A 55827-nucleotide genomic window follows, 5' to 3' on the forward strand; every position below is an offset into this window, starting at 1 on the left:
GAACTCGACGCGGCGCTCGAGCTCGGCGGCGGCGTCGAACACGGGGGCGACGGACAGTGCCGCGATGATCTCGCGCTGCGTGGCGTCGACGGGGGACAGTTCGGTGCTCATGGAAAAGGTCTCCGTGGGTTCGCGGACATCAGAAGTCGACCAGGCTCAGGCCGATGCTCAACACCGTGCGCTTGCGGTTGTAGTCCACCAGCGTGTCGCCATAGCCGTGGAACAGCTGCGTGTGGAAGCGCAGGTTGCTCTTGGTCGGGTCGCCGATCGCCTTGAGCCATTCGAGCCGCACCGAGCCGCGGCCGCTGTCGCGCAGGTTGTTGCGCACCGTGATGCCCAGCGTGTTGTTGCGGTCGAGGTTCCAGCGGCCGGTGACTTCGGCGCGGCCGATGTAGTCGGCGATGTCGGGGTTGTCGTCCTTGGTCGGGTTCTCCGACATGCGCTTCCAGATCCGGCCCGTGATGCTGAAGCGGTCGTCGAGCTCGGCGCCGCCCATCAGGTAGACGCGGTTCCAGCTGCGCGACAGCGGCAGGCTCTGGCCGTTCGACTGGTGCACGATGCCCAGCCCGGTGTAGCGCCAGCGCCAGCCGCCCGGCAGCTTGAAGTCGGTCGGGTAGACATACATCAGCTCGGGCTCGTGGTCGGTGGTGCGGAAGGGCCGCGAGATCGCGCCGTTGAACAGCTGCCAGGTCGACTGCTGCGTGTAGGCGAACCACAGCGAGTCCTTCTTGATCGGGTCGTTCTGCGTCAGCAGGCCCTGCGCGAGCTTGGTGCGCACCGACAGGCCGATGCGCATCTCGTTGGCCTGGTAGGCCACCGGGTCGCCGGTGTGGTCCGGCGACGGCGAGGTCGGCGTGTCGGGCTTGTGGGTGGCGGCCGAGACCGAGACGTTGAGCGGCCGGTAGCCGCGGAAGCCGAAGGTGCCGCAGTCGGTGGCGTTCTCGAGTTCCCAGAAGCGCGACAGCGCCGAGTACTGGCGGTCGCGGCAGCCCTCGGTGGTGGCGACCGAGACCACGCGCGTGGCCGGGATCGAGCCGTCGACCGGCGGCGCGGGCTGGGTGTTGGCGAGCACCGGCGGCGCGACCGGCACCGACACCGAGGGCAGCGTCTGCTGCTGTGACCAGCGGTCGTAGCAGGCCAGCCGCGCGGCGTTGTCGGTGCCGAGCGCGGCGCAGCTCTGCCAGGTGAGCTGGTTGTCGGCCAGCGGGCTCTTGGGCTGGTCGACGGCCTGCGCCTGCGCGGCGCCGGTCAGCAGCAGCGCCGCGGTGGCCAGCACCGCGCGCAGGCGGCCTTGCATGGTGGTGTTCATTTCCCTGACCCTTCCTTCTTCGTCAGCACGAAGGGATGCGTGCTCTCATCGGTGGCATCGCGCCAGGTGCCGCGGAATTCGCGGCCGCAGCCGCCGGGCGCCATCGCGCCGACCCAGACGCCGCTGATGCTGCGGCCGTCGAGCGATTCGTCGATGGCCAGCGTGCCGTCGTCGCCGATGTCGCCCGCCAGTTGCGATACCGCGGCCGGCCGGCCGGTGGCGGCGGGGCGCGCGATGGTGCCGCGCACGCCGGCGTATTCGGGATGGCGGGCCAGCTGCACGACGGCCACGGCCGGCAGGCCGTCGAAGCGCGCCTCCCAGCGCCCGTAGAGCGCCTCGGGCGGCAGGTCCTGCACGCTGTCGGGGCAGCTGCTGCCCTGCGCGAGCGCGCCGGCCGAAGCCAGCAGGCCGAGGGTCGCGAGGGCCAGGCCTCGAGCGAAGCGCTTCATGGCGCGGCCGACGAAGCCGCCGCGGCGGCCGCGCCTTCCTGGGCCTTGCGCGCGAACTCGGCGCGCAGGGCCTTGAGCTTCTCGCGCGGGTCCTCGCGCGTGGTGCTCTTGTCGAGCGCCATCTCGGCGATGAAGCGGCTGGGCTGCGCGAGCACCATCTCGCGGCCCTTCTTGCGGCGCTTGGTCCAGCTCACCGCGAGGCTGCGCTGCGCGCGCGTGATGCCCACGTACATCAGCCGGCGCTCTTCCTGCAGCCGCTCGAGCGTGCTCTCGCTGACCTGCTGCTGGCGGCCGTCGTCGTCGTCGAGCTTGAAGGGCAGCAGGCCCTCGTTGCAGCCGATCAGCATCACGTGCGGCCACTCGAGGCCCTTGGAGGCGTGCAGCGTCGAGAGCGTGACCACGTTCTGGTCCTGCTCGCGCTCGCTGATGGTCGACAGCAGCGAGATCGTCTGCGCCACCTCGAGCAGGCTCTTGGGCTCGCTGGTGTTGTTGACGCCGGCCGCGTCGTCGAGCTCGCCGCCGCAGCGCTGCGCCATCCAGTCGCAGAACTCCATCACGTTGGTCCAGCGCGAGGCCGCGGCCTGCTCGCTGTCCTCGCCGTCGTAGATGTGCTTCTCGTACTCGATCTCCTTGAGCCAGGTGTCGAGGAAGGCCCGCGCGTTCTCGGCGCCCATGGTCTGGCGCGCGCGGTATTCGAGGTCGTTGATGTAGCGGCCGAACTCGTGCAGGCTTTCGAGCGCGCGCTTGGGCATCACGCTGGGCAGCGAGGAGGAGAACAGCGCCTCGAACAGGCTCAGCTTGTACTGGCTGCCGAAGGTGCCCAGCGCCGCCAGCGTGGTGTGGCCGATGCCGCGCTTGGGCGTGGTGATGGCGCGCAGGAACGCGGGATCGTCGTCGTTGTTGACCCACAGGCGGAACCAGCCGCAGAGGTCCTTGATCTCGGCGCGGTCGAAGAAGCTCTGGCCGCCCGAGACCTTGTAGGGCACCTGCGCGCGCCGCAGCGCCTGCTCGAACACGCGCGCCTGGTGGTTGGCGCGGTAGAGGATCGCGAAGTCGCGGAACTCCTTGTGGCTCGAGGTCTCGCGCAGGCTCACGAGGCGCGCCACGGTGCGCTCGGCCTCGTGCATCTCGCTGTCGCAGTCGACCACGCGCACCGGCTCGCCTTCGCCGAGTTCGGAGAACAGCGTCTTCGGGAACAGCTTGGGATTGGGGCCGATCACGTTGTTGGCCGCGCGCAGGATGGCGCTGGTCGAGCGGTAGTTCTGCTCGAGCTTGATGACCTTGAGCGTGGGGTAGTCGACCGGCAGCTTGCGCAGGTTGTCGAGCGTGGCGCCGCGCCAGCCGTAGATCGACTGGTCGTCGTCGCCCACCGCGGTGAAGTGGCCGCGCGTGCCCGACAGCGCCTTGAGCACCTCGTACTGGGTGGCGTTGGTGTCCTGGTATTCATCGACCAGGATGTGGCCCAGCGTGGACTGCCACTTGCTGCGCACCTCCTCGAAGTCGCGCAGCAGCTTGAGCGGCATGCCGATCAGGTCGTCGAAGTCCACGCTCTGGTAGGCGGTCAGGCGTTCCTCGTAGCGCGCCATGATGGTGGCCGTGATGCGCTCGTTGTCGTCGGCCGCGATGGCCTCGGCCTGGGCCGCGTTCAGGCCCATGTTCTTCCACTTGCTGATGGTCCACTGCCAGATGCGCGCGGTCGCCAGGTCGCTGGTGCCGCCCGCGTCCTTGAGGATCTTGGTCACGTCGTCGGCATCGAGGATGCTGAACTGCGACTTCAGGCCCAGCACCGCGCCGTCCTCGCGCATCATGCGCACGCCCAGCGCGTGGAAGGTGCAGATCACCACCTTCTTGGCATCGCGCCCGATCAGCCCCTTGGCGCGCTCGCGCATCTCGGCCGCCGCCTTGTTGGTGAAGGTGATGGCCGCGATCCGCTTGGGCTCGAGCCCGGCCTGGATCAGGCGCGCGATCTTGTGCGTGATCACCCGCGTCTTGCCCGAGCCCGCGCCCGCCAGCACGAGGCAGGGGCCGTGCATGTAGTTGACCGCTTCTTGTTGCGCGAGGTTGAGACCGTGAGACATGGAAAGGGGGAGGGGAGCCGACAGGGGCCGCAGGGCGCGGCGGGCGCGAAAGCGGGCAATGATACGGGGGCCGCAGGGGCCGCGGCGTCGGCCGATACCGCGATGTGGGAAGCGCGGTAAACGCACCGTAAAGGGGCATCGGCAGGCTGCTGCGAAGGGCCGGGGCCGGCGGCGACAATCGAGCCGTGCTGCCCGTCTTTCTCGTTACCTTTCCCTTCTTCGCGTTGATCGCCGCCGGCTACGGCGCCGCCCGTGCCCGCATCCTCCCGCTCGATGCGATCCCCGGCCTCAACACCTTCGTCCTCTACTTCGCGCTGCCCTGCATGCTGCTGCGCTTCGGCGCCGGCACGCCGATCGGGCAGCTGCTCGACGGCAGCGTCGCGCTGGTCTGGGGCCTGAGCGCACTCGCGGTGGTGGGCGGCGTGGTGGCGTTCACGCGCAATGCGCGCATCGGCTGGAACGACGCCGCCTTCGGCGCGCTGGTGGCGGCGTTCCCGAACACCGGCTTCATGGGCGTGCCGCTGCTGGTGGCCATCCTCGGGGCGCAGGCGGCCGGGCCGATGATCATCACCATCGCCTTCGACCTCGTGGTCACCTCCTCGCTGTGCATCGCGCTGTCGCGGCTCGACGGCGCCAGCGGGAGTGGGGCGCACCACGGGCCGCGGCAGGCCGCGCGCCAGGCGCTGCGCGGCATCCTGGTCAATCCGATGCCGTGGTCGATCCTGCTCGGCGTGCTGCTGTCGGCCGCGCGCTGGAAGCTGCCGGGCCCGGTGGAGCGCACCGTGGCGATGCTGGCCGACGCCGCCTCGCCGGTGGCCCTGTTCACCATCGGCGCGGTGCTCGCGCGCTCGGCGCTGGTGGCGCGCGAGCACGGCGCGAGCGCGGCCGTGGCCCAGGCCATGGGCAGCGGCGCGCGGCCCCTGCCGAAGGCGCCGCTGGCCGACGTGCTGCCGGTGGTGCTGGTGAAGCTGCTCGCGCACCCGCTGCTGGTGTGGGGGCTGGGGCTCGCGGCGATCGCGCTGGGCCTGCCGCTGTCATGGCCGGCGCTGGTGGCGATCGTGCTGGTGGCGGCGCTGCCGAGCGCGAGCAACGTGTCGATGCTGGCCGAGCGCTTCGGCGCCGACAACGGGCGCATCGCGCGCATCATCCTGTGGACGACGGTGGCGGCCTTCTTCAGCTTTCCGCTGGCGGTGGGCTTGCTGAAGTGAAGCTTGCTACGGCGTCAGCACGCCGAGCTTGAACGGATCGGCATCGGGCAGGCGCTCGCACTTCGAGAAATCGCGGCCCTGCGTGCCGTCGCAATAGAAGGCGTTGTAGATGCGGCCGAACAGCGAGGGGCTGGCGGTGAACAGCACGCCATGCTCGGGCTGCCAGTTGTCGTGCGCGCCGCGACCGTCGGCCGAGGCCTCGATCACTTTGGGCGCCGCCGCGGCGCCGGGCGTGAAGTCGGCCAGCGTCCGGTGCGCGTCGTCGCGCCAGCGCACCGCGAGCTCGGCGGCGGTGGGCCGCGCCGCCACCGGCAGCATCAGGCCGTTGACCTGGAAACCGTCGCCGAAGCGGTGCGTCTTGCCCGCCAGGAAGGCGTAGGCGCAGGCCGCCATGCACTGGCCGCGCACCTCGGTCTCGACGCCGCTCGCGCGGATCGCGTCGGCGAAGGCACCGGCGGCTTCGGCGGTGCCGCCGAAGGAATCTTCCAGCACCACGGTGCGTACCGTGCCGCTGCTGAGGTGGTCGATGAAGCTGGCGATCTCGCTGCCGTCGAGCATGCCCGAGACCAGCAGCAGCCGGCCCTGGCGCTCGATCTCGGCGGCGTGCGTGGCGACGGGTGCGAGCACCAGGAAGCAGGCCCAAGCGGAGGCCGCGAAAGACAGAATCCCACTTGCGAAATGGAGCGGTTTCACGAGCGACCTTTGCCTTCAGGAGAGCGGGCTGGAAGGGCGCGGAGGGCCCGGAGGGTCGCCCCGTTGCGGACTCCTCCACGGAGTCTTTTGCAGCGGCGCGCGCGTGGCGTCAACCCCTTTTGCAGAATTTTTCCCCTGCACCGTGCCGGCCGTAAGACATAGCTATCCGATACCACTTCGGATGAATGCTTGAGTTCACATGTCCGCTGCTAAAGTGGGCCGCAGACCGGAAGATGGCATGGGAGCTCGCACGATGATGGCAACACTGTTCCGAATTCTTTTATGGCTGGCGTGGCTCGCCGGCGCGGCCTGGCTCTGGCATGCGGGCAAGCTCGGCACCGCCTCGGCGCTGGCGCTTGGCGCGCTGAGCCTGGTGGTGTTCGCCTGGCCCGGCAGCGTCGCGCGGCGGCGCCATGCGGACCGCAAACTGCGCTACGTCGAGATGGGCAAGGAGCCGATGAGCCTGCACTGAGCGCGGGCTCGTGGCGACGAGGTTCAGATCCCCTGCGGATCGACGTCGATCAGCCAGCGGATCACGCCCTTGCCCTCGGGCGTGCGCCGCAACGCATGCAGCTGCGGCTGCCACAGCGCGAGCATGCGCTGCAGCGCGGCGCGCGAATGGCTCTCCAGCAGCATCTGCGCGCGCTCCACGTTGGCCACGCGCTGGATCGCCAGCGGCACGGCCGGATAGCGCATCACCTGCGCCGCACCTTCCAGTCCATCGGCCGCGGCGCTCGCCGCATTGAGAAAGGCCTGCGCCGCCTCCTGCGTGCGCGCATCGGCGCGCACCAGCGCCTGGTAGGCGAAGGGCGGCATCGCGGCGGCCTGCCGCTCCTCGAGCTGCTGCGCCGCGAAGGCCGGGTAGTCGTGCCGGCGCAGCGCCTGGAACAGCGGATGCTCCGCGTGGTGCGTCTGGATCCACATCTCGGCCGTGCTGCCCTGCGTGGCCAAGTAGGCGGCATCGCGGCCCGCGCGGCCGGCCGACTGCATCAGCAGGCTGAACAGCCGCTCGGGCGCGCGGAAGTCGCTCGAGAACAGCGCGCCGTCGGGGTTCACCGCGGCCACCAGCGTGATGCGGCGGAAGTCGTGGCCCTTGGCGATCATCTGCGTGCCGACCAGCACGTCGACCTCGCCCGCGTGCACGGCCGCGAGCTGCGACTCGAGCGCGCCCTGCTTCTTGGTGCTGTCGGCGTCGATGCGCGCGATGCTCACCGCGCTGCCGTCGGGCCGCTTCACCGCCGAGAACAGCTCGGCCAGGTGCTCCTCGAGCCGCTCGGTGCCGCGGCCCACGGGCGCGATGTCGAGGTTGCCGCAGACCGGGCAGGCACGCGGCACGCGTTCGGTGTGGCCGCAGTGGTGGCAGCGCAGCGTGCGGTCGATCTTGTGGAACACGCGGTAGGCGCTGCAGTGCGGGCACTCGCTCTTCCAGCCGCAGTCGCCGCAGGCCAGCACCGGCGCATAGCCGCGCCGGTTGAGGAAGATCATGCTCTGCTCGCCGCGCGCGATGCGCTGGCCGATGGCATCGAGCAGCTTGGCCGACAGCACGGTCTTCGCGGGCTGCAGCGTCATGTCGACCAGCCGCACCGTGGGCAGCTCGCCCGCGCCGATGCGCGAGGGCATGGCCAGCCGCACGTAGCGCCCGCCGGGGTCGCCGTCGGCCGGCGGGCGGCTCTGGTGCCAGCTCTCGAGCGAGGGCGTGGCCGAACCCAGGATCACCTTGGCCTTCTCGCGGTGGCCGCGCCACACGGCGAGGTCGCGCGCCGAATAGCGCGCGCCTTCCTGCTGCTTGTAGCTGGGGTCGTGCTCCTCGTCGACCACGATCAGCGCCAGGCCCGGCATCGAGGCGAACACCGCCATGCGCGTGCCCAGCACGATGCGCGCGGCGCCCGCATGCGCGGCCAGCCAGCTCGCGAGGCGCTGCGGGTTCGTCATGCCGCTGTGCAGCGACACCACCGCCTGCGCGCCGAAGCGCGCCTTGAAGCGGGCCTCGAGCTGCGGCGTGAGGTTGATCTCGGGCACCATCACCAGCGCCTGCGCCTCGGGCGAGCGCGCGAGCAGCGCGGCCACGCAGCGCAGGTAGACCTCGGTCTTGCCGCTGCCGGTGCTGCCGGCCAGCAGGAACGGGCCTTCCTCGGCCTCGATGCGCGCGAGCGCGGCGGCCTGCTCGGGGCTGGGCTCGACCGGGGAGGGCGTGCCGGTGTCGGCCGCGGCCTCGTCGTCGGCCGCCTTGCGCTTGAGCCGGCGCGCGAGTTGCACCGTGCTCAGGTCGCGCAGTTGCGGCGGCAGCGCGGCCAGCGCGATCTCGCCGATCGAGCGCTGGTAGTAGCGCCCGGCGAAGGCCACCAGGTCGCGCCAGGCCGGGCCCAGCGGCGCGAGCGCGTCGAGCGCGGCGGCCACCGGCTTGAGCGCCAGGTCGGGCGCGGCCAGCTCCTCGGCCGTCCGTGCCTCGGCATGCCAGACCACCCCGAGCACCTCGCGCCGGCCCAGCGGCACCCGCACCAGCGTGCCGGCCGGCAGCGGCGCGTCGCCGCCGTAGCTCAGCACGTCGCCCAGCGCGCTGTGCGCGGGCGTCTGCACCGCCACGTCGATGCGCCAGGGCAGGGCGGCGCCGGACGTCCCCGGACTGCCGTTCGTCGGCTCGCCGAGCAGGTCTTCGGAGGGAATGGGCCGGTTAGGGATGGTGTCCTCGTTGGCAGGGTTTGTTAAAGCAGTGTTGAGCAAAGTCACTTAAGTCATTGATTTTTCAGTGCTTTGCGGCCCGTCCAGAGTTTCTGTGGATAACTTTGTTGAAAACCGGGCTGGACTCGCCGCCAAGCCTTGAAAATCAAGGCTCTGGCTGGATTGCCCGCAAAAAGGGCAAAGTTCAAACTCCATATAAATCAACGACTTAGCTTCGCTATTGCTTTGGTAGCGGTGCCAGGACCGCCTAACGCAATCTTGCGCACTGCAACACGCGTTTTGTGCATAAGTCGGTCGCCGAAGCCCGTTTTGGGCCTTGACAAAGCCGCGGCGCCGCATTTTGGCCATCTTCTTTTCCACATCCGCCATGCCGGCGGGCGGCTGCGGCCGGCGGCCCGCGGGCCGTGTCAGGCCGGCTGCCGCAGCTGGCGCGATTGGGTGTGCACCGCCTGCACCAGCGCCGACACGTGCTCGGGCGGCGTGAACTGGCTGATGCCGTGGCCCAGGTTGAAGATGTGGGTCGGCCCGGCCGTCGCGCGGTCGCTGTGCGGCGCGCCGAAGGCCTGCAGCACCTTCGCCACCTCGGCCTCGATGCGCGCGGGCGGCGCGAACAGCACGTTGGGGTCGATGTTGCCCTGCAGCGCCTTGGCCTGGCCGTCGCTGCCCTCGGCCACGCGGCGGCGCGCGGCGCCGAGGTTCACGGTCCAGTCCACGCCCAGCACCTGGCAGTCGAGCGCGCGCATGTCTTCCAGCCAGAGCCCGCCGCCCTTGGTGAAGACGATGCGCGGCACCGGCTGGCCGTCGGGGCCGTGGCGCTTGAGGCCCGCGAGCACGCGCGCGGTGTAGGCCAGGCTGAATTCCTGGAACGCGCCGTCGGCCAGCACGCCGCCCCAGCTGTCGAACACCATCACGGCCTGCGCGCCGGCGTCGATCTGGGCATTGAGGTAGGCGGCCACGGCATCGGCATTGACCGCGAGCACGCGGTGCATCAGGTCGGGGCGGCCGTAGAGCATGCTCTTCACGAGCCGGTAGTCGCTCGAGCCCGCGCCCTCGACCATGTAGCAGGCCAGCGTCCAGGGGCTGCCCGAGAAGCCGATCAGCGGCACGCGGCCGTCGAGCGCCTTGCGGATCGAGGCCACGGCGTCGAAGACGTAGCGCAGCTTGTCCATGTCGGGCACTTCGAGCGCGGCCACCGCGGCCTCGTCGCGCAGCGGGCGCGCGAAGCGCGGGCCCTCGCCCGCCTCGAACGAGAGGCCCAGGCCCATCGCGTCGGGCACGGTGAGGATGTCGGAGAACAGGATCGCCGCGTCGAGCGGATAGCGCGCCAGCGGTTGCAGCGTGACCTCGGTCGCGTAGTCGACGTTGGTGGCCAGTCCCATGAAGCTGCCCGCCTGTGCGCGGGTGGCGACGTACTCGGGCAGGTAGCGGCCGGCCTGGCGCATCAGCCAGACGGGCGTGTGGTCGGTGGCCTGGCGCCAGCAGGCTCGCAGGAAGGTGTCGTTTTGCAGGGGGGCGAAGGGCATCGGGCGATTGTCGCAGGGCCCTTCGTACCAGGTCCGAGGCCGCCGGTTCCGCGTCAGCCGGCCTGCACGATCCCCGACACGTCGAGGAGGTACATCTGCCGCTGCGACTCGTGCACCGAGTCGATGCAGACCTGTCGCCCATCGCGGCTCCAGCGCGGATGCAGGTCGCAGCGGTTCTCCTTGCCCAGCGCGGGCGTGGCGTAGAAGCTGCCCAGCGCATGGCGCCGGCCGGTCTGCATGTCGAACAGGAACAGCACGCGCTCGTGCGTGCGCGCATCGGGGTAGGTGTCGCTCAGCAGCCAGCGCCGGTTCACGGGCGAGAAGCTCATGTGGCCGTTCTCCACCAGCACGCCTTCGCCGATGGCCTCGACCGCGCCGCCGACGCTGTCGTGGTACAGGTGGTAGCGGATCCTGCCCGCGTGCGGGCTCCAGACGACGATGTGCTCGTCGTCGCGCCACAGCGGGTGCGAGATCTGGTATTCGGACTTCTCGTAGTCGAAGGTGCCGACGGCATCGGGGTCGAAGTCCCGCGCGAGCTGCGGCAGCGGATGGTCCGAGCACTCGAGCAGGCGCAGGTCGGAGCCGTCGGGGTTCATCGTGAGCAGCCGGTGCAGGAAGCAGGTCTCGTCCTCGACGCGCTCGGTCCAGCGGTGCAGGAACAGCACGCGCGAGGACGACGGGTTGATCTCGATGTGGCTGACCCAGTGGATCGCCCGGTCCATCGAGGCGCGCGGATGGAAGCGGCGCAGGTCCTGGTAGCTCAGGACCAGCCGCGTGCCGCCCGTGGCCAGGTCGATCGCATGGATGCCGTCGCTCTCCGGCGCGAGCGGCAGCTCGAAGGGGCCGCCGGCCTCGCTGTAGCCAATGGTCCGGTGCGTGACGTACAGGCGCCGGTAGTCCACGCTCAGGGCGTAGCGGCTGTCGGGCGCGACCACGTAGACGGGCATCGGCAGCACGCGCCGGGCGCCGCTGTCGAGGTCGACGATCGTGGACCCGAAGCCCGGATAGAAGGCGCCGGCATCGTCCGTGCGGCAGTTGTAGATCAGTTGGCGGCCCGGTGCCCCGTCCAGCCATTGCAGCTGGCTGCCCATCTGCCAGTTCCAGGCCGTGGTCTCGCCGAGCACATGGAAACGGTCGCCGTCCTGCAGGTCGAAGCAGCCGATGCGGGCGCTGGAGTCCGGCCGCAATTCGGTGTCCATCCAGGGCACCTGCTGCGCCAGCAGGTAGCGCCCGCTGCGGTCCCAGGCGCTCTTGTCGTAGTAGCCGAAGAAGTGGTGCCGGCCATCGTCCGTTCCGACGCGGCGGCAAGCGGCGGGTGCGAAGCCCGTGAAAAGCGGATCGGTCATCGCGTCCTCATTCCGCGGCGATGCGGCCTTGCTGGATCACCTTGTCCCAGCGCAGCTTCTCGGCCGCGACGAAGCGGGTCGCGGCCTCGCGCGTGCTGGCCACCGGGGTCATGCCCTGCTCGGCCAGCCCCTGGGCGAACTCGCTCGACGAGACGATGCGGCGGATGTCCGCGTTGAGCCTGTCGGCGATGGCGTCCGGCAGCCTGGCGCTGGCCGCCACCGTGGTCCACGAGGTGGCCTCGAAGGCCGGGAAGCCGGCCTCGATCGCGGTCGGCACCTCGGGCAGGGCCGGCAGGCGGGTCTTGCCCGTCACGGCCAGGGCCTTGAGCTTGCCGCCGCGGATGTGGGCCAGGGTGGTCGGCGGGTTCTCGAACATCAGCTGGATCTGGCCGGCCAGCAGGTCGTTCAGCGCGGCCGAGCTGCCCTTGTAGGGCACGTGCACGATCGGCGCGTCGGCGGTGATCCGGAACAGCTCGCCGATCATGTGCACCGACGAGCCCACGCCCGCGGAGCCGAAGTTGAGGGTGTCGGGCGCCTTGCGCGCCAGCGCCACCAGCTGCTTCAGGTCGCCCGCGGGCAGGGAGGGCGTGGCCACCACCACGTGCGGCATCTCGGCCAGCACCGTGATCACCTTCAGGTCCTTCGCGGGGTCGTAGCTGAGTTTCTTGAAGACGCCATAGGTCGCGTGCAGTCCGACCGATCCGAGCAGCAGCGTGTAGCCGTCGGCCGGCGCATCGGCCACGAACTTGCCGCCGATGTGGCCGCCGGCGCCGGGTCGGTTCTCGACCACCACCGGCTGCTTGTAGAGCTTGCCCAGGCGGTCGGCGAGCATGCGGGCCTGCACGTCGGAACTGCCGCCGGCGGTGAAGGGCACCACGAGCCGGATCATCTGGTCCGGATAGGTCTTCGGCTCCGCGGCCTGCGATGCCGCCGCGGCGAGGCCGAGGGCGGCTGCGAGAAGGCCGAGGCCGACGGCCCGGCGCGGCCATTGCTGTGTCATGCGTGTTCCTTGCTGCGCGCCGCGTGGGGCGCGATGAATGGTGGGAATGGGCGCAGTCTAGGAACGCGGCATCATTCTGGAAAATTCAATCTTGTCGCCGGGCTATGCAGAAAAGATATGCCCTCGCGAACGCGCCCACGGCGCCGTCCCAGGAGTCCTTGCATGTCGCGACCATTGAACTTCCGCCAGATCGAGGCCTTCCGCGCGGTCATGCAGACCGGCACCACCACGGCGGCCGCGGCCATGCTCCACACCACGCAGCCCTCGGTGAGCCGCCTGCTCGCGCAGATCCAGAGCGCCACGCAGCTCAAGCTGTTCGACATCCACAAGGGGCGGCTGCGGCCCACGCACGAGGCGCGGCAGCTGTTCGAGACGGTGCAGCGTCATTTCCTCGGGCTCGACCGCATCGAGCAGAGCGTGGCCGTCATGCGCAAGTCGGGCGCGGGCTCGCTGCGCGTGGGCTGCACGCCGGCGCTGGGCCTGAGCGTCATGCCGCCGGTCATTCACGCCTTCTCGCGGCGCTACCCGCAGGTGCACGTGAACCTGCAGACCGTCGGCTCGCACGCGCTGCGCGAAGGGCTGCTCTACGGCCTGTACGACGTCGCGCTGACCACCTCGGGGATCAGCGACCCGCAGATCGAGGCCGTGCCGCTGCACCGCAGCGACGCGGTGTGCGTGCTGCATCCGGGCCATCCGCTCGCGAGCCGCGCCAGCCTGCACGTGCGCGACCTGAAGGACCAGGTGCTGCTCACCCTCAATGCCGACGACGAGATCCACCAGCAGTTCCTCGGCACCCTGCAACAGCACCGCGTGGAGGCGGCGGCGACGGTGGAGACGACCTACTCGGTCACGATCTGCATGATGGCCGCGCAGGGCACGGGCATCGGCATCGTCAATCCCTATGTCGCCTCGGTGTTCGCGCGCGACCTGAAGGTGCTGCCCCTGCGGCCGCGCTGCCCGGTCGAGGCCTCGATGGCCCTGTCGCCGCAGTCGGCGCCCTCGGCCATCGCCGAGGACTTCGTCGGGCTGCTGAAGGCCTACTTCCGCGATTTCGGAAAGGGCAAGGCCCTCTAGCGCGAGTGCCTCAGACCGCCGGCACGCGACGCGCGTCGGCCGGGCTCACGTTGCGGCGGTAGAGCACCAGCGTCGCCACCAGCCCGCAGACCGCGGCGGCCGTCATCCACAGGCCCGGCGCGCCCTTGTCGCCGGTCATCTCGATCAGGCCGGTGGCCACGGCCGGCGTGAAGCCGCCGAACAGCGCGGTCGCGAGGCTGTAGGCCAGCGAGAAGCCGGCGGTGCGCACGCTGACCGGCATCACCTCGGTCAGCGCCACCACCATCGCACCGTTGTAGCTCGCGTAGAGGAACGAGAGCCACAGCTCGACCTCGAGCATGCGCGCGAAGCTCGGCGCGCCGACCAGCCACTTGAGCGACGGATAGGCCGTGAGGATGGTCAGCACGGTGAACGCGATCAACAGGGGCTTGCGACCCACGCGGTCCGACAGCGCGCCCATGATCGGCAGCCAGATGAAGTTGGAGATGGCCACGCACAGCGTGACGACCAGCGCGTCGGTGGTGCTCAGGTGCAGCACGGCCTTGCCGAAGGTCGGCGTGTAGACCGTGATCAGGTAGAAGGACACGGTGGTCATCGACACCAGCATCATCCCGGCGATCACCAGGCCCCAGTTGGCGACCATCGAGCGGAAGATCTCGCGCGCGTCGGGGCGGTGCTTGCGCGCCATGAACTCCTCGGTCTCCTGCAGCGAGCGGCGGATCACGAACAGCACCGGTACGATCAGGCAGCCGACGAAGAAGGGCACGCGCCAGTAGAAGTCGCCGATCTCCTGCGCGCTGAAAGTCACGTTGAGCCAGTAGCCGAGCGCGGCCGCCACCACGATGGCGACCTGCTGGCTGGCCGACTGCCAGCTCACGTAGAAGCCCTTGCGGCCCGGCGTGGCCATCTCCGACAGGTAGACCGACACGCCGCCGAGCTCCACGCCGGCCGAGAAGCCCTGCAGCAGGCGCCCGATCAGCACCAGCAGCGGCGCCGCGAAGCCGATGGTGGCGTAGGACGGCACGCAGGCGATCAGCAGCGTGCCCAGCGCCATCAGCGCGAGCGTGACGATCAGGCCCTTGCGGCGGCCCACGCGGTCGACGTAGGCGCCGAGGAAGATCGCGCCCAGCGGCCGCATCAGGAAGCCGGCGCCGAAGGTCATGAAGGTCAGCATCAGCGAGGCGAACTCGTCGCCGGCCGGGAAGAAGGCCTTCGAGATCTGCGTGGCGTAGAAGCCGAACAGGAAGAAGTCGAACATCTCCATGAAGTTGCCGCCGGTCACGCGCAGGACGGTGGCGAACTTGGAACTGGAGGCGGTGGTGGCCGCGCCTTTGGACGCTGTGGTCATGTGTGGAGTCCCCTGGGTTGTGCGTGCGCGATGTGTGCACCCCGAGGGTAGGAAGCATTGCCCGACGGCAAGCTGACGCGCGTGGTCAGGTACCTGTCAAAGCCGGCCCCAAAAGAAAAGAGGCGCCGCGGCGCCTCCTGGTGAATGACCGACCCGGGGACGGGCTCAGGTCTTGTACTTGATCGAGCAGCCGTAGGGCCGCGTGCTGGCCGCCGTGATCGGCTTGTTGCCGAAGGCCTCGCCGAGCGCCTGGTTCACGTAGTTGACCGCAGTCTTGATGTCGTCGGCGCGCGCCGAGGCGATGGAGTCGATGCCGCCCGCATACACCAGCGTGCCCTTGGGATCGATGATGAAGATGTGCGGCGTGGTGCGCGCGCCGTAGGCCTGGCCGATCATGCCGTCCTCGTCCATCAGCACCGCGGTGGGCGCGGCCGACTGCGACTTCATCCAGTCGGCCAGCGCGGCCGGCTTCAGGTAGTCGCTGGCGGCGCGCTCGGTGGAGTTGATGGCCAGCCAGACCACGCCCTTGTCGGTGGCGGCCTTCTGGGTGGCGGGCATGTTGCCGCTGCCATAGTGCTTGCGCACGAAGGGGCAGCCGGGATTGGTCCATTCGAGCACCACGAACTTGCCCGCGAAGTCGGACAGCTTGTGCTTGGCACCGCTGGTGTCGACGGCGACGAAGTCGGGCGCCTGCTGGCCCACGGCGGGCGCGGCGAAGGCGTTGTTGCTCACGAGGAAGGTGGCGCCCAGCGCGACGGCGGCGGCCATGACGGCGCGGCGCGAGGCACGGCTGAGAGCGGCGCGGGCTCGGCGCGCGGCGCGCACCGAGCGCGAGTCGGGGCGCAGCTCGGTAGACGGGGGGAGGGACATGGGCTGATCGAACTCCATGGAGATATTTCCGAATGACGGCGACAGCTTAGAGCGGTTTTTTCATGTGCCTGTGACAACCCATGTCACAGCCGTGGTCAAAGCGCGGCGAGTGCCGCGCGGACCTCGTCCTTGCCCAGGATCTCGGTCAGCACCACGGGTGGCTTGCCCGGGGCCTGCAGCACGTAGACCGGCACGCCGCTGCGGCCGAGCGCGGTCAGCGCGGCGGTGATCGCGGGGTCGCGGCGGGTCCAGTCGGCGCGCAGCATCGCGACCTTCTTGTCGTCGAAGGCGGCCAAGAGCTCGGTGTCGGACAGCGTGGTCTTCTTGTTGTATTGGCAGGTCACGCACCAGGCGGCAGTGAAATCGATGAACACCGGGCGGCCGTCGCCGGCCAGCTCGGCCACGCGCTCGGCCGACCAGGGCTGCCAGCGCGCTTCCTTCGAGCCCGCGGCGCTCGCGAGCTTCGCGGGTTCGACGGTGGTCAGCACGTTGCGGCCGATGGCGCTGGTGAGCACCACGGTGAAGCCGATCAGCACGGTGGCGATCACCAGCCGCGAGCGGCCGCGCAGCGTGAGCGCCCAGACGATCGCCGACAGGCACACCAGCAGCGCCAGCAGGGTGCCGGCGCCGTCGATGCCGGTCTGCTGGCCCAGCACCCAGACCAGCCAGGCGACGGTGGCAAACATCGGGAAGGCCAGCAGCTTGCGCAGCGTGCTCATCCACGGGCCGGGCTTGGGCAGCAGCCAGGCGATGGCCGGCACGAATCCCGCCACCAGGTAGGGCAGCGCGAGGCCGAAGCCCAGCGCGGCGAACAGCAGCAGCGCCTGGCCGGCCGGCAGGCCGATCGCGAAGCCCAGCGAGGCGCCCATGAACGGCGCGGTGCAGGGCGAGGCGATGACCACCGCGAGCACGCCCGAGAGGAAGTCGTTGGCGATCGGGTGCTTGGCCTGCGCGCTGCACACCGATGAGGGCACGGTGCGCATGAACTCGAACACGCCCACCAGGTTCAGGCCGATCAGCGTGAACAGCGCGGCCAGCACCGCCACCACCGCGGGCGACTGCAGCTGGAAGCCCCAGCCCAGGCCGGCGCCGGCCGCGCGCAGCGCGAGCATGGCGCCGCCGAGCGCGAGGAAGGACAGCATCACGCCGGCCGTGTAGGCCAGCCCGGCCTGCCGGTGCGCGCTGCGGTTGCCGGCCTGGCGCGCGAAGCCCAGCACCTTGATCGCGAGGATCGGGAACACGCAGGGCATGAGGTTGAGCAGCAGGCCGCCGAGGAAGGCGCCGAGCAGCGCGGCCAGCAGCGTGCCCATGGGCTGGGGCGCGATCTCGTTCGAGGCGGCGGCGGTCTTCACGGCGTCTGCCGCGTTGGCGGCCAGTGCCGCCTGCAGCGCGGGCGAGACCTGGGCGGCGGGCGCGGCGGCGGCCGCGGGCCAGCTGCCGCTCACGGGCGGCTCGGCGCGCCAGGCGATCGGCTGGCCGGGCTGGCGGTCGGCCTCGGCCAGCGCCACCACCACCGGCATCGCCGTGGGGCTCGCGCTGCGCTGGTCGGCCAGCGGCAGCGTGGCGGTCCAGGTGCCGCCCTGCCAGGATTGGGTCCAGTCCTTGCCGGAGACGGCCGCGGTGCGGATCACCTCGGGGGTCTCGGGGAAGAAGGCCAACGTCTTGCCCTGGGCAGCGGCCGGCAGGCCCTCGAGGCGCACTTGCAGGTTCTGGCCCTGCACCTCGATCGCGCCTGGCGCAGAGAGCTGTGCCGGCTGCGCGGCCTGGGCGGCGTCGAACTCGGCCTTGTGCAGCGCGGTCGAGCCCTGCACCGGCAGCGCCAGCGAGAACTCGCCTTCCTCGGGGATGCATTCCTTGCGGCAGACCAGCCACGAGGCCTTGAGCCGCACCTGGAGTTCGGCCGGCCCGCCCGCGCCCGTGAGGGCCAGCGGCGGCTTGAAGGTGCTCGCCACCTCGAGCGGCACCGGCAGCAGCACCGTGTTCTCGTAGCCGTAGTTGGCGAGGTTGCCGACCGGGATCTTCTTCGGCACCGGCCAGGCGATGTCGCCGGCCGCCACGCCGGGCGGCAGCGTCCAGCTCAGCTCGGTGGGCAGGCCGGAGTCGCCGGCGTTCTTCCAGTAGGTGTGCCACTCGGGCTGGTGCGCGATCTGCAGGCCGACCCAGACCGGCGCGCCGGGCGTCACGCCGTCGGGCGCGTGCGCCACCAGTTCGGCGCGCACATGCGGGGTGGTCACGACCGCGCCCGTCTTGGCTGGAGTCAATTGGGCCAGAGCCGGCATCCATGCTGTGGATGCTGCTATGAGAAGCGTAGCGAATCGGAGGCGCGTGAAGGTCATGCCGACAGTCGGAGCATTCAGGGGGAGCGAAGTTCCGGGCGGGATCAGGCGGCGGCCGCCCAGCCCAGCACCACGCGCCGGCTGTTGGCGCTCTTCTTCTCGATCTTGGTGACCACCACGGCGCCGATCTCGGCGGTGTTGGCCACGTGCGTGCCGCCGCAGGGCTGGAAGTCGATCTGGGCCTCGCCCTCGCCGCCGATGCGGATGGTGCGCACCGTGCCCGTGCCGCGCGGCGGCTGCACGCTCATGCTCTTGACCAGCGCCGGGTTGGCGTCGAGCTCGGCGTCGGTGATGGCGCCGACGGTCAGCGGATGGGCCGCGCCCACCAGCGCCGCGAGGCCGTGGGTCAGCGCTTCCTTGTCGAGCGGGTCGGTCATGTGGAAGTCGAGCCGCGCGTAGTCGGGCGTGATCGAGCAGCCGTTGACCGGCTGCGGCACCAGGTAGCAGAGCAGGTGGGTGGCGGTGTGGAAGCGCATCAGCCGGTGGCGGCGCTCCCAGTCGATGGTCGCGGTGACGGTGTCGCCGGGCTTCAGCGCGGCCAGCAGGGCCTCCTGGCCGGGTGCGGGCACGTGCACGATCTCGTCGGTGGCGCGGCCCTCGGCGTCCTTGCCCTTGCGGGTGTCGGCGATCGCGAGCTCGCCGCCGCCGGCCAGCGCCAGCACGCCGCTGTCTCCGGCCTGTCCGCCGCCCAGCGGGTAGAACACGGTGCGGTCCAGCACGATGCCGGTCTCGTCGATGCGCTCGACGCGCGCTTCGCAGGAGCGCAGATAGGCGTCGGCACGGAACAGGTCGAGGGTCATCCCGGCGATGGTAGCGGCGATGCGCGAACGGGGTGCGCCCACGCCGGAAAGCGCCCACGACCGACAGCCCCCGGGCCGCCGCCAGCCCGAAGATCGCCCGATGCGCGGCACCGGGCCGCGCCGCAACGCACGAAGGACGGCGCATGAAGACACGGCAGCAAGTACCCACCCCCAAGACGGCCGCGGCCCTGGTGGCGGCGGTCCTGGTCCCGCTGGTGCTGGCGGGCTGCGGCGAGGCGGCCAAGCTCACGCCCGAACTGACCACCGGCCCGCGGCCGCAGCTGGTGGAGCCCAACAAGACCCTGATCCCCACCGTCAACGTCGCGCCCGTGGTCGGCTGGAACGACACCGCCGCGCCCACGCCGGCCGACGGCCTCAAGGTGGCGGCGCTGGCGCGCGGGCTCGACCATCCGCGCTGGGTCTACACCCTGCCCAACGGCGACGTGCTGGTGGCCGAGAGCAACAAGCCGCCCAAGCCCGAGGGCACGACCGACGGCGGCAGCGGCCTGATGGCCAAGGCGCGCAACTTCGTGATGAACAAGCTGATGGCGCGCGCCGGCGCCGGCGTGCCCAGCGCCAACCGCATCACCCTGCTGCGCGATGCCGACGGCGACGGCGCGGCCGAGGTCAAGCAGGTGTTCCTCTCCAACCTCACCTCGCCCTACGGCATGGCCTTGGTGGGCAACGAGCTCTTCATCGCCAACGCCGATGCGCTCGTGAAGGTGCCCTACACCGAGGGCCAGACCTCCATCGATGCCAAGCCCACCGTGGTGACGCCGCTGCCCGCGGGCATCAACCACCACTGGACCAAGAACGTGATCGCCAACGCCGACGGCAGCAAGCTCTACGTGACCGTGGGCTCGAACAGCAACATCGGCGAGAACGGCCTCGCCGCCGAGGAGGGCCGCGCCGCCATCTGGGAGGTCGACACCAAGAGCGGCGAGAAGCGCCTGTTCGCGAGCGGCCTGCGCAACCCCAACGGCCTGGGCTGGGATCCCGACACCCAGGCGCTGTGGACCGTGGTCAACGAGCGCGACGAGATCGGCAGCGACCTCGTGCCCGACTACCTGACCTCGGTGAAGGACGGCGCCTTCTATGGCTGGCCCTGGAGCTACTACGGCGGCGTGGTCGACGTGCGCGTGCAGCCGCAGAACCCCGAGATGGTGGCCAAGTCGATCGCGCCCGACTACGCGCTGGGCTCGCACGTCGCGCCGCTGGGCCTGGCGTTCTCGCGCCCGGGCGGCATGCCCGAGCAGTTCGCCAGCGGCGTCTTCATCGGCGAGCACGGCTCGTGGAACCGCAAGCCCAAGTCGGGCTACAAGGTGGTGTTCGTGCCCTTCATCGGCGGCAAGCCCAGCGGCCCGCCGGTCGACGTGCTCACGGGCTTCCTCGATGCCCAGGAGAAGGCGCAGGGCCGGCCGGTGGGCGTGGCGCTCGACAAGAGCGGCGCGCTGCTGGTGGCCGACGACGTGGGCAACGTCGTGTGGCGGGTGTCGCGCGCGAAGCAGAACTAAGGACGCTCAGCCGCCGCGCACCGACGAGGGCCGCGCCACGAGCTGCGCGGCCGGGCCCTCGACCCGGTGGCGCGAGACATCGCCGCGCAGGTGGTCGAACAGCAGCGCGATCGCCTGCTGCGCCACCTCCTCCAGGTGCAGGTCGACCGCGGTGAGCGGCGGCACGCTGGTGCGCGCGCGCAGGCCGTCGTAGCGGGTCGCGACCATCACGTCGTCGGGCACGCGGCGCCCGCTCTGGACGATCGCGGCCAGCGCGCCGGCGGCGAAGGCGTCGACCGGCACGCAGAAGGCGTCGATGCCGGGATGGGCCGCGAGCAGCGCCTGCGCCGCCTCGTGGCCGCCGGCCTCGCCACGCACCTCCTCGACCAGCGACAGCAGCGGCAGCTGGCCGCGCGCGGCCATCGCTTCTTCATAGGCCGTGCGCGCCTCGAGGTAGGAGTTGCGCTGCGCCGCGCCCAGGATCATCGCGACCTGGCGCGCGCCCTGGCCGTGCAGGTGCTCGAGCAGCAGCCGCGTGGTGCGGCCCGAGTGGATGTCGACATAGGGCGGCATCACCGGCCCCTCGGCCGGCTTGCCGATGGCCACCACCGGCAGGCCGCGGCGCAGCAGGTTCGCGAGGTTGGGATCGCCGGCCGAAGGCTCGATGACCAGCGCGCCGTCGACGTCGAGCAGCTCCATCGGCACCAGGCCGTTCTCCATCGCGGGCGCCAGCACCAGCGCGAGGCCGCGGTCGAGCGCCGCCGCCGCGGCCACCGCCGCCACCTCCATCAGGAAGCCCAGCCGCGAGGGCCCGCCCGCCACCGCCAGCGGCATCGAGGACAGCAGGGCGATCATGTGCGCCTGCCCGGTGCGCAGCCGCTGCGCATTGCGGTTCGGCCGGTAGCCGAGCTTGGCGGCAGCGCGCTCGACGCGCGCGCGGGTCTCGGCATCGACCTGGCCGCGCGCGTTGAGGGCGTGCGACACGGTGGTCGGCGACACGCCGGCCTCGCGCGCCACGTCCTTGATGTTCGCCCGTGGCGTTCGCTCGGTGTTCATCCCGTATTGACCTTCCACGAAAGCGGTGCTTCAATTCCCAAATCGTTTTGGGCGTCTGCCCGGAATGTACTTCACCCGCTGCGGCGGATTTTTTTGCCAGTGCGCCCAAATCGATTTGGGCGCGGACCGATCCAAGGAAAAACGATCATGTCCCGTGCGAACGAGGTTGCGCCCGTCGATGCCGTGCTGCCCTTTTCCCAATTGCTGCTGTTCGGCCTGCAGCACGTGCTGGTGATGGCCGCGGTGCCGATCACCTCGGTGTTCCTGGTGGCCAAGGCGCTGGGCCTGTCGGCCGCGCTCACGGTCAACCTGATCAGCGCCACCTTCCTGCTGTGCGGGCTCGGCACCCTGCTGCAGTCCTTCGGACCGTGGAAGTTCGGCGCGCGGCTGCCCTTCGTGATGGTGCCGGGCGGCGCGCCGATCGTGATGTTCGTGACCATCGCCCAGCAGCGCGACCTGCAGACCGCCTCGGGCGCGGTGATCCTCACGGCGCTGTTCTATTTCCTGATCCTGCCGGTGTTCGCGCGCTGCCTGCGCTTCTTCCCGAAGATCGTCATCGGCACCCTGCTGCTGCTGGTGTCGATCAACCTGGTGAAGGTCTACGGCGGCATCATCGCCGGCAAGGCCGGCACGCCCACCTTCGGCGACCCGGTGAATATCGGCCTGGCGCTCGCCACCATCGGCTTCACGGTGCTGTTCGCGCGCCTGTTCAAGGGCATGCTGGGCCAACTCGCGGTGCTGCTGGGCCTGCTGGCCGGCACGCTCTTGGCGGCCGCCTTCGGGCTGATGGACTTCTCGCCCGTGGCCGCCGGCCCGCTGTGGAGCAGCCCGACCCTGCTGCCCTTCGGCCTGCCGCATTTCGATCTCGTGGCCGCGGTGCCGCTGCTGATCTTCAGCGTGATCTCGATGGTCGAGGCCACCGGCCAGACGGTGGCCGTGGCCGAGGTGGTGGGCCGGCCCATCGACCCGCGCGACGCGGTGCCGCGCACCGTGCGCGGCGACGCGCTGGTGTCGCTGCTCGGCGGCCTGTTCGGCACCTCGATGATCATCACCAGCGGCGAGAACATCGGCATCGTGCGCGCCACCAACGTGCGCTCGCGCTACGTCACGGCCATGGCCGGCGCGATCCTGGTGCTGATCGCGCTGTCGGCACCGCTGGGCCGGCTGGCCAGCGCGATCCCGGCCGCCGTGGTGGGCGGCACCGCGATGGTGGTGTTCGCGATCATCGGCACCATGGGCATCGACATGCTGCGCCGCACCGACCTGCACGAGCGCGGCAACATGTTCGTGCTGGCGGGTGCGCTGACCATGGGCCTGCTGCCGATCCTGGTGCCGGGGCTCTACAGCCGCTTTCCCGACACGCTGCAGCTGGTGCTCGGCAACGGCCTCGCGATGGGCTCGATCACCGCGGTGGTGCTCAACCTGCTGTTCAACCGGCCACCGGCCGAACGCGCGGCGCCCCTGCCGTCGGCGGTGCCGCCGCCGGTCTCGCCGCAGTGAGTTTTTCTTTTTCTTCTTCTCTCCCGGATCCAGACATGTCCCCTGATCACGAGGCCGCGCCTTTCGCGGCTGGCGAGCTGCTGCTCGTGCCCGACCACCTGATGCTGCGCGACGGCCCGGCCACCGGCCACGCCGTGCACATCGCCGACGGCCGCTTCGCCGACATCGGCCCCGCCGAGCTGCTGGCCGCGCGCCATCCTCGACTGGTGCCGCAGCGCCTGCCGGGCCGGCTGCTGATGCCCGGCATGATCGACGCGCACCACCACCTCACGCAGTCCTTCGGCAAGTCGCTGGCCTACGGCGAGCCGTCCGAGATCTTCCGGCGCGTGTGGGTGCCGCTCGAATCCAGCCTCGACGACGAGTTCGTCTACCTCGCGACCAAGCTCGCGGCGCTCGAGTCGCTGCGCGGCGGCTTCACCACCGTGTGCGACGCCGGCACCCGCGCGCCGGGAGACATCGGCGCCATGGCGCGCGCGCTGCACGAGACCGGCCTGCGCTGCGTGCTCGGGCTGATCTGCAACGACGGCGGCAACGAGAGCAGCGATGCCGAGCGCCGCGCGCTGAAGGCGCAGGCCGAGCGCTTCCTCGCGCGCTGGCAGGGCGATGCGCTCGTGCATCCCTCGCTCGCGATCTCGGTGCCCGAAGCGGCCTCCGACGAGATGCTGACGACCGTCTCCGCGCTGTGCGCCGAGGCCGGCACCGTGTTCCAGACCCACGTCAACGAGCACCTGGCCTCGGTCGAGCGCTCGGTGGTCGCGCGCGGCCGGCGCCCGCTGGAACTGCTCGCGCAGCTGGGCGCGCTCGGCCCGCAGGTGCTGATCGCGCACGGCACGCTGGTGACGCCGCCGGAGCTCATGCTGCTGCGCGACACCGACACCGCCGTCAGCTACAACCCGGTCGCGAGCCAGTGGAAGGGCAACGCGGTGGCGCCGGCCCATCTGATGGCCGCGCTCGGCATCCGCTTCGGTTTAGGAACCGATGCCACGCGCAGCGACGGCTTCCGCCTGATGGATGCGGCCGAGGCCGCGCAGAAGATCGCCTTCGGCCTGGCCGTGGGCGATGCTTCCAGCGGCGGCGGCTGGACCTGGTTCGACCATGCGACGCACGAGGGCGCGCGCGCCGCGGGCCTGGGCGCGCGCACCGGCGAGATCGCCGTGGGCAAGGCGGCCGACTTCCTGCTCGTCGATGTCGACACGCCCGAGATGTGCACCTCGGTCGACCTGACCTGGGACCTGGTGCGCCTGGGCAACCGCGACCAGATCGAGGCGGTGTTCGTGGCCGGCCGGCTGCGGCTGTGGAAGGGCTGGCCCACCGACTGGGACGCGCGCGCACTGCAACGGCAGCTCGCGCGCACCGCCCAGGCCGCGATCGCGCGCGCGCCGATCGTGCGGCTGCATCCCACGGCCGCCGAGCACCGGCGGCAGGTCGCCCGATGAGCGCGCAGCACCTCGTGCTGATGTCGCTGGCCGTGCTGGTCGCCGCCTTCGTGCAGGGCGCGACCGGGGTCGGCTTCGCGCTCATCGCCGCGCCGGTGATCGGCCTCGTGCGCCCCGAGCTGCTGCCGGTGTGCGTGCTGGTGCTGATGCTGCCGCTGAACCTCTACGTGGCCTGGCGCGAGCGCGGCGCCATCGACGGCACCGGCGCGCGCTGGATCACCGGCGGGCGCGTCGCGGGCACCGCGGGCGGCCTGTGGGTGCTGGCGGCACTCAGCGCGGGGCAGCTCTCGCTGTTCGTCGGCGCCTCGACCGTCGCGGCCGCGCTGGTCACCCTGCTGATGCCGGCCTTCTCGCCGGGGCGCGGCGCCTTCGTCGGCGCCGGGCTGGTCACGGGCATCACCGAGACCGCCACCGGCATCGGCGGCCCGCCGCTGGCGCTGGTCTACCAGCACCAGCCGGCGCCCACCATGCGCTCGACCATCGCGCTGTGCTTCCTGCTCGGCGAGCTGGTCTCGCTGGCCGTGCTGCTGGTCACCGGCCGCGTCGGCCTGCCGCAACTGCAGGCGGCGGCGCTGCTGCTGCCGGCGCTGGTCGTGGGCGCGGTGCTCAGCCGCCTCGTGCATCGCCGCGTGAACGGGCGGCTGCTGCGCATCTTCGTGCAGGTGTTCGCGATCGTCTCGGGGCTGGTGCTGCTGGTGAAGGCCTTCTGACTTCAGGCGCCGCGCTGCGCCTGCCAGGCCGCGCGGTCGAGCCGGTACAGGCAATGGCGGCGCAGCGGATGGCCCTCGGCCAGCAGCGGGTGGTCGAATTCACCGGCAGGGTCCTCGCGCATGCCCAGGCGCTGCATCACCGCGCTCGAGCGCCGGTTGGGCAGCGCGGTGAAGGACACGATCTCGTCCAGCCCGAGCTGCTCAAAGCCCGCGGCCAACGAGGCGCGCGCCGCCTCGCTCGCGAGGCCCTGGCCCCACCACTTGCGCGCGAGCCGCCAGCCGATCTCCACGCAGGGCGAGAAGGGCAGGGCATAGGCCGGCGCATTGAGGCCGGTGAAGCCGATCAGCTCGCCCGACTCCTTGTGCTCGGCGGCCCAGAAGCCCCACCCGTTCTGCGCGATGCGCTCGACGAAGCGCGCGACCAGTGCGTCGCTCTCTTCGCGCGACAACGTGGCGGGAAAGAATTCCATCACCTGCGGATCGGCGACCAGCGCGGCGAAGGGCGCGAGGTCGCTCTCGCGCCACTGGCGCAGGCGAAGACGGGGCGTTTCGGGTTCGATGAGCGTGCGGTCCATCGGGCGATTCTGGCGCAGACAGACGGCAGCGCCGATCGCTCGTTTATGTCATGAGGTGATATATTTGCGCGCTTTCGCGCCACCGGCTTCCGGCCCCTCCATGTCCACCTCCACCCATCGCCGCGGCGACTTCGCGCTCGATGCGCGCCTGCTGCGCATCGCCAGCCTGGCGGCCGTCATCGGCGCCGCGAGCACCGTGGCCGCGCGCGTGCTGCTCGACCTGATCCGCTTCTTCACCAACCTGTTCTTCTTCCAGGACTTCTCGCTGGCCGACCGCTCGCCGGCCGGCCACACGATGGGCGCCTGGGTGATCGCGGTGCCGGTGCTCGGCGGGCTGGTGATCGGGCTGATCGCGCGCTACGGCTCCGAGAAGATCCGCGGCCACGGCATTCCCGAGGCCATCGAGGCGATCCTGTTCGGCCGCAGCAAGATGTCGCCGAAGGTGGCGGTGCTCAAGCCGCTGTCCTCGGGCATCGCGATCGGCAGCGGCGGGCCCTTCGGCGCCGAGGGGCCGATCATCATGACCGGCGGCGCCATCGGCTCCCTGATCGCGCAGCACTTCCACCTGTCGGCGGCCGAGCGCAAGGCGCTGCTGGTGGCCGGCGCCACCGCGGGCATGACGGCGGTGTTCGGCACGCCGGTGGCCGCGGTGCTGCTGGCGGTCGAGCTGCTGCTGTTCGAGCTGCGCCCGCGCAGCCTGCTGCCGGTGGCGATCGCCTGCGCGGTCGCTGGCTTCACGCGGCCGCTGCTGATGGAGGCCGGGCCGCTGTTCCCGCTGCAGACCGCGGCGCCGGGCCCGCTCGCGCTGCTGTCGTGCGTGGTGGCCGGACTGCTGTGCGGCGCGCTCTCGGCCAGCCTCTCGCTGTCGCTCTACAAGGTCGAGGACCTGTTCGGCAAGCTGCCGCTGCACTGGATGTGGTGGCCGGCGCTCGGTGGCCTCGCGGTGGGCATCGGCGGTTATTTCGAGCCGCGCGCGCTCGGCGTGGGCTACGACGTGATCGGCGACCTGCTGCACAACCAGCTGGCCTGGCAGGCGGTGCTCGCGCTGATCGCGGTCAAGGCGATCATCTGGGTGATCGCGCTCGGCTCGGGCACCTCGGGCGGCGTGCTGGCGCCGCTCTTGATGATGGGTGCGGCGCTCGGCGCGGTGCTCTCGCACCTGCTGCCGGGCGGCGACCCGATGCTGTGGCCGCTGGTCTGCATGGCCGCCACGCTCGGCGGCACCATGCGCGCGCCGCTGATGGCCACCGTGTTCGCCTTCGGTCTCACGCACGACAGCAATGCGCTGCTGCCGCTGCTCGCCACCTCGGCCACCGCCTACGGCTTCACCGTGCTCACCATGCGGCGTTCGATCCTCACCGAGAAGATCGCGCGCCGCGGCCATCACATCTACCGCGAGTACGGCATCGATCCGCTCGAGCGCCAGTTCGTGGAAGAGGTGATGACGCGCGAGGTGCGCACCATCGACGCCGCCCTGCCGGTGGCCGAGGCGCTGGCCATGTACTTCGGCGAGGGCCAGGCGCACCGCGCGTTCCCGGTGCTGCGCGGGCGCGAGGTGATCGGCGTGGCCGACCGCGCCGTGCTCTCTGCCTGGAGCACCGGCACCGTGGGCGATGCCGTGGCCGGCACGCCGCCGGTGGTCGCGCTGCCCGGCGAGAACTGCCGCGCGGTCGCCACGCGGCTCGCGCGCCACGGGCTCGAGCGGCTGCCGGTGGTGCGCGATGCCGATTCGCGCCTGCTGGTCGGCATCGTGGCACGCAGCGACCTCATCAAGCCCTCGCTCGCGCACTTCCACGAGGAAGAGCAGCGCGAGCGGGTGCGCAGCCTGCGATGGAGAAGCTGAGCTTCGTTCAGAACCCGGCCAGCACCACCTTGCCCTGCGCCTTGCCGCTTTCGATCAGCGCATGGGCGCGGCGCAGGTTGGCGGCGTTGATGGTGCCGAAGCTCGCGTTCGCGGTGGTGCGCACGCGGCCGGCGTCGACCAGCGCGGCCACCTCGGCCAGCAGCGCGCCCTGCTCGGCGATGTCGGGCGTCTCGAAGCGCGAGCGCGCGAACATCATTTCCCAGTGCAGCGACAGGCTCTTGGTCTTCAGCGGCATCGCGTCGAGCGTCTTCATGTCGTCGATCACCGCGAGCTGGCCCTGGGGCTTGAGGCTCTCGATGATCTGCGCGTAGTGCTGCTCGGTCTGCGTGAGGCTCGCGACCATGTCGACCTCGGCGATGCCGGCGGCCTTGAGCTCGGCCGCGAGCGGCTTCGAATGGTCGATGACGAGGTGTGCGCCCAGTTCCAGGCACCAGGCGCGGGTCTCGGCGCGCGAGGCGGTGGCGACCACGCGCAGCTGCGTGAGCTGGCGCGCGAGCTGGATCAGGATCGAGCCCACGCCGCCGGCGCCGCCGGTGATCAGCAGGGTCTGGCCCGCGCCGCCGCCCTTGGGCACGCGCAGACGGTCGAACAGCAGCTCGTAGGCGGTGATGGTGGTCAGCGGCAGCGCGGCGGCCTGGGCATCGTCGAGCGTGCCCGGCGCGATCGCGGCGATGCGCTCGTCGACCGCGTGCAGCTCCGAGTTGGCGCCGGGGCGCACGATCGAGCCCGCGTAGTAGACGCGGTCGCCGACCTTGAAGCCCGTCACGCCCGCGCCGATGGCCTCGACCGTGCCGACCGCGTCCCAGCCCAGCACCTTGGCCTGGCCGGCCTCGGGCGCGGCGTTCCTGCGCACCTTGGTGTCGACCGGGTTGACCGACACCGCCTTCACGCGCACCAGCAGGTCGCGCGCGCCGGGCTGGGGCGCGGGCAGCTCGATGTCCTGCAGCGCTTCGGGGTGGTCGATGGGGAGGGGCTGGTAGTAGCCGACGGCTTTCATGGCGGTTCCTTTGTGGCGGATCTGGAGATGAAACGAATGTAGGGCGACAATCCCGATTTGATAAGACTGGCTAGGCGAGCAACACTTTCAAATGAAAATTGAAAATACCTCGGACCTGCGGGTGCTGGTGCAGACCGCGCGCGCCGGCACGCTGACGGCCGCGGCCCATGCGCTGGGCATCACGCCGGCGGCCGCCAGCGCCACGCTCAAGCGGCTCGAGACGCAGCTCGGCGCGCGCTTGTTCGAGCGCTCCACGCGCGCCATGCGCCTCACGCCGCAGGGCCAGACCCTGCTCGACTACGCGGTGCGCGCTTTCGAGCTGCTGGCCGAGGGCGAATCGCTGGTCACGGCCGACCGCGGCGAGCTGGTCGGCACGCTGCGCGTGGCCGCGCCCTCGGACCTCACGCGCAGCACCCTGCTGCCCTGGTTCGACGAGTTCCTCGCGCTGCACACGGGTGTGCAGCTGTCGCTGTCGGTGGGCGACCGGCCGCTGGACGTGATGCGCGACGAGGTCGACGTGGCGCTGCGCTACGGCGCGCTGGCCGATTCGCGGCTGGTGGCGCGGCCGTTCGCGATGACCAATCCCTTGTTGACCGCCTCGCCGGACTACCTGCGGCGGCATCCGGCGCCGAAGGTGCCGCAGGACCTGGTGCATCACAACTGCCTGATCTTCAATCGCGGGGGGCGGCTGCATCGGGTCTGGCGCTTTGCGCAGAACGGGCAGTGGACGGAGGTGCGGGTCGATGGGAACCGCAGCGTGGACGATGCTTCGCTGGCGCGCGAATGGGCGGTGGCGGGGTATGGGGTGACCTTGAAGTCGGCGCTCGATGTGCGCGGTGACATCGAAGCCGGGCGGCTGGTGCATCTGATGACGGATTGGGAGACGGAGCCTTATCCGTTGCATGCTTTGTTGCCTAGTGGGCGGTTTGTTGCGGCTCGGGTTCGGGCTTTGGTTGATTTCCTGGCTTTGAAGTTTGATGTGTTGGGGCGGGGTGTTTACTCTGGGTAGGGCGTTGGCCGGGTCTCGCCCCGGCGGGCGAGTCACTTTCTTTTGCTTCGCCAAAAGAAAGTAACCAAAGAAAAGGCGACCCACTGTCTGCGACCCCTTCGCTGCGCTACGGGGCAACCTGCGGTGCTCGCGTTTCGCGGGGTCTCGCAGAACTCGCTCCGCTGCGCTGCGCTCAGACAGCTGCGAGCCCTTATCCGCGAAACGCTGCGCTCCTCGGCGCAGCCAGAGGGGTGGGTCGGGCCATCGCTGCGCTCGGCCACAGATACCCGACGGGCCTTCGCTTCGCTCGGCCCCGGTGGAAGAAGACCCAGGGCCTTCGCACTTGCACCCCCCACACAAGGACGCGCCACGGCGCGTTGACCCTGATCCCCTCTGGCTGTGCCGAGGAGCGCAGGAGAAAGCGGGATAAGGGCCGCAGCTGTCTGAGCGCAACGAAGTGGAGCGAGTTCTGCGGACCCCCGCTTTCTCCGAGCACCGCAGGTTGCCCGCAGCGAAGCGGAGGGACACAGACAGCGGGGTCGCCTTTTCTTTGGTTACTTTCTTTTGGCGAAGCAAAAGAAAGTGACTCGCCCGCCGGGGCGAGACCCGGCCAACAGCCTCAACAAAAAAAGACACCAGCCCGCCAACCGCAATTCAAATCATCGGCGTAACCGCCCCATCCATCGCCACGATAGCCCCCGTCACATAACTAGCCTTCCCCGAAGCCAGAAACAGCACCGTATTCGCCACCTCCTCCGGCGTAGCAATGCGCCCCAGCGGCAGCCGCGCGGTGGCCCGCTTCAGCGCCTCGTCGGTATCGATGCCCTGCAACTTCGCATCCGCCTTCATCCCTTCGGCAAGCCGAGCAGTCAGCGTGAGTCCAGGATTCACCGCATTCACGCGCACCCCCTTGGCGGCATAAGCCGCAGCCATGCCAGCACTGACCAGCATCAGCGCCGCATTGGCGGCACCACCGGCCATGTGCACAGGGCTCGCGACCTTGCCGCCCTGCCCAATGACATTGACGATGGCCCCACTGCCGCGCTGCCCCATGCGCTTGACCACCGGGTCGATCATGTGGATGTAGCTGAAGTACTTCGCGTCCATCGCGTCGTGCCAGGCAGCGGGCGTGAGGTCGTCGGGCGGGGTGCGGCGCGCGGCGCCGGCCGAGTTGACGAGCACGTCGACGGGGCCGAAGGCCTGCTCGGCGGCGTCGAGGGCGGCCAGGGCGGCCGCCGGGTCCTTGAGGTCGGCGGCATGCAGCGAGACGCGGCCCTCGGCCTGCGCGTGGGCCGCGAGCAGTTCCTGGCGGCCCTGTTCCAGGTTGGCCGGATCGCGCGACACCAGGCTCACGCGGGCGCCCTCGCGCAGGAAGCCGAGCGCGCAGGCCAGGCCGATGCCCTTGCTGCCGCCGGTGATGAGTACGTGGCGGTCCTGGAGTTCGAGATCCATCTGAGTGTCCTTGTGGGTGGTTGGCGGAGTCGCGTGGATTGAATCACCGCTCTAAGATCGCCGGATGAACGCTCCCACGGTATCCCTGCCCCGCTTCTGGTCACAGCTGTCTACGCGCGACTTCGCCGCGCTCGATGTGGCAGCCACGGTGGCGGTGCTGCCGCTGGGCGCCACCGAGCAGCACGGGCCGCACCTGCCGCTCGGGGTCGACACGGTGCTGGCCGACGGCATCGTCGCGGCGGCGCTGCCGCTGCTGCCGGCCGAGCTGCCGGTGCTGTTCCTGCCGACCCAGCAGATCGGCCTGAGCCCCGAGCACGCGCGCTTCGCGGGCACGCTCACGCTGTCGGCCGAGACACTGATCCGCATGTGGAGCGAGATCGGCGCCGGGGTGGCGCGCGCCGGGGTGAAGAAGCTGGTGCTGTTCAACGCGCATGGCGGCCACGTGGGCGCGATGGACATCGTGGCGCGCGAGCTGCGCGCCGCGCACGGGCTGATCGTCTATTCCGCGAGCTGGTTCAACCTGCCGCTGGGCGAGGCGGGTGCCCGGTTCAGCGCGCACGAGCACCGCTTCGGCGTGCATGCGGGCGAGATCGAGACCTCGATGATGCTGGCGCTCGCGCCGCAGCTGGTGCGCATGGACGCGGCACAGGATTTCCGCTCCAGCTCCGAGCAGCGCGCGGCCGACTACGCGATCCTCGGCAACGGCAGGAGCGCGAAATTGGGCTGGGCGATCGAGGACTACAACGCGCAGGGCGCGGCGGGCAATGCGGCGGCGGCCACGGCGCCGGCGGGGCAGGCGGTCGTCGATGCCGCGGCGGCGCAGCTCGCGCTGCTGCTGGCCGAGGTGTCGCGCCTGCCGCTGAGCACCGCGAACACCGGCCCGCTGCCCTGAAAAAAGAGTGAGGGAAGAGCGGGGGCCGCTCAGGCCTTCGCCAGCACCTCGGCGAACATGCCCGAGTCGACGTTGCCGCCCGTCAGGCTGATGCCCACCGTCTTGCCGCGCCAGCGTTCGCGCTGCTGAAGCGCGCCCGCGAGCGCGGCGGCACCCGCGCCCTCGGCCACGTTGTGGGTGTCGCTGAAGAGGATGCGCATCGCCTCGGCCACCTCCTCGTCGCTGACCGCGATCACGTCGTCGGCCTCGCGCAGCAGCACCTCGAGCGACTCGGGCACGGGCACGCGGCAGGCCATGCCGTCGGCCAGGCGCGTGCTGACCGGCGACTCGACCGGATGGCGCGCGCGGAACGAATCGAGATAGGCGGTGGCATGGGCCGACACCACGCCGACGATCTTCGTGGCGACGCCGCAGTGCGCGCGCGCCGCGGCCGCGCCCGCGAAGCCCGAGCCCAGGCCGATGGGCACGAACAGCACGTCGGGCGGCGCGTGCTTCAGCGCCTCGAAGAACTCGACGTAGGCGGTCGACACGCCGCGCACCAGCTCGCGGTGGAACGAGGGCACGCGGTGCAATCCGTCGCGCTCGGCGAGCACGGCCGCATGCTCGGACGCGGCCTGGAAGTCCTCGCCGTGCTCGACCAGTTCGACGCCCAGCGCGCGCATCGCGGCGTTCTTCTCGACCGAGTTGCCGTGCGGCACCACGATGGTCGCGGCCAGGCCGTGGCGGCGCGCCGCGAAGCCCAGCGACTGGCCGTGGTTGCCGCGCGTGGCGCTGATCACGTGGCGCGCCCCGGGCTGCTCGCGCGCCAGCGTCTCGAAGTAGGTCAGGCCGCCGCGGATCTTGAAGGCGCCGACCGGCGTGTGGTTCTCGTGCTTGGCCCACAGCTTCGCGCCCAGGCGCCGTTCGAGCAGCGGCCAGGCGTACTGCGGCGTGGGCGGCATGGCCGCGTGCACGGTGGCGAGCGCGGCTTCCATTTCTTCGCGGGTGAATCGCATGGTGATCACTTTCTTTCGGTCAATGCGACACGCACCGCCAGCGCGGCCAGCACGCTGCCCATCACGTAGCGCTGCGCGCGCAGCCAGCCTTCGCTCTTCGACAGCACGGCCGTGATGCTCGCGGCGCCGACGATCATGGTCGTGTTGACCACGGCGCTGCTGGCCATCTGCGCGGCGCCGAGCTGCAGGCTCTGCAGCAGCACCGAGCCGCGCTCGGGATGGATGAATTGCGGAAAGAACGAGAGGTAGAACATCGCCACCTTCGGGTTCAGCAGGTTGGTGAGGAAGCCCATGCGGAACAGCTTGCCCGGCGGGTCGGCCGGCAGCGCGCGGGCCTCGAAGGGGGCCGTGCCGCCGGGGCGCACCGCCTGCCACGCGAGCCACAGCAGGTAGGCCGCGCCCGCGAAGCGGATCGCGTCGAAGGCCAGCGGCACCGCGAGCAGCAGCGCCGTGAGCCCGAGCGCGGCGGCGCACAGGTGCACCAGGAAGGCCATCAGCACGCCGCCCAGCGAGATCAGCCCGGCACGGCGGCCCTGGATCAGGGTGCGCGAGACGCAATAGATCATGTTCGGCCCGGGCGTGAGCGCGAGCAGCAGCGAGGCGAGCGCGAACCAGGCGATTTCGGTCAGGGTCAGCATGTCAGAGTCCTCGGGATTCCAGGGTGACGGGGCCGCGCGGCGTGTCGAACACGGCCACGAGGTTCGGCGCGCCGGCCTCGACCTTCAGCGCGCGCAGGCCGATGGCCGAGAGCGCGGCCGACAGCGCCGGCGCGCGCGGATGGGTGGCATGCAGCGAGCGCAGCGCGAGGCCCGAGGCCGGCATGGCGTCGACCGGATGCACCGGGCCCCACTGGATCAGCGTGGGCAGCGCGCCGTAGAACAGCCGCTGGCCGTCGTCGCGCACCGTGATCTGCCATTCGAGCCGGCCGGCCGCGGTGTCGCGCGAGGCCTCGAGCAGGTGGCCGCGGTCGATCTGCGCATGCTCCTCGCGCGCCAGGGCCTGGATGGCGGCGCGCGCATCGGGCACGCGCGCCACGAAGTGGATCAGCCGCGGGCCGTGCTGCGCGAGCCCGGCCTGCAGCTCGGCATCGTCGAGATCGAACCAGCGGCGCGTGTTCGGGCGCGACGGCGCCTGGCCCGGTTCGATCGCGATGATCTCGGCGTAGGCGCGCGGAAAGGCTTCGCTCGCGACGTTCAGCAGTCGGTTGTGCGTGCCCATCAGCGGATGTGCGCCGCCGGGCGCGGGCACGACGCCCAGCGTGGCCTCGCACCACGCCACGCCCTCGGCCAGCGAGGCGGCGGCGATCACGAGGTGGTCGACTTCGGCATGCATCGCGGTGTCTCCGTTCAGAGCGCGACGCTGCCGTCGACGCAGGTCACGGCATCGCCGCCGACCCAGATCCGGCCCTCGGCGTCGCGCTCGATGTGGACGCGGCCCGCGCGGCCCAGGCACTGGCCCTGCGCCGCCAGGTAGCGCGCGGGCATGTGGCCGTCGGCGATCAGCCACTCGGCCAGGCCCGCGTTGAGGCTGCCGGTGACCGGGTCTTCCTGCACGCCGATCGGCTCGGCGAAGGCACGCACCTCGAGGTCGATCTTCGCGCCGTCGTCCAGCGGCACGGCGGGGCGGTTGCCGAAGGCGCGCGCCTCGCGGTTCGAGCGGCCGATCAAGAGCGAGGTGTCGTGCACCGTGGGCACGCCGGCCACGCCGGCCTTCACGCCCAGCTCCTTGAGCGCGCGATGGTCGGGCGAGAGCGCGAGCACCGCGTCGGCATCCTCGAGCAGCAGGCCGAACCAGACCGGGCCGTTGTCGAGCACCTGCGCGGCGATCACCTGCTGCGCCTTCAGGCCCAGCGCGCCGGCCACCTTGGCCAGCAGCGCGGGGCTCGGCGCGCTGCGCTTGAGCGGCGGCGCCGCGAAGGCCAGCCGCGTGCCCTCGCGCCGCAGCGGCACCAGGCCCGCGCCGCACTGCTGCACCACCTGGCCCGGGGCCTTGGGCTTGCCGCCGGCCTGCAGCCAGGCATGGCAACTGCCGATGGTGGGATGGCCCGCGAACGGCAACTCGCCGCCGGGCGTGAAGATGCGCACCCGGTAGTCGGCCGCGGGATCGGTGGGCGGCAGCAGGAAGGTGGTTTCGGACAGGTTGGTCCACTGCGCGAAGCGCAGCATGGCCGCATCGTCGAGCTCGCTGCCATCGATCACCACGGCCAGCGGGTTGCCGAAGTAGGGATGGGCGGTGAAGACGTCGACTTGCTTGAACGGGCGGGTTTTCATTTCTTACTCGAGAGGGAGATCGAGCACGCCGCGCGCGCCCGGACGGATGAGCAGGTCGTTGAACCAGCGCTCGACATTCGGCCAGCCCGGCCGGCGGTATTCGGCGGCCGGCAGGTTGAACCAGCGGTGCGCCTCGCAGCCGATCGGGATGTCGGCCATGGTGAAGCGTTCGCCGGCGATGTAGGGGTGGCGCGCGAGGTGGGCGTCGAGCAGGCCGAACAGGGCCTCGCTCTCGCGCACCGAGGCGTCGATCAGCGCCGGCTGGCGTTCGGCCGGCGGCGTGCGCACCCATTGCACGAAGGCATCGCGGCTCGCGCGGTTGAGCGTGGTCTGCTGCCAGTCCATCCAGCGCTCGGCGTCGAAGCGCGCGGGCAGGTCGGCCGGGTAGAAGGCGCCGTGCGAGTACTTGGCGCAGAGGTAGCGCACGATCACGTTCGATTCCCAGAGCACCACGCGCTCCGCGCCTTCGCCGTCGTCGATGGTGGGCACCATGGCGTTGGGATTCAGTGCCAGGTATTCGTCGGTCTGCACCACGCCGAAGCGGCCGCCGGCCTCGGTGCGCTGGAAGTCCAGCCCGAGTTCCTGTGCGCACCACACCACCTTGCGCACGTTGATCGAGCTGATGCGGCCCCAGATGTTGAGCATGTCGTCGTCTTTCCTTGAAGCTTGGGTGTTCGTGTTCGGGTCAGTCCCGCATGATGCGCGCGGTGCCCGAGACGCGGATCGAGCTGCCGGGCGCGGCCGGGATGTCGGCATGCAGGCGCGACAGCATGCCCATGTCCTCGCCCTGCACCACGTCGATCGCGCCGCCGTGCGGCCAGCCGATATCGCGCAGGTAGCCGGCCAGCGCGGCGGTGGCGGCGCCGGTCGCGGGATCTTCGTAGACGCCGCCCGAGGCGAAGGGATTGCGCGTGTGGAAGCGCTGCGCGCTCTCGGCATGCAGCAGCACGATGGTCGTGAGATCGAAGCGGGCCATCAGCGCGCGGCCGGCCTCGAGCTCGTAGTGCATCGCCGCCAGCGCCGCGCGGCTCTCGAGCGCCAGCACCAGGTGATCGGCGCCCGCATGGGCGACGGCCGGCGGAATGCGCGCATCGAGCGCTGCCGCGTCGAGGCCGAACAGCGCCAGCGCGGCCGACAGCAGGGCCGGCACGGCGGCGGCGCTGCGCGTGGGCGGCGACTGCAGCGCGGCCTCGACGGTGGCGCCGTTGCGGCGGCCCTCGACCGTGATCCGCGCCTGGTTCAGCGTGAGCGGAAACACGCCGTCGCCCTGTTGCAGTGCGAGCGCCGCGCCGAGCGCGATCGTCGCGTGGCCGCAGAACGGCACTTCGGACTGCGGCGCGAAGTAGCGCACGCGCCAGCCGTCGCCGGTGCGCGCGGCGAAGGCGGTTTCGGAGAAGCCCACGTCGGCGGCGATGCGCTGCATCCGGGCCTCGGGCGGCAGGGCCTCGGCGATGACGACGCCGGCGGGATTGCCGCCTTGCTCGCCATCCGAGAAGGCCGCGATCTTCAGGACATTCATGGGGAGCCTCTTCAGCGCGGCACGGGCCGGTCGAGGAACAGCAGGCGCACCGCGAGCGCCAGCATCACGGTGGCGAGCAGGCCGCGCTGGAACTTCTCGGCGCCGGGGCGGCGCTGCAGCCAGCGGCCGACCTGTCCGCTGCAGGCGCCCAGCAGGGTGTTGAAGCCCAGCGCCGCCAGCGACAGCACGATGCCGAGCTGCACCAGCTGCAGCGGCACGCTGCCGCGCGCGGGATCGACGAACTGCGGCAGGAACACCATGAAGAACAGCAGCGCCTTCGGATTGACCAGGTTGTTCAGCAGGGCCATGCGCACGATGCGGCCGAAGCCGGCCGGCCGCGCCTGCGCGCCGAGCCGCAGGCCGCCGCCGCTGCGCAGCGCCTGCACGGCGAGCCACAGCAGGTACAGCGCGCCGGCATAGCGCAGCAGGTCGAAGGACGGCGGCCAGGCCGCCACCAGCGCGGTCACGCCGGTGGCGGCGAACAGCGTGTGCACCAGGTCGGCGGCCGAGATCCCGAGCGCCGCCGCGAAGCCGCCGCGCGGGCCATGGGCCACGCCGTGCGAGAGCACGAACGCCATGTTCGGGCCCGGCGACAGGAACAGCGCCAGCACCGCGAGCAGGAACAGCGAGAGGGTCGCGAGGCCGATCAAGGCAGGCTCCGGTGAATGCGCGCGCTCAGATCTGCGCGGCCGCGAGCTGCTTGTCGCCGGCCAGCGCGAGTTCCTCGCGCACGGTCTGCGCCAGCGCGGCGATCGCGGTGTCGATCTCCTCGACGCTCGCGGTCACGAACGACAGCCGCAGCGTGCGCGCGTCGCCCTCGCCGGCATAGAAGGGCGCGCCGGGCACGAAGGCCACGTTGCGCTCGACTGCCTTGGGCAGCAGGGTCACGGTGTCGATGCCCTCGGGCAGGCGTGCCCACAGGAACATGCCGCCCTTGGGCGCGTTGAACTTCACGTCCAGGCCGGCCATCTCGCGCGTGAGCGCGGCGCTCATCGCATCGCGCTGGCGCTTGTAGAGCGCGCGGATGGTGGGCACGTGGCGCTCGAGGAAGTTGTCCTTCATCACGGCCGACACCATGCGCTGCGTGAAGATCGGCGTGTGCAGGTCGACCGCCTGCTTGGCCTGCAGCAGCTTCGGGTAGATGGACTTGGGCGCCACCAGGAAGCCCAGGCGCAGGCCCGGTGCCAGCACCTTCGAGAACGAGCCCAGGTAGATCACGCCCTCGGGGTTGCGCGCGGCCAGCGGCGGCGGCGGGGCTTCGTCGAACCAGAGCTCGCCGTAGGGGTTGTCCTCGACGATCGGCAGGCCGGCTGCGGCGGCGGCGGCCGACACGGCGGCGCGGCGCTCCTCGGTCATGGTGCGGCCGGTGGGGTTCTGGAAGTTGGGCAGCAGGTAGACGAAGCGCGCGTCCTTGGCCTTGGCGACCAGGTCCTCGACGATCACGCCGTCGTCGTCGCTGGCCACGCCCACGGGGTTGGGTTCCATCGGGCCGAAGGCCTGCAGCGCGCCGAGGTAGGTCGGCGTCTCGACCAGCACCTTGCTGCCCGGATCGATCAGCACCTTGGCGACCAGGTCGAGGCCCTGCTGCGAGCCGGTGGTGATCAGCACCTGCGAGGGATCGACGTTCCAGGGCAGCATGTCGGCCACGGCCTGGCGCAGCGGCGCGAAGCCCTCGCTGGCGGCGTACTGCAGCGCGGCCTGGCCGTCGTTGTGCAGCACCTCGGCGCAGGCGTCGGCGAAGGCCTGGATCGGGAAGGTCTTGGGCGAGGGCAGGCCGCCGGCCAGGCTGATGATGCCGGGGCGCTCGGTGACCTTGAGGATTTCACGCAGCACCGACGGGTTCATCTTGGCGGCGCGGGCGGCGAGTTTCCAGTTCATGGGAGTCTTCTTTCTGACGGTGAGGGGCGATGCGAACGAACGGGGTGCGGATGCGAGGGTAAGACGGCGGGCGCGATCAGTCCACGGCGCCGACCGGCGCGCGCAGGGCTGGGGCGGCGGGCGCCGGCGGCTGCGACAGCCGCTTGCCGACCACCACCGTGGCCACCACCGCGGCCGCGAAGCCCAGCGTGACCACGTCGAGCGGCTCGCCCAGGAGCGGGATGGACACCAGGATCGAGAGGAAGGGCTGCAGCAGCTGCGTCTGGCTCACGCGCAGCGCGCCACCGAGGGCCAGGCCGCGGTACCAGGCGAAGAAGCCGATCCACATCGAGAACATGCCGACGTAGACGAAGCCCAGCCAGGAGGCGGTGGCGATCGGCTGCGTGGGCCACAGCGCGAGCGTGGCCGGCAGGGTGACCGGCAGCGCCATCACGCAGACCCAGCAAATCACGCGCTCGGCGCCGAGCGCGGGCGTGACCTGCGCGCCGTAGATGTAGCCGAAGGAGGCGGCGATCACGGCGCCGACCAGCAGCAGGTCGGCCCATTCGAAACCGAAGCCGTGGCCGTTCTGGCTCGCGCGCACCAGCGAGAACACCACCACCAGCAGGCTGCCCGCGATGGCGCAGAGCCAGAAGCCGAGCCGCGCGCGCTGGTGCAGCACCCAGGCCGCGACCGCGGCCGTGACCAGCGGCAGCAGCGCCGTCACCACCGCCGCATGGCTGGCCGTGACCACGCGCAGCGCATAGGCCAGCAGCAGCGGAAAGCCGATGCAGTTGCCGAGCACCGCGATGCCCAGCGGCCTCCACTGGTGGGGCGCCGGCCGCGGCGAGCGCGTGACCAGCAGGAACACGGCCGACACCAGGCCCGCGAGCGCGGCGCGGCCGAGCGTGACGAACCACGGCGAGAGCTGCGGCTGCGCCTGCGTGCCGGTGGCCAGCCGCGTCATCGGCAGCGTGACCGCGAACAGCGCGACGCCGATCACGCCGAGCCACATGCCGAGGGTTTCGTCCTTGATCTTCATGGCGGCCCTAGACGCGCAGCATCCACCAGGCGGTGAGCACCAGCACGGCGGCCATCGCACGGTTGAACCAGGCGAGGCGCTGGCCCTTCGACAGCCATTCGCGCAGCAGCGCGCCGGCCAGCGCATAGGTGAAGTTGCTCGCGAAGGCGTAGACCAGCATCACGGGCGCGACGATCGCGAAGCGGTGCAGCGGCTCGGCCTGGCCCGCGATCCAGCCGGCCACCAGCGTGAGCGCGAGCAGCCAGGCCTTGATGTTGAGGAACTGCAGCATCACGCCCTGCACGAAGCCGACCGACAGATTGGCATCGTCGGCGCGGCCCAGCGTGGTGCTGGTGGCGAGCTTGAACGCGAGGTACAGCAGGTAGGCGATGCCCAGCGCCTTGATCGCCCAGCGCAGCGCGGGCGCCGCCATCACCAGCGCGCCCAGGCCGGCCGCGCACAGCGCGAGCAGCAGGGTCCAGCCCACCGGCACCGCGACCACGAAGCGCATCGCGCGCGGCAGGCCGCCGTTGGCCGCGAGGGTGGTCGACAGCGTGGTGTTGGGTCCGGGCGAGAAGCTCATCGCCGTGGCCAGCACCAGCAGCGCGGTGAATTCTTGCCAGTTCATGACACACACTCTAAACTTTGGACCATTACAGTTCCAGTACAGATGGCCGTACACACAGTCAATCTGTATCGGCCTTGCGTACAACACAGATCGAACGCCGATGCTGACACGAACCTCGTCCCAGTCGCTGACCGCCCAGTTGGCCGATCGCCTGGCCGAACGCATCCGCAACCGCCTGCTGCTGCCGGGCGCGCGCCTGCCCTCGGTGCGCGAATGCGCGCGCCAGCAGGGCGTGAGTCCCTACACCGTGGTGGCCGCCTACGACCAGTTGCTGGCGCTCGGGCTGGTGGAGGCGCGGCGCCAGCGCGGCTTCTTCGTGCGCGATTCGGGCCGCGATCCGGCGCGCGACCCGGCCCAGCCGTCCGGCGACCCGCTGCAGATCAGCGCGCTGTCGATGGTCACGCAGATGATGGCCTCGCGCACGCCGGCCGACGCCAGCTCGCTGATCCGCAGCATGTTCCACCGCCCGAGCGACAAGCCGCAGCCCGGCATGGGCGTGTTCCCGCCCGACTGGCTCGATTCCTCGTTCATGCCGACGGCGGTGCGGCGCATGACCAGCACCGCGATGCTGCAGGAGCTGTCGCTGCAGTACGGCGAGCCCGCGGGCGACGCGGCGCTGCGGCGCAGCCTGTCGCAGAAGCTGGTGGGCATCAACGTGCCGGCCGCGCCCGACCAGATCGTGACCACCATCGGCGCCACCCATGCGCTGGACATCGTGAGCCGCACCATGCTGCGCGCCGGCGATCCGGTGATGGTCGAGGAGCCCGGCTGGGCGCTCGAGTTCGCGCGGCTCGAGGCGCTGGGCATGCGCATCCTGCCGGTGCCGCGCCGCGCCGACGGGCCCGACCTCGACGTGATGGCGCAGTACTGCGCGCTGCACAGCCCGAAGCTGTTCGTCAGCGTGAGCGTGCTTCACAACCCGACCGGCTACAGCCTGTCGCCCAACAGCGCGCACCGCGTGCTCAAGCTGGCCAACGAGCACGACTTCCACATCGTCGAGGACGACACCTACAGCCACCTCGCGCCCGAGCACGCCACGCGGCTCAGCGCGCTCGACGGGCTGCAACGCACCATCTACGTCAGCGGCTTCGCGAAGATCCTCGCGCCCAACTGGCGCATCGGCTTCCTGGCCGCCTCGCCCGCGCTCAAGGAGCGGCTGCTCGAGACCAAGCTGCTGGCCACCCTGACCTCGCCCGCGCTGTTCGAGCGGGCGCTCTCGTGGTGCATCGACCAGGGCCAGCTGCGCCGCCATGCCGAGCGCGTGCGCATTCGCCTCGAGGGCGCCCGCGCGCGCGCCGCCAAGCTGGTGCTGGCGCACGGCTGCACCTTCGCGTCCGAGCCCGCGGGGCTGTTCGGCTGGGTCGACACCGGCGTCGACACCGACATGCTGACCCAGCGCATGCTCGACCAGGGCTACCTGCTGGCGCCGGGCTCGCTGTTCCATGCGCGCCGGCCGCCCACCACGCTGATGCGCATCAACTTCGCGAGCTCGCAGGACGCGAGCTTCTGGAAGGTCTTCGCCAAGACGCGCGACGAGCTCTGATCCGGGGCGGGGCGGGCCCTGCCTTGGAGTAAGCTGGCAGCACAACGCCCGCCAGACCGGAGACCTGCCGCATGAACAAAGCCAGCCAACCCTTCGATTTCAGCCAGTTCGTACCCGGCTTCGACTTCCTCAAGAACCTCGCGGCCGGCGCGAGCGGCGCCGGTTCCGTGCCCGGCATCCCGAGCCTGGCGAGCTGGGTGGCGCCCACCATGAGCGTGGAGGAGGTCGACAAGCGCATCCAGGAACTCAAGACGGTGCAGTACTGGCTCGAGCAGAACGGCCACGCGCTCAAGGCCACGATCCAGGCGCTCGAGGTGCAGAAGATGACGCTTTCCACCCTGCGCGGCATGAACGTGCGCATGGAGGACCTCGCGGGCGTGTTCACGCGGCAGGCGAATGCGGCGGCCGCTGCGGTCAGCCCGGCGCCGGCCGCCGCGCCGGCCGCGGCACCCGAACCCGAGGTCGAGTTCGAGGACGAAGAGGAACTCGACGAGGAGGAGGACGAAGAGGAAGAGGCTCCGCCGCCGCGCCGCAAGGCCAGGCCGGCCGCCAAGGCCGCCTCGAAGTCCGCCACGGGCGATGCCGCCGGCGGCGCGGTCGACCCGCTCAAGTGGTGGGGCTCGCTGACCGAGCAGTTCCAGCAGATCGCGAGCACCGCGCTGCAGGACGCGGCCCAGCTCAAGATGCCGGCCGTGACCCAGCCGCTGGCCGACGCCGTCGGCAAGGCCATGGGAACCGCGAGCGCCTCGCGCAAGTCCACCCCCCGCAAGGCCTCGACGGCCGCCAAGCGACCGGCGGCGAAGAAGCCGGCCGCGGCGCCCGCGGCCCGCAAGCGAACGGGCGGCCGACGCTGAGCCGCCTTGTCCTGAACATCGAACGAAGCAGGTTGGCACGATGAAGTTGTTTCCCTCCGGTCACGCCACCCATCCGCAATGGCGCATGGCGGCCGGCCTCGTGCTGGCCCAGCTGCGCGCGCAGATGGCGTTGCCCGACTACGCCTCGGCACCCACCCTCGGGCTGCTCTACATCACCGATCACTATGCGGTCGATGCGCAGGAGATCCTCGACCACCTGAGCGCCGAGCTGCCCGAGGTGACCGACTGGGCCGGCACCGTGGGCATCGGCGTGTCGGCCAACAATGCCGAGTACTTCGACGAGCCCGGACTGAGCCTGATGCTCTGCGCGCTGCCGAGCGACCAGTACCGCGTGTTCTCGGGCGTGGCGCCGCTGGCCAGCTCCGAGATGAGCGGCTTCGAGGCCCATACGGCGCTGGTGCATGCCGACCCCGCCACCCCCGACCTGACCGAGCTTATCGGCGAGATGGCCGGGCGCACCGACACCGGCTACCTGTTCGGCGGCCTCTCGTCGGGCCGCGGCGGCGCGCTGCAGTTCGCGGTCGGCGGCAACGGCAACATCCGCGGCCAGGGCGCGGCCGGCGGCGTGTTCTCGGGCGGCCTGTCGGGCGTGGTGTTCGGCGAGGGCGTGCGGCTGGTGTCGCGCGTCACGCAGGGCTGCCAGCCGCTGCGCTCGGGCAGCGCGCGCGAGCGCGAGATCACCGAGGCCGATGGCAACCTGGTGCTGCAGCTCGATGGCGAGCCCGCGCTCGACGTGCTGCTGGCCGACCTGCAGGTCTCGCTCGAGCGGCCGCAGGAAGCCATCGAGGCCGTGCGCGCCACTTTGGTGGGCCTGGTCGATGCCGGCAGCGACGGCATCCGCCGCACCGGCGACCTCGGCGCCGACGTGTTGGTGCGCCACATCATCGGCCTCGACCCCACGCGCCGCGGCATTGCGATCGCCGACGTGGCCGAGGCCGGCATGCGCCTGAGCTTCTGCCGCCGCAACGCCCAGGCCGCGCGCGCCGACCTGATGCGCATCTGCGCCGAGATCCGCGAGGAGCTCGAGCCCGAGGAACAGACCCTGGCCACCGCGCGCGCCGTCGCCGCCGGCGAGGCCGAGGCGGCGCCGCATCCCGCGCGGCGCATCGCCGGCGCCGTCTACGTGAGCTGCTCGGGCCGCGGCGGCCCGCACTTCGGCGCGCCCGGCGCCGAGCTGCAGATCGTGCGCCATGCGCTGGGCGACGTGCCGCTGGTCGGCTTCTTCGCCGCGGGCGAGATCGCGCGGCACCACGTGTATGGCTATACCGGGGTGCTGACGGTGTTCACGGCGGACGACTGAGCGTCCGCCTTGCTTTGGAGGCTCAGCCCAGCGCGGGCTGGGCGATGCCCGCAACGCCCCTGGGCATCCCCGCGAACGCGAAATCCACCTCCGGCGCCAGCCCGCTCACGATGCGCGCGATCGACTTGCCCGAACCGCAGGCATGGGTCCAGCCGAGCGTGCCGTGGCCGGTGTTGAGGTAGAGGTTCGCGAGTTTCGTGCGGCCGATCAGCGGCACGTTGCTCGGCGTGGCCGGGCGCAGGCCGGTCCAGAACTGGGCTTGCGCGGTGTCGCCGGCGCCGGGGAACAACTGCTCGACGCGGCGCACGATGGCTTCGCAGCGCACGCCGTTGAGGTCGCGGTCGTAGCCGTTGAGCTCGGCCGTGCCGGCGATGCGCATGCGGTCGCCCGACTCCGAGGTGTAGCGCGAGAACACCAGCTTGTATTCGTCGTCGGTCAGCGAGACCTGGTAGGCCTTGCTCGCGTCCTTGACCGGCAGCGTGACCGAATAGCCCTTGGCCGGATAGATCGGCAGCCGGATGCCCAACGGTGCCGCCAGCAGCGGGCTCAGCGAACCCATGGCCATCACGAAGGCATCGCCGCGGATGCGCTGGAAGCGGCCCTCGGCATCGGTGACCTCGACGTGATCGATCGCGCCGCCCACCTCGCGCAGCGCGGTGACGGTGTGGCTCATCAGGAACTTCACGCCGGCCTCGGCCGCGAGCCGCGCGAGTTCGCGCGCGAAGCGGTTGGCGTCGCCCGATTCGTCCTCGGCCGTGTAGGTGGCGCCGGCCAGCTGCGGCCGGATGTGGGCCAGCGCGGGCTCGAGCTTCACGGCCTCGTCGGCCGAGATCACCTGGCGCTCGCAGCCCAGCGCGCGCATCTGCTCGGCGGGCGCGAGGGCGCCGTCGAACTCCTTTTGCGTCGTGTAGAAGTGCAGGATGCCCTGCGTGCGCTCGTCGTAGCGGATGCCGGTGTCGCGGCGCAGCTGCTGCAGCGTGTCGCGGCTGTAGGTGCCCAGGCGCACGATCTGCTCGATGTTGTGGCGCGTGCGCGCGGGCGTGCATTCGCGCAGGAACTGCAGGCCCCAGAGCCACTGGCGCATGTCGGCGCGGATGCGGAACAGCAGCGGGGCGTCTTCCTTGCCCAGCCACTGCAGCACCTTGAGCGGCGCGCTGGGATTGGCCCAGGGCTCGGCATGGCTCACCGAGATCTGGCCGCCGTTGGCGAAGCTGGTTTCGGCGGCCGGGGCGGCCTGCCGGTCGATCACGGTCACGTCGTGGCCGAGTTGCTGGAGGTAGTAGGCCGAGGTCACGCCGAGCAGGCCGGCGCCCAATACGATCACGCGCATTTCAAGTACCTTTCGAGGTCGAAGCGCTTGAACGGCGTGAAGGTCGTGCTACTGAATAGATAGCGCGCAACCGGACGGCCGTCCAATTGCCGCTCCCCCTGTCCTCGGTACCTGAGAGTTTCATCCGCTGCACCTCGCAGCGGACTTGCTCCTTCGGCGCAGCACGGCCGCGATGGGCGATGTGCTGGCTCTCCAGACGGCGTTTCAGTGGTTGCAGTACAGGCCCCGCGCGAAGCGTGGAGCCGACCTGAGCGTTTATGGGAGTTTGCGCCTTCGGTGGGGCTGCCTGCGCGATGCATGCGGCCCGCTCTCCTGCAATGGGTGGCGATTGTAGGCGGGCCGCGGGCACCGGCCAACCCCGGGATTCGGCCTTGCAGGCAGATGGGATAATCCGCAGTTGCCGCGCCAGCGCGGCTTTCGACCAAGCGGCACTCCAATTCACAGCACAGAGGACTCCATGATCCTGGTTACCGGCGGCGCCGGCTTCATCGGCGCCAATTTCGTCCTCGACTGGATCGCGCAAGGCGACGAACCGGTCGTGAACCTCGACAAGCTCACCTACGCCGGCAATCTCGAGACCCTGGCTTCGCTCAAGGGCAATCCGCGCCATGTCTTCGTGCAGGGCGACATCGGCGACAGCGCGCTGCTCGACCGCCTGCTGGCCGAGCACAAGCCGCGCGCGGTGGTCAATTTCGCGGCCGAATCGCACGTGGACCGCTCGATCCACGGCCCCGAGGATTTCGTGCAGACCAACGTGCTCGGCACCTTCCGACTGCTCGAGTCGGTGCGTGGTTACTGGAACGCGCTGCCGGCCGACCAGAAGGCGGCCTTCCGCTTCCTGCACGTGTCGACCGACGAGGTCTACGGCTCGCTCTCGAAGACCGACCCGGCCTTCACCGAGGAGAACAAGTACGAGCCCAACAGCCCGTACTCGGCCAGCAAGGCCGCCAGCGACCACCTCGTGCGCGCCTGGCACCACACCTACGGCCTGCCGGTGCTCACCACCAACTGCTCGAACAACTACGGCCCCTTCCATTTCCCCGAGAAGCTGATCCCGCTGATGATCGTCAACGCGCTGGCCGGCAAGCCGCTGCCCGTGTATGGCGACGGCATGCAGGTGCGCGACTGGCTCTACGTCAAGGACCACTGCAGCGCGATCCGCCGCGTGCTCGAAGCGGGCCGGCTCGGCGAGACCTACAACGTGGGCGGCTGGAACGAGAAGCCGAACATCGAGATCGTGAAGACCGTGTGCGCGCTGCTCGACGGGCTGCGTCCGCGCGCCGACGGCAAGGGCTATGCCGAGCAGATCAGCTACGTCACCGACCGCCCCGGCCATGACCGCCGCTATGCCATCGACGCGCGCAAGCTCGAGCGCGAGCTCGGCTGGAAGCCGGCCGAGACCTTCGACACCGGCATCCGCAAGACGGTCGAGTGGTACCTCGCCAACGGCGACTGGGTGCGCAACGTGCAAAGCGGCGCCTACCGCGCCTGGGTCGAGAAGCAGTACGACGCGAAGGCCCCCGCATGAAGCTGCTGCTGCTGGGCAAGGGCGGACAGGTCGGCTGGGAACTGCAGCGCAGCCTCGCACCGCTGGGCGAACTGGTCGCGCTCGATTTCGACAGCACCGACTTCCACGCCGACTTCAGCCGGCCCGAACAGCTGGCCGACACCGTGCGGCAGGTGCGCCCCGACGTGATCGTCAATGCCGCCGCCCATACCGCCGTCGACAAGGCCGAGAGCGAGCCCGAGTTCGCGCGCAAGCTCAACGCCACCTCGCCCGGCGTGGTGGCGCAGGCCGCGCAGGAGATCGGCGCGCTGATGGTCCACTACTCGACCGACTATGTCTTCGACGGCAGCGGCAGCACGCCCTGGAAGGAAGACGATGCGACCGGGCCGCTGAGCGTCTACGGCCGCACCAAGCTCGAAGGCGAGCAACTGGTGGCGCAGCACTGCACGAAGCACCTGATTTTTCGCACCAGCTGGGTCTATGCAGCGCGCGGCGGCAACTTCGCCAAGACCATGCTGCGGCTGGCCAGGGAGCGCGACAAGCTGACCGTCATCGACGACCAGTTCGGCGCACCCACCGGTGCCGAGCTGCTGGCCGACATCACGGCCCATGCCATCCGCGCCACCCTGCAGGACCCGTCCAAGGCCGGGCTGTATCACGCGATCGCGGGCGGCGAAACCTCCTGGCATGGTTATGCGCGCTACGTGCTCGAACTCGCGCAGCAGGCCGGCGTCGAGCTCAAGGCCGGGCCGCAGCAGGTCGAGGCCGTACCCACCAGCGCCTTTCCCACGCCGGCCACCCGGCCGCACAACTCGCGCCTCGACACCTCGAAGCTGCAGGCCGCCTTCGGGCTGGTGCTGCCGCCGTGGCAGAACGGCGTCGCGCGCATGCTGCGCGAGATCCTCTGAGTCCGGCATCCGTGCCGAACACGACATCCGAAGAGAAGAGACACCAACGATGACCATCCAGACGACGCAGCGCAAAGGCATCATCCTGGCCGGCGGCTCGGGCACGCGGCTGCATCCGGCCACGCTCGCGATCAGCAAGCAGCTGCTGCCGGTGTACGACAAGCCCATGATCTATTACCCGCTGAGCACGCTGATGCTCGGCGGCATGCGCGACATCCTCGTCATCAGCACGCCGCAAGACACGCCGCGCTTTCAGCAGCTGCTGGGCGACGGCAGCCAGTGGGGCCTGAACCTGCAGTACGCCGTGCAGCCCAGTCCCGATGGGCTGGCGCAGGCCTTCATCATCGGCGACAAGTTCGTCGGCAATTCGCCGAGCGCGCTGGTGCTGGGCGACAACATCTACTACGGCCACGACTTCGTGCACCTGCTGTCCGACGCCGATGCGCAGGAAAAGGGAGCGACCGTCTTCGCCTACCACGTGCACGACCCCGAGCGCTACGGCGTGGTGGCCTTCGATGCGCAGGGCAAGGCCAGCAGCATCGAGGAGAAGCCGCTCGAGCCCAAGAGCAGCTATGCCGTGACGGGGCTCTACTTCTACGACAACCAGGTCGTCGACATCGCCAAGGCCGTCAAGCCCAGCGCGCGCGGCGAACTCGAGATCACTGCCGTCAACCAGGCCTACCTCGACCTCGGCCAGCTCAACGTGCAGATCATGCAGCGCGGCTATGCCTGGCTGGACACCGGCACGCACGAGAGCCTGCTCGAGGCCGGCCAGTTCATCGCCACGCTCGAGCATCGCCAGGGCCTGAAGATCGCGTGTCCCGAGGAGATCGCCTGGCGCAACGGCTTCATCGATGCCGCGCAGCTCGAGAAGCTCGCCGCGCCGCTGGCCAAGAGCGGCTACGGCAAGTACCTGCAACGCCTGCTGAAGGACGAGGTGCGCTCGTGAAGGCCACGCCCACCGCTATTCCCGAAGTCCTCGTCATCGAGCCGAAGGTGTTCGGCGACGCGCGCGGCTTCTTCTTCGAGAGCTTCAACGGCAAGGCCTTCGACGAGGCCGTGGGGCGCCACGTCGAGTTCGTGCAGGACAACCATTCGCGCTCGGCCCAGGGCGTACTGCGCGGTTTGCACTACCAGATCCAGCAGCCGCAGGGCAAGCTGGTGCGCTGCGTGCGCGGCGCGGTGTTCGACGTGGCGGTGGACATCCGCAGGTCGTCGCCGACCTTCGGTCAGTGGGTGGGCGAGGAACTCAGCGAGGACAACCACAAGCAGCTGTGGGTGCCCGCGGGTTTCGCGCATGGCTTCCTGGTGTTGACGGAGACGGCGGAGTTTCTGTACAAGACGACCGACTACTACGCGCCGGCGCATGAGCGCTGCATCCAATGGAATGATGCGGATCTGAGCATCGGGTGGCCCGATATCGGCGCACCGCCGCAGCTGTCGGCCAAGGACGCGGCCGGCGCTGCCTTGACGCGGGCGGAACTGTTCGAGTGATGGGCGGGCGGCCGACCTCCGTCGACGCTTCCCGGCCCGAGCGCGATTCAATCCAGGGCCAGTCCTCCGTGTGGCTGCCGATCCAGGGGCTCGTGCTCGCGAGCCTGCTGGCCGGCATGGCAGCCGCAGTCATCGGACTGCAGCGGCTCGACTGGGCCCGGCACTCCGTGGTGTCGTGGGATGCGTTGCGGCCCTATGCCATCCTGATCGGCGGTGGCGCACTCGCGACCGAAGCCATCGCGCGCTGGCTGCGCATCCATCGCTTCGCGGCTTTGGGTGCGATCGTCGTTGCCGGTGCGTTGTTCTGCGGTGCGATCTGGCCGTTGGCGGCGGCGCTGGCGTTCGTGTTGTCGTCCTGCGTGATCGGTCGCGGATTGCTGCGCCTGGCGAAGGTGCCGTTGCCGTATCAGGAGCCTGTCGGATGCTTCCTCGTGGGTGCCGCGGTCGGCGGCACGATCGTGGGTCTCTGGGCGTGGCTGCCGCTCAACTATCCGGGCGTATACGCGTTGGGCCTGGCCGTGCCGTTGACCATCGGCCGCCGCAGCGCGCTCGAGATGCTGGGCGCCCTGCGCCGGGCGGCAGCGATGCACGCCGGATCCGGCGGATTCGTGCAACTGCTGATCGCCGGCACGGTGCTGGCCCATTTCGCGCTGGCGTTGATGCCGGAGATCGGGCATGACGCGCTGGCCACGCATCTCTTCATTCCGACGCAATTGCTTGAGCGTCGTGCCTGGGGTTTCGATATCGGCACCTATGCATGGGCGTTGCTGCCGATGCTGGGCGACTGGATGTTCGCCATCGGCCACATGCTTGCTGGCGAGCGCGGTGCACGCCTGATCAACCTGTGCTTCATCCTCGCGAGCGCCTTCGTGGTTCGCGACATGGCGCTGTGGGCTGGGGCCAGCGTGCGCTGCGCGCGCTGGAGCAGCCTGCTGTTCCTCTGCACGCCGCTCGCGCTACTCGAAACCAGCAGTCTCTACATCGAGTCAGTCTGGACGGCGTTCGCCGCTGCAGGCGTCCTGGCCTTGCTGCGCGTTGTCGGACGCGAGCGGGATGGTGCGCTGGCGGCCGGCGTGTTGCTCGGTGCCGCGCTGGCGGCCAAGGCGATCACGCTGACCCTGCTTCCGGCGCTCCTGCTGCTGTTTCTTGCGGGCTTCAGGGGCTGGGGACATCGGAAGGCCCTCAGGCCGGTTGCGCTGGGTGTCGGCGCGATGGCGCTCATCGGTGGGTTGCCCTATGCCGTCGCCTGGGCGCGGACCGGAAACCCGATGTTTCCCTACCTCAACCAGGTGTTCAAGTCGCCCTTGTGGTCCACGCTGCCTTTCGAAGATCCGCGATGGACCAAGGGGCTGCATTGGAACGCCCTGCAGGACATCACCTTCAACAGCGTCAAGTTTCTCGAGGCGCAGCCGGGCGCGAGCGGCTTTCAGTGGTTGATCCTGCTCGTGCCCTGCCTGTTGCTGCTGGCATGGCAGCGCCGCTGGCGCGCCTTGGCGCTGGTGCTGGTCGGCCTGAGTTCGATCGTTCTGACTTTTCATTCGATCGCCTATCTGCGCTATGTATTTCCCGCCTTCGTCTGCCTGGCGGCCGCCTTCGGCGTGGCGATGACCGCGGGCGTGGGGCCGGCGATGGCAGTGCCGATGCGCTGGGCCTTCGGCTTCGCGGCCGTGGCCGTGATCGGCTTGAACCTCGTGTTCATCCGCTCGGCGACTTACTACGGGGACATCGCCTTGAAGCCGTTGCTCAGCGAGGAGGGCCGGGACTCCTACCTGGCGGAGTGGCTGCCGATCCGCAACGCAGTCGAACTCGCCAACCGGCTGAATGTCCATCGCAGCCCGGTGGCTTTCTTCTCGGACCTGCTGGCGGCCGGCCTGAACAGCGATGCACTGCACGTCAGCTGGTACAACCGGGGCTTCGAGGCGGACGTGGTGGCCGCGGATACCGTCGACAAGCTCGGCCAGGTGCTCGCCCGGCGCTCGGTCGACTATCTGATCCTCGATGCGCATTGGAAAACCCGTGCGCAGCGCGATCGCGTCGAGGCGGCGTCCGACCTGGTGCTGTCCTTCGGCGACGTCGCCTTGCGCAAGCTGAAGACGGACTACCGGTTCAGCACCGAACTCTTGAAGAACACCGACTTTTCCACGGGCGAGGGTTGGACCTTCACGCGTCCCGAGCAGCGCCAAGCGCGGGAGCGCGTGGTGGTGACGGTGAGCACGCCCGGCACGCAGCGGGTCGAGGTATCGCCCGGGCGGCGCTACCGGCTCGCCGTGACCGCGGAATGCAGCGGGGCGCCCACGCAGGGGCGGCTGCAGGTGAACTGGGAAGACAAGTCACAGCGCTTCCTGTCGGCGAGCATCCGTCTGTTCACCTGCGAAGACAGGTCGCAGACGCATGTCTGGGAGCTGCAGCCGCCGGCAGGTGCCGCGGCCGGAAGTGTCTTTGCCACGAGCCATACCGAGGCGCCGATCACCGTCACGGGTGTGTCGTTCAGAGAGTGAGGAGCCGATGATGAACGGAACGGGTGGAGACGCGAAGATCGCGGTGGTCATTCCGAGCTACAAGGTCCGAGCGCATGTGCTCGGAGTGATCGATCGCATCGGTCCCGAAATCTGCCGCATCTATGCGGTGGACGATGGCTGCCCCGATGGGTCCGGCCGCTTCATCGAGGAACACTGCACCGATTCGCGCGTGAAGGTGGTCTTCAACGAGGTAAACCAGGGCGTGGGTGGCGCGATGCTGCGCGGTTACGCGCAGGCCATCGCCGACGACATGGACATCATCGTAAAGATCGACGGCGACGGACAGATGGACCCGGCACTCATCCCGGATTTCGTGGCGCCCATCCTCGCCGGCGAGGCCGACTACACCAAGGGCAACCGGTTCTTCGATCTGGAAGAGATCCGTGCGATGCCGAAGGTCCGCCTGTTCGGCAATGCCGTGCTGTCCTTCCTCACCAAGTTCTCCTCGGGCTACTGGGACCTGTTCGATCCGACCAACGGCTACACGGCCATCCACGCCGAGGTGGCCAGGCAGCTGCGGGCCGACAAGATCAGCCGGCGCTATTTCTTTGAGACGGACATGCTGTTCCGCTTGAACACCCTTCGGGCCGTAGTCGTCGATATTCCGATGGACGCGCACTACGGCGACGAGGTGAGCAACCTCAAGATCCGCAAGATCGTCGGCGAATTCCTGTTCAAACATGCGCGGAATTTCGCCAAGCGCGTGTTCTACAACTACTACCTGCGCGACATGTCGATCGCATCGCTCGAGTTGCCGCTCGGCCTCGCGCTGCTGCTCTTCGGTCTGGGGTACGGTGGCTATCACTGGGCTGAATCGGCGGCCCGAGGCGCGGCCACGGCAGCGGGAACGACCATGGTCGTGGCCGTTTCGCTGCTGTCGGGCATGCAGTTGCTGCTGGCCTTCATCGCCTTCGATGTGTCGTCCGTGCCGCGCCGCGTCCGGCATCGGCGCCTGCAGGCCCGCGCCAAGTCCTGATGCGCCAGCAGTTTCTGATCTTCGTGTGCGTGGGCGTCGTTTCGGCGCTGATCGACATCGCGACCATGCAGGCGCTGATCCATGCGAGCGTCCACTATGCGGTCGCCACCACGCTGGGCTTCGTCGCAGGCCTCGCGGCCAATTACATGCTGCACTCGCGCCTGACTTTCAAGGCGGCCAGCTCGCTGCATTCGATGCTCAAATTCGGCCTCGTGGTGTCGGTCAATTACGGGATCACGCTGGCGTGCGTCTGGGCGTCGCAGCGCTGGCTGGGCGGAACGATGGCCGGCAAGCTCCTGTCGCTGCCCCTGGTGGCAGGCAATGGATTCCTCCTGAGCAGATACTGGGTGTTCAAATGATCGATTTGCTTCCGGTTCGCATCGACGAGCAGATGCTCCGACGCTATGAGGCGTTGTTCGCGGCCTGCTTCGCACCGTCGCCGAAGTTTTCGCCCGCGACGCTGAAATGGCTTTACGGCGAGAACCCCGATGGTCAGGTGGTCGGCTTCGATGCGATGGATGGCGACGAACTCGCTGCCCACTACGTGTGCATTCCGAGCGTAGCGCGGATCGGCGGTATCGAGGTCCGGACCCTGCTGTCGCTCAATACGGCGACCCATCCGAAGTACCAGGGCCGTGGCCTGTTCACGCAGCTGGCGGAAAGGACCTATCAGGCGGCGACCGAGCAGGGCTTTCACGCGGTCTACGGCGTGGCCAACGCCAACAGCACGCCCGGCTTCGTGCGCAAGCTGGGCTTCCAGCTGGTCCAGCCGCTCGAGGCCAAGGTGGGCCTCGGTGGGCTTGGCATCGATTTCGCGGCCGTCCGGCGGTCGGCGCAGTTCGAGCGGGTCTGGACGCCCGCATCGCTCGACTGGCGCAGCCGCAATCCGTGCAATCCGGTGTGGCGCGGCGCCATCACGACGCAGCGCGCGGCCTTTCATGCGAAGGCCTTCGGAAGCATGCTTCCGGCCTACGCGGAACTGCCTCTCGCGGGGCTGTCCGCGCCAGACCTGCGCGGGGCGGCCGCTTCTCCGCTGCGCTTGTTTCTTGGCCTGGTTCCCGAGGGCGCATGCGGCTTCGGGGGGTACGTCGACATCCCGCGTCGCTTTCGTCCCTCGCCGCTCAACCTGATCTACCGCTCGCTCGCGCGTCCGGGCACGCAGCTCGAGGCCGGGCGCGTGCTGTTCTCGTTCCTGGACTTCGATGCCTACTGAAGTGCCCGTCGTTTCCTCGTCGGGCGTCCCGGTGGCGGTGTTCCTGCTGCCGCACCAAGACGACGAGTTCGGCGCGTTCCATCGCATCGTGCGACTCCGAGCGTCTGGCGTGCGCGTGGTCTGCGTCTACTTCACGACGGGCGTGCCCGCCGGCGGCGATCCATCGCCGCGCAATCGCGAGTCGCTCGCGGTGCTGGCCGAGCTCGGCGTCGAGGATGTGCTCTTTGTCGGAGAGCAACTGTCGATCGCCGATGGCGAGGTCTGCGATTCGCTCGCGCGCGCGGCCGACTGGCTCAAGCCCTGGCTCGCGCAGGCCGGACGTCTCGAGGGCATCTACGTGCCGGCGTGGGAGGGCGGGCATCCCGATCACGATGGACTGCATGCCGTGGCGCTGCAGGTGTGTACCGAACTGGGCTTGTCCGAGAAGGTGTGGCAGTTCGCGCTCTACAACGGCGAGCGGTGCCCGGGACCGTTCTTCAAGGTGTTGTCGCCATTGCGGGGCAACGGGCCCGTCGAGCGCGACCCCATGCCGCCGCGCTCGCGGCTGCGTTTCCTGCGTCTCGTGCTGCGCTATCCGTCCCAGGCCAGGACCTGGATCGGTCTCTTTCCCTTTGTGCTGATGCACCACGTCCTGAGTGGAAATCAGCAATTGCAGCAGGCCCGGATCGAGCGGCTGAACGAGCGGCCGCATGCGGGCCGGCTCTACTATGAAAAGCGCGGCTTCTCGACTTGGCAGGCTGTCTCGCAGCGCATTGCCCGCTGGCGTCTCGCACGGGTCGCCTGAATACGCGGGGCCCATTGCTTTCTGTGGAACCAGTCGATGTGGCCGCGGCTGGCGCCCGGCAGGTGTGCCTGGCTGATCCTCGTGCCTTGCGACGCTTTTTGTCGCACATCTTTCCCCAAAGTGGACTTTTCTCGCACATTCGCACGAGGTGCCGTCCCTCCTTTTCGTAGTTTTCCCGCTGTTACCTTTGATCCTGTCTTCGTAAGGTCGTGTGAAATCGTTACGGCACAATGTCATGCTTCCGCGCTCCCTTAGGCATATCCGCTCCTCTTTCAAAAATGAAAAAACACGCTGTTGTCACCGGTATCACTGGCCAGGATGGGGCCTATTTGGCGGAGCTTCTCCTGAGCAAGGATTACGTCGTTCACGGGACCTTTCGTCGCACGAGCTCCGTCAATTTCTGGCGCATCGAGGAACTGGGCATCCAGAACCATCCAGACCTTCGACTGGTGGAACACGACCTGACCGATCTCGGCAGCTCGCTGACTTTGATCAAGGAAGCCAAGCCGCAGGAGGTCTACAATCTGGCCGCGCAGAGCTTCGTCGGCGTGAGCTTCAACCAGCCCGATGCCACGGCGCAGATCACCGGCATGGGCGCGCTCCATCTGCTCGAAGCGATCCGTCTCACCGATCGCAGCATCCGCTTCTATCAAGCATCGACCTCCGAGATGTTTGGCAAGGTGCAGGCCATTCCCCAGGTGGAGGAAACCCCGTTCTATCCGCGCAGCCCCTACGGCGTCGCCAAGCTGTTCGCGCATTGGATGACGATCAATTACCGCGAGAGCTATGGCATCTTCGGCAGTAGCGGCATCCTCTTCAACCATGAAAGCCCGTTGCGCGGCCGCGAGTTCGTGACCCGCAAGATCACGGATTCGGTGGCCAAGATCAAACTGGGCAAGCTCGACGTGCTCGAGCTCGGCAACCTCGGCGCCAAGCGCGACTGGGGCTTCGCCAAGGAATACGTCGAAGGCATGTGGCGCATGCTGCAGGCCGCCGAATCCGACACCTTCGTACTGGCCACGAACCGGACCGAGACCGTGCGGCATTTCGTCGACCTGGCTTTCAAGGCCGCCGGCTACGAATTGCGCTTCGAGGGGCAGGAGGAAAACGAAGTCGGCATCGACATCGCGACCGGCAAGACCCTCGTGAAGGTGAATCCCAAGTTCTATCGTCCTGCCGAGGTCGACTTGCTGATCGGCAACCCCGCGCGCGCGAAAGAGAAGCTCGGTTGGGAGCCCAAGACGACGCTCGAGGAACTCTGCACGATGATGGTCGAGGCCGACCTTCGCCGCAACGCGCAGGGCCAGTCTTTCTAGGCGAGGTGCGCCCACGGGGGCGCCGGACGTGGGAGAAGCAGTGCAGGCGCGAAAAGACGCTCAGAGTGGAGAAGATTTGATCAAAGAACTGAACCAAGCCACCCGATTGTTCAAGAA

Annotated in this window: 52 protein-coding genes and 1 riboswitch (2 of these 53 running past the window's edge); of the genes, 24 read left to right on the plus strand and 28 right to left on the minus strand. The window is 69.9% G+C overall.

Features of this window, described 5'->3' with window-relative positions; translation table 11 throughout:
• The 4 genes in view from nadE to BM109_RS35490 are tightly spaced (at most 28 nt apart) and all read right to left on the minus strand, a layout consistent with a single transcriptional unit that may run on beyond the window.
• Positions 1-111, minus strand: the beginning of a protein-coding gene (gene nadE / locus BM109_RS35475) for an ammonia-dependent NAD(+) synthetase (protein ID WP_093353800.1). Its footprint begins 735 nt before the window's first position; 111 of the gene's 846 nt are visible here — the first part of the coding sequence; its start codon is at positions 109-111; its stop codon lies off the left edge, out of view.
• 28 nt (positions 112-139) lie between these two features.
• Entirely contained in the window at positions 140-1309 is a 1170-nt protein-coding gene (locus tag BM109_RS35480) for a phospholipase A (RefSeq protein ID WP_093353802.1), read from the minus strand.
• The gene (locus BM109_RS35485; RefSeq protein ID WP_093353805.1) at positions 1306-1758 is read right to left on the minus strand and encodes a hypothetical protein; all 453 of its coding nucleotides are present in this window, start codon (positions 1756-1758) and stop codon (positions 1306-1308) included. The genes BM109_RS35480 and BM109_RS35485 overlap by 4 nt, the downstream gene beginning before the upstream one ends.
• On the minus strand, positions 1755-3836 hold the full coding sequence (locus tag BM109_RS35490) for an ATP-dependent helicase (RefSeq protein WP_093353807.1): 2082 nt from the start codon (positions 3834-3836) through the stop codon (positions 1755-1757). Before BM109_RS35490 ends, BM109_RS35485 begins: the two co-directional genes overlap by 4 nt.
• Positions 3837-4021: 185 nt before the next feature.
• Between BM109_RS35490 and BM109_RS35495 the strand changes: the two genes are divergently transcribed.
• Complete coding sequence (locus BM109_RS35495; RefSeq protein WP_093353809.1) at positions 4022-5044, plus strand: AEC family transporter; 1023 nt, start codon at positions 4022-4024, stop codon at positions 5042-5044.
• Positions 5045-5050: 6 nt separating this feature from the next.
• On the opposite strand, the gene BM109_RS35500 is transcribed toward BM109_RS35495, so the two are convergent.
• On the minus strand, positions 5051-5671 hold the full coding sequence (locus tag BM109_RS35500) for a hypothetical protein (RefSeq protein WP_256222999.1): 621 nt from the start codon (positions 5669-5671) through the stop codon (positions 5051-5053).
• 319 nt (positions 5672-5990) lie between these two features.
• On the opposite strand from BM109_RS35500, the gene BM109_RS35505 reads away from it, so the two are divergent.
• Positions 5991-6209 carry a hypothetical protein gene (locus tag BM109_RS35505; RefSeq protein WP_256223000.1) on the plus strand — a complete coding sequence of 73 codons (219 nt, stop codon included), beginning with the start codon at positions 5991-5993 and terminating at the stop codon, positions 6207-6209.
• 23 nt (positions 6210-6232) lie between these two features.
• Here the strand turns inward: BM109_RS35505 and BM109_RS35510 are convergent, their stop codons facing one another.
• The 4 genes from BM109_RS35510 to BM109_RS35525 form a co-directional block, all read right to left on the minus strand.
• Positions 6233-8338, minus strand: coding sequence for a primosomal protein N' (locus tag BM109_RS35510; protein WP_177239551.1), 2106 nt, complete (start codon positions 8336-8338; stop codon positions 6233-6235).
• 485 nt (positions 8339-8823) lie between these two features.
• The gene (gene hemE / locus BM109_RS35515) at positions 8824-9939 is read right to left on the minus strand and encodes a uroporphyrinogen decarboxylase (protein WP_093353812.1); all 1116 of its coding nucleotides are present in this window, start codon (positions 9937-9939) and stop codon (positions 8824-8826) included.
• A 53-nt stretch (positions 9940-9992) separates the two neighbouring features.
• Positions 9993-11285, minus strand: a complete 1293-nt coding sequence (locus tag BM109_RS35520; protein ID WP_093353814.1) for a hypothetical protein — start codon at positions 11283-11285, stop codon at positions 9993-9995.
• A gap of 7 nt (positions 11286-11292) precedes the next feature.
• Positions 11293-12285, minus strand: coding sequence for a tripartite tricarboxylate transporter substrate binding protein (locus BM109_RS35525; RefSeq protein ID WP_093353817.1), 993 nt, complete (start codon positions 12283-12285; stop codon positions 11293-11295).
• A 162-nt stretch (positions 12286-12447) separates the two neighbouring features.
• Here BM109_RS35525 and BM109_RS35530 point away from each other — a divergent pair, with 162 nt between their 5' ends.
• The gene (locus tag BM109_RS35530) at positions 12448-13359 is read left to right on the plus strand and encodes a LysR family transcriptional regulator (RefSeq protein ID WP_093353819.1); all 912 of its coding nucleotides are present in this window, start codon (positions 12448-12450) and stop codon (positions 13357-13359) included.
• A gap of 10 nt (positions 13360-13369) precedes the next feature.
• Here BM109_RS35530 and BM109_RS35535 read toward each other — a convergent pair whose 3' ends face one another.
• From BM109_RS35535 to BM109_RS35550, 4 genes are all read right to left on the minus strand, one after another.
• The gene (locus tag BM109_RS35535) at positions 13370-14686 is read right to left on the minus strand and encodes an MFS transporter (protein WP_093353821.1); all 1317 of its coding nucleotides are present in this window, start codon (positions 14684-14686) and stop codon (positions 13370-13372) included.
• 165 nt (positions 14687-14851) lie between these two features.
• On the minus strand, positions 14852-15556 hold the full coding sequence (locus tag BM109_RS35540) for a redoxin domain-containing protein (RefSeq protein WP_256223001.1): 705 nt from the start codon (positions 15554-15556) through the stop codon (positions 14852-14854).
• 95 nt (positions 15557-15651) lie between these two features.
• Positions 15652-17892: a protein-disulfide reductase DsbD family protein gene (locus BM109_RS35545; protein WP_177239549.1), complete on the minus strand. Its 2241-nt coding sequence runs from the start codon at positions 17890-17892 to the stop codon at positions 15652-15654.
• 44 nt (positions 17893-17936) lie between these two features.
• The gene (locus tag BM109_RS35550; RefSeq protein WP_093353826.1) at positions 17937-18692 is read right to left on the minus strand and encodes an alanyl-tRNA editing protein; all 756 of its coding nucleotides are present in this window, start codon (positions 18690-18692) and stop codon (positions 17937-17939) included.
• Positions 18693-18835: 143 nt separating this feature from the next.
• On the opposite strand from BM109_RS35550, the gene BM109_RS35555 reads away from it, so the two are divergent.
• Positions 18836-20206, plus strand: coding sequence for a PQQ-dependent sugar dehydrogenase (locus tag BM109_RS35555; RefSeq protein WP_093353829.1), 1371 nt, complete (start codon positions 18836-18838; stop codon positions 20204-20206).
• Positions 20207-20212: 6 nt separating this feature from the next.
• Here BM109_RS35555 and BM109_RS35560 read toward each other — a convergent pair whose 3' ends face one another.
• Entirely contained in the window at positions 20213-21241 is a 1029-nt protein-coding gene (locus tag BM109_RS35560; RefSeq protein WP_093353831.1) for a LacI family DNA-binding transcriptional regulator, read from the minus strand.
• Positions 21242-21388: 147 nt separating this feature from the next.
• On the opposite strand from BM109_RS35560, the gene BM109_RS35565 reads away from it, so the two are divergent.
• From BM109_RS35565 to BM109_RS35575, 3 genes are read left to right on the plus strand one after another with little or no spacing between them, the layout of a single operon-like run.
• Positions 21389-22741 (plus strand): uracil-xanthine permease family protein, encoded by a 1353-nt coding sequence (locus BM109_RS35565; protein WP_093353834.1) that lies wholly within the window; start codon positions 21389-21391, stop codon positions 22739-22741.
• Positions 22742-22776: 35 nt separating this feature from the next.
• Entirely contained in the window at positions 22777-24177 is a 1401-nt protein-coding gene (locus BM109_RS35570) for an amidohydrolase family protein (protein WP_093353837.1), read from the plus strand.
• Positions 24174-24887, plus strand: coding sequence for a sulfite exporter TauE/SafE family protein (locus tag BM109_RS35575; protein ID WP_093353840.1), 714 nt, complete (start codon positions 24174-24176; stop codon positions 24885-24887). The genes BM109_RS35570 and BM109_RS35575 overlap by 4 nt, the downstream gene beginning before the upstream one ends.
• A gap of 2 nt (positions 24888-24889) precedes the next feature.
• Here the strand turns inward: BM109_RS35575 and BM109_RS35580 are convergent, their stop codons facing one another.
• Entirely contained in the window at positions 24890-25462 is a 573-nt protein-coding gene (locus BM109_RS35580) for a GNAT family N-acetyltransferase (RefSeq protein WP_093353842.1), read from the minus strand.
• Between the two features lie 100 nt (positions 25463-25562).
• Between BM109_RS35580 and BM109_RS35585 the strand changes: the two genes are divergently transcribed.
• Positions 25563-27305, plus strand: coding sequence for a chloride channel protein (locus tag BM109_RS35585; protein WP_093353845.1), 1743 nt, complete (start codon positions 25563-25565; stop codon positions 27303-27305).
• A gap of 7 nt (positions 27306-27312) precedes the next feature.
• On the opposite strand, the gene BM109_RS35590 is transcribed toward BM109_RS35585, so the two are convergent.
• Positions 27313-28323: a zinc-binding alcohol dehydrogenase family protein gene (locus tag BM109_RS35590; RefSeq protein WP_093353847.1), complete on the minus strand. Its 1011-nt coding sequence runs from the start codon at positions 28321-28323 to the stop codon at positions 27313-27315.
• Between the two features lie 91 nt (positions 28324-28414).
• Here BM109_RS35590 and BM109_RS35595 point away from each other — a divergent pair, with 91 nt between their 5' ends.
• Positions 28415-29332 carry a LysR family transcriptional regulator gene (locus BM109_RS35595; protein ID WP_093353850.1) on the plus strand — a complete coding sequence of 306 codons (918 nt, stop codon included), beginning with the start codon at positions 28415-28417 and terminating at the stop codon, positions 29330-29332.
• A 633-nt stretch (positions 29333-29965) separates the two neighbouring features.
• Here the strand turns inward: BM109_RS35595 and BM109_RS35610 are convergent.
• Positions 29966-30763, minus strand: a complete 798-nt coding sequence (locus BM109_RS35610; protein ID WP_093353852.1) for an SDR family oxidoreductase — start codon at positions 30761-30763, stop codon at positions 29966-29968.
• 64 nt (positions 30764-30827) lie between these two features.
• On the opposite strand from BM109_RS35610, the gene BM109_RS35615 reads away from it, so the two are divergent.
• Positions 30828-31655, plus strand: coding sequence for a creatininase family protein (locus BM109_RS35615; RefSeq protein WP_093353855.1), 828 nt, complete (start codon positions 30828-30830; stop codon positions 31653-31655).
• A 29-nt stretch (positions 31656-31684) separates the two neighbouring features.
• Here BM109_RS35615 and BM109_RS35620 read toward each other — a convergent pair whose 3' ends face one another.
• The 10 genes from BM109_RS35620 to BM109_RS35665 form a co-directional block, all read right to left on the minus strand.
• The gene (locus BM109_RS35620; RefSeq protein WP_093354105.1) at positions 31685-32650 is read right to left on the minus strand and encodes a threonine dehydratase; all 966 of its coding nucleotides are present in this window, start codon (positions 32648-32650) and stop codon (positions 31685-31687) included.
• A 5-nt stretch (positions 32651-32655) separates the two neighbouring features.
• A complete protein-coding gene (locus BM109_RS35625) occupies positions 32656-33288 on the minus strand; it encodes a LysE family translocator (RefSeq protein WP_093353857.1) in 633 nt (210 codons plus the stop codon).
• Position 33289: 1 nt separating this feature from the next.
• Positions 33290-33982: a VOC family protein gene (locus BM109_RS35630; RefSeq protein WP_093353860.1), complete on the minus strand. Its 693-nt coding sequence runs from the start codon at positions 33980-33982 to the stop codon at positions 33290-33292.
• A 14-nt stretch (positions 33983-33996) separates the two neighbouring features.
• Complete coding sequence (locus tag BM109_RS35635; protein WP_093353862.1) at positions 33997-34920, minus strand: PhzF family phenazine biosynthesis protein; 924 nt, start codon at positions 34918-34920, stop codon at positions 33997-33999.
• A gap of 3 nt (positions 34921-34923) precedes the next feature.
• On the minus strand, positions 34924-35565 hold the full coding sequence (locus tag BM109_RS35640; protein ID WP_093353865.1) for a glutathione S-transferase family protein: 642 nt from the start codon (positions 35563-35565) through the stop codon (positions 34924-34926).
• 40 nt (positions 35566-35605) lie between these two features.
• Entirely contained in the window at positions 35606-36439 is an 834-nt protein-coding gene (locus tag BM109_RS35645) for a PhzF family phenazine biosynthesis protein (protein WP_093353867.1), read from the minus strand.
• An 11-nt stretch (positions 36440-36450) separates the two neighbouring features.
• Complete coding sequence (locus BM109_RS35650; protein WP_093353870.1) at positions 36451-37089, minus strand: LysE family translocator; 639 nt, start codon at positions 37087-37089, stop codon at positions 36451-36453.
• Between the two features lie 25 nt (positions 37090-37114).
• Positions 37115-38317 (minus strand): aminotransferase-like domain-containing protein, encoded by a 1203-nt coding sequence (locus BM109_RS35655; RefSeq protein ID WP_093353872.1) that lies wholly within the window; start codon positions 38315-38317, stop codon positions 37115-37117.
• 76 nt (positions 38318-38393) lie between these two features.
• On the minus strand, positions 38394-39338 hold the full coding sequence (locus BM109_RS35660; protein WP_093353874.1) for a DMT family transporter: 945 nt from the start codon (positions 39336-39338) through the stop codon (positions 38394-38396).
• A 7-nt stretch (positions 39339-39345) separates the two neighbouring features.
• A complete protein-coding gene (locus tag BM109_RS35665) occupies positions 39346-39945 on the minus strand; it encodes a LysE family translocator (protein ID WP_093353875.1) in 600 nt (199 codons plus the stop codon).
• 100 nt (positions 39946-40045) lie between these two features.
• On the opposite strand from BM109_RS35665, the gene BM109_RS35670 reads away from it, so the two are divergent.
• The 3 genes from BM109_RS35670 to BM109_RS35680 all read left to right on the plus strand — a co-directional run bounded on the left by BM109_RS35670 (position 40046) and on the right by BM109_RS35680 (position 43663).
• Positions 40046-41488, plus strand: coding sequence for an aminotransferase-like domain-containing protein (locus BM109_RS35670; protein ID WP_093353878.1), 1443 nt, complete (start codon positions 40046-40048; stop codon positions 41486-41488).
• Between the two features lie 71 nt (positions 41489-41559).
• Positions 41560-42342 (plus strand): PhaM family polyhydroxyalkanoate granule multifunctional regulatory protein, encoded by a 783-nt coding sequence (locus tag BM109_RS35675; protein ID WP_093353881.1) that lies wholly within the window; start codon positions 41560-41562, stop codon positions 42340-42342.
• A 40-nt stretch (positions 42343-42382) separates the two neighbouring features.
• Positions 42383-43663, plus strand: coding sequence for an FIST signal transduction protein (locus BM109_RS35680; RefSeq protein WP_093353884.1), 1281 nt, complete (start codon positions 42383-42385; stop codon positions 43661-43663).
• 22 nt (positions 43664-43685) lie between these two features.
• Here the strand turns inward: BM109_RS35680 and BM109_RS35685 are convergent, their stop codons facing one another.
• Positions 43686-44993 carry a D-amino acid dehydrogenase gene (locus tag BM109_RS35685; RefSeq protein ID WP_093353887.1) on the minus strand — a complete coding sequence of 436 codons (1308 nt, stop codon included), beginning with the start codon at positions 44991-44993 and terminating at the stop codon, positions 43686-43688.
• A gap of 88 nt (positions 44994-45081) precedes the next feature.
• A riboswitch (glycine riboswitch) is annotated at positions 45082-45199 on the minus strand.
• A gap of 251 nt (positions 45200-45450) precedes the next feature.
• Between BM109_RS35685 and rfbB the strand changes: the two genes are divergently transcribed.
• The 11 genes from rfbB to BM109_RS35740 all read left to right on the plus strand — a co-directional run.
• Complete coding sequence (gene rfbB / locus BM109_RS35690) at positions 45451-46521, plus strand: dTDP-glucose 4,6-dehydratase (protein ID WP_093353890.1); 1071 nt, start codon at positions 45451-45453, stop codon at positions 46519-46521.
• Positions 46518-47408 carry a dTDP-4-dehydrorhamnose reductase gene (gene rfbD, locus BM109_RS35695; protein WP_093353892.1) on the plus strand — a complete coding sequence of 297 codons (891 nt, stop codon included), beginning with the start codon at positions 46518-46520 and terminating at the stop codon, positions 47406-47408. The genes rfbB and rfbD overlap by 4 nt, the downstream gene beginning before the upstream one ends.
• 49 nt (positions 47409-47457) lie before the next feature.
• Positions 47458-48357, plus strand: coding sequence for a glucose-1-phosphate thymidylyltransferase RfbA (gene rfbA, locus BM109_RS35700; RefSeq protein WP_093353895.1), 900 nt, complete (start codon positions 47458-47460; stop codon positions 48355-48357).
• Positions 48354-48902, plus strand: coding sequence for a dTDP-4-dehydrorhamnose 3,5-epimerase (gene rfbC / locus BM109_RS35705; RefSeq protein ID WP_093353897.1), 549 nt, complete (start codon positions 48354-48356; stop codon positions 48900-48902). Before rfbA ends, rfbC begins: the two co-directional genes overlap by 4 nt.
• Before the next feature lie 68 nt (positions 48903-48970).
• On the plus strand, positions 48971-51400 hold the full coding sequence (locus BM109_RS35710) for a hypothetical protein (protein WP_093353900.1): 2430 nt from the start codon (positions 48971-48973) through the stop codon (positions 51398-51400).
• A gap of 10 nt (positions 51401-51410) precedes the next feature.
• A complete protein-coding gene (locus tag BM109_RS35715; protein ID WP_218159446.1) occupies positions 51411-52397 on the plus strand; it encodes a glycosyltransferase family 2 protein in 987 nt (328 codons plus the stop codon).
• Positions 52397-52756 (plus strand): GtrA family protein, encoded by a 360-nt coding sequence (locus BM109_RS35720; protein ID WP_093353905.1) that lies wholly within the window; start codon positions 52397-52399, stop codon positions 52754-52756. The genes BM109_RS35715 and BM109_RS35720 overlap by 1 nt, the downstream gene beginning before the upstream one ends.
• Positions 52753-53610 (plus strand): GNAT family N-acetyltransferase, encoded by an 858-nt coding sequence (locus tag BM109_RS35725; RefSeq protein WP_093353907.1) that lies wholly within the window; start codon positions 52753-52755, stop codon positions 53608-53610. The genes BM109_RS35720 and BM109_RS35725 overlap by 4 nt, the downstream gene beginning before the upstream one ends.
• Complete coding sequence (locus BM109_RS35730) at positions 53600-54394, plus strand: PIG-L deacetylase family protein (protein ID WP_093353910.1); 795 nt, start codon at positions 53600-53602, stop codon at positions 54392-54394. The genes BM109_RS35725 and BM109_RS35730 overlap by 11 nt, the downstream gene beginning before the upstream one ends.
• A gap of 278 nt (positions 54395-54672) precedes the next feature.
• Entirely contained in the window at positions 54673-55710 is a 1038-nt protein-coding gene (gene gmd, locus BM109_RS35735) for a GDP-mannose 4,6-dehydratase (RefSeq protein WP_093353913.1), read from the plus strand.
• Between the two features lie 76 nt (positions 55711-55786).
• Positions 55787-55827, plus strand: the 5' end (the start) of a protein-coding gene (locus tag BM109_RS35740) for a glycosyltransferase (protein WP_143129327.1). It continues 2503 nt past the right edge of the window; only the first 41 of its 2544 coding nucleotides appear in the window; the start codon lies at positions 55787-55789; its stop codon lies beyond the right edge, outside the window.

The sequence above is a fragment of the Variovorax sp. PDC80 genome (assembly GCF_900115375.1).
GTDB lineage: Bacteria > Pseudomonadota > Gammaproteobacteria > Burkholderiales > Burkholderiaceae_C > Variovorax.

What these genes read in the sequence shown, in the direction of transcription:
- BM109_RS35480 (WP_093353802.1), bottom strand. Translation starts at nt 1,309, where the DNA reads ATGAACACCACCATGCAAGGCCGCCTGCGCGCGGTGCTGGCCACCGCG.
- BM109_RS35485 (WP_093353805.1), bottom strand. Translation starts at nt 1,758, where the DNA reads ATGAAGCGCTTCGCTCGAGGCCTGGCCCTCGCGACCCTCGGCCTGCTG.
- BM109_RS35490 (WP_093353807.1), bottom strand. Translation starts at nt 3,836, where the DNA reads ATGTCTCACGGTCTCAACCTCGCGCAACAAGAAGCGGTCAACTACATG.
- BM109_RS35505 (WP_256223000.1), top strand. Translation starts at nt 5,991, where the DNA reads ATGATGGCAACACTGTTCCGAATTCTTTTATGGCTGGCGTGGCTCGCC.
- hemE (WP_093353812.1), bottom strand. Translation starts at nt 9,939, where the DNA reads ATGCCCTTCGCCCCCCTGCAAAACGACACCTTCCTGCGAGCCTGCTGG.
- BM109_RS35520 (WP_093353814.1), bottom strand. Translation starts at nt 11,285, where the DNA reads ATGACCGATCCGCTTTTCACGGGCTTCGCACCCGCCGCTTGCCGCCGC.
- BM109_RS35525 (WP_093353817.1), bottom strand. Translation starts at nt 12,285, where the DNA reads ATGACACAGCAATGGCCGCGCCGGGCCGTCGGCCTCGGCCTTCTCGCA.
- BM109_RS35530 (WP_093353819.1), top strand. Translation starts at nt 12,448, where the DNA reads ATGTCGCGACCATTGAACTTCCGCCAGATCGAGGCCTTCCGCGCGGTC.
- BM109_RS35535 (WP_093353821.1), bottom strand. Translation starts at nt 14,686, where the DNA reads ATGACCACAGCGTCCAAAGGCGCGGCCACCACCGCCTCCAGTTCCAAG.
- BM109_RS35540 (WP_256223001.1), bottom strand. Translation starts at nt 15,556, where the DNA reads ATGTCCCTCCCCCCGTCTACCGAGCTGCGCCCCGACTCGCGCTCGGTG.
- BM109_RS35545 (WP_177239549.1), bottom strand. Translation starts at nt 17,892, where the DNA reads ATGACCTTCACGCGCCTCCGATTCGCTACGCTTCTCATAGCAGCATCC.
- BM109_RS35550 (WP_093353826.1), bottom strand. Translation starts at nt 18,692, where the DNA reads ATGACCCTCGACCTGTTCCGTGCCGACGCCTATCTGCGCTCCTGCGAA.
- BM109_RS35555 (WP_093353829.1), top strand. Translation starts at nt 18,836, where the DNA reads ATGAAGACACGGCAGCAAGTACCCACCCCCAAGACGGCCGCGGCCCTG.
- BM109_RS35560 (WP_093353831.1), bottom strand. Translation starts at nt 21,241, where the DNA reads ATGAACACCGAGCGAACGCCACGGGCGAACATCAAGGACGTGGCGCGC.
- BM109_RS35565 (WP_093353834.1), top strand. Translation starts at nt 21,389, where the DNA reads ATGTCCCGTGCGAACGAGGTTGCGCCCGTCGATGCCGTGCTGCCCTTT.
- BM109_RS35570 (WP_093353837.1), top strand. Translation starts at nt 22,777, where the DNA reads ATGTCCCCTGATCACGAGGCCGCGCCTTTCGCGGCTGGCGAGCTGCTG.
- BM109_RS35575 (WP_093353840.1), top strand. Translation starts at nt 24,174, where the DNA reads ATGAGCGCGCAGCACCTCGTGCTGATGTCGCTGGCCGTGCTGGTCGCC.
- BM109_RS35580 (WP_093353842.1), bottom strand. Translation starts at nt 25,462, where the DNA reads ATGGACCGCACGCTCATCGAACCCGAAACGCCCCGTCTTCGCCTGCGC.
- BM109_RS35585 (WP_093353845.1), top strand. Translation starts at nt 25,563, where the DNA reads ATGTCCACCTCCACCCATCGCCGCGGCGACTTCGCGCTCGATGCGCGC.
- BM109_RS35590 (WP_093353847.1), bottom strand. Translation starts at nt 28,323, where the DNA reads ATGAAAGCCGTCGGCTACTACCAGCCCCTCCCCATCGACCACCCCGAA.
- BM109_RS35595 (WP_093353850.1), top strand. Translation starts at nt 28,415, where the DNA reads ATGAAAATTGAAAATACCTCGGACCTGCGGGTGCTGGTGCAGACCGCG.
- BM109_RS35610 (WP_093353852.1), bottom strand. Translation starts at nt 30,763, where the DNA reads ATGGATCTCGAACTCCAGGACCGCCACGTACTCATCACCGGCGGCAGC.
- BM109_RS35615 (WP_093353855.1), top strand. Translation starts at nt 30,828, where the DNA reads ATGAACGCTCCCACGGTATCCCTGCCCCGCTTCTGGTCACAGCTGTCT.
- BM109_RS35620 (WP_093354105.1), bottom strand. Translation starts at nt 32,650, where the DNA reads ATGCGATTCACCCGCGAAGAAATGGAAGCCGCGCTCGCCACCGTGCAC.
- BM109_RS35625 (WP_093353857.1), bottom strand. Translation starts at nt 33,288, where the DNA reads ATGCTGACCCTGACCGAAATCGCCTGGTTCGCGCTCGCCTCGCTGCTG.
- BM109_RS35630 (WP_093353860.1), bottom strand. Translation starts at nt 33,982, where the DNA reads ATGCATGCCGAAGTCGACCACCTCGTGATCGCCGCCGCCTCGCTGGCC.
- BM109_RS35635 (WP_093353862.1), bottom strand. Translation starts at nt 34,920, where the DNA reads ATGAAAACCCGCCCGTTCAAGCAAGTCGACGTCTTCACCGCCCATCCC.
- BM109_RS35640 (WP_093353865.1), bottom strand. Translation starts at nt 35,565, where the DNA reads ATGCTCAACATCTGGGGCCGCATCAGCTCGATCAACGTGCGCAAGGTG.
- BM109_RS35645 (WP_093353867.1), bottom strand. Translation starts at nt 36,439, where the DNA reads ATGAATGTCCTGAAGATCGCGGCCTTCTCGGATGGCGAGCAAGGCGGC.
- BM109_RS35655 (WP_093353872.1), bottom strand. Translation starts at nt 38,317, where the DNA reads ATGAACTGGAAACTCGCCGCCCGCGCCGCCAAGATGAACCCGTCGGTG.
- BM109_RS35660 (WP_093353874.1), bottom strand. Translation starts at nt 39,338, where the DNA reads ATGAAGATCAAGGACGAAACCCTCGGCATGTGGCTCGGCGTGATCGGC.
- BM109_RS35665 (WP_093353875.1), bottom strand. Translation starts at nt 39,945, where the DNA reads ATGAACTGGCAAGAATTCACCGCGCTGCTGGTGCTGGCCACGGCGATG.
- BM109_RS35670 (WP_093353878.1), top strand. Translation starts at nt 40,046, where the DNA reads ATGCTGACACGAACCTCGTCCCAGTCGCTGACCGCCCAGTTGGCCGAT.
- BM109_RS35675 (WP_093353881.1), top strand. Translation starts at nt 41,560, where the DNA reads ATGAACAAAGCCAGCCAACCCTTCGATTTCAGCCAGTTCGTACCCGGC.
- BM109_RS35680 (WP_093353884.1), top strand. Translation starts at nt 42,383, where the DNA reads ATGAAGTTGTTTCCCTCCGGTCACGCCACCCATCCGCAATGGCGCATG.
- BM109_RS35685 (WP_093353887.1), bottom strand. Translation starts at nt 44,993, where the DNA reads ATGCGCGTGATCGTATTGGGCGCCGGCCTGCTCGGCGTGACCTCGGCC.
- rfbB (WP_093353890.1), top strand. Translation starts at nt 45,451, where the DNA reads ATGATCCTGGTTACCGGCGGCGCCGGCTTCATCGGCGCCAATTTCGTC.
- rfbD (WP_093353892.1), top strand. Translation starts at nt 46,518, where the DNA reads ATGAAGCTGCTGCTGCTGGGCAAGGGCGGACAGGTCGGCTGGGAACTG.
- rfbA (WP_093353895.1), top strand. Translation starts at nt 47,458, where the DNA reads ATGACCATCCAGACGACGCAGCGCAAAGGCATCATCCTGGCCGGCGGC.
- BM109_RS35715 (WP_218159446.1), top strand. Translation starts at nt 51,411, where the DNA reads ATGAACGGAACGGGTGGAGACGCGAAGATCGCGGTGGTCATTCCGAGC.
- BM109_RS35720 (WP_093353905.1), top strand. Translation starts at nt 52,397, where the DNA reads ATGCGCCAGCAGTTTCTGATCTTCGTGTGCGTGGGCGTCGTTTCGGCG.
- BM109_RS35725 (WP_093353907.1), top strand. Translation starts at nt 52,753, where the DNA reads ATGATCGATTTGCTTCCGGTTCGCATCGACGAGCAGATGCTCCGACGC.
- BM109_RS35730 (WP_093353910.1), top strand. Translation starts at nt 53,600, where the DNA reads ATGCCTACTGAAGTGCCCGTCGTTTCCTCGTCGGGCGTCCCGGTGGCG.
- gmd (WP_093353913.1), top strand. Translation starts at nt 54,673, where the DNA reads ATGAAAAAACACGCTGTTGTCACCGGTATCACTGGCCAGGATGGGGCC.